We start from the raw sequence: 56083 nt of genomic DNA on the forward strand, positions 1-56083 counted from the left end.
CCGACATGCAGGAATGGATTCATGCGCGCACGGCCGAAGCCGGCTACGGACGCTACGAAGTGTCCGCGTACGCGAAGCCGAATCATCAGTGCAAGCACAACCTGAATTACTGGCGCTTCGGCGACTATCTCGGGATCGGTGCGGGCGCTCACACGAAGCTGTCGTTCCCGAACCGGATCCTGCGGCAGGCGCGCTACAAGCATCCGGCGACCTTCATCGAGCAGGCGAAGGCCGGCACGGCCGTGCAGGAAGAGCGTGAAGTCGGCGCGCGCGATCTACCGTTCGAATTCATGCTGAACACGTTGCGGCTCGTCGAGGGCTTCCCCGTGCACAGCTTCGCGGAACGCACGGGCCTGCCGATGAGCACGATCGAGCCGGCGCTGAAGGAAGCGGAGCGGCGCGGACTGATCACGCGCGATTTCACCCGAATCGCGCCGACGCCGCTCGGCCAGCGTTTCCTCAACGACCTGCAGGAATTGTTCCTGCGCGACGACTGATCGAGAATGAACGCGGCGGCATTTCGGTTACAATGCCGCCTCGTGTGGAAGCGTGGCCGAGCGGTTTAAGGCACTGGTCTTGAAAACCAGCGACGGGAAACTGTCCGTGAGTTCGAATCTCACCGCTTCCGCCAGGAAGTTCGCCCAACCCCGTCCATTCCCGGAATGACGGGGTTTTTGTTTGGCCGCACACGTGCGCTCGCACGTTCCGACGCGCCCCGCCGGATGCCGTTACAATCCCGCGCTCCGATTCGCGAAACGGGAAATCCACGTCATGAAGCCCTTCCTCGTCTCGTCGCTCGCCACGCTGCTGGTTGCCGTCAGCGCGCAGGCGACGGCCGACACCACCTCCGGCAGCGACGCGCAGGCATCGTGCGCGATCGCCTACGTGACCGGCGTCGGCGGCTCGCCGCGCGGCCTGAGCGAATATCTCGCCAGCCCGTCGCCGTACAACTACCTGAAGGACAACGAGCTTCAGTGCAAGGTGGGCGACGACGGACGCACGTCGAACTGCACCGGCGTGACCTACCTCCGCAACGAACAGGTCAGCGTGTACGACGATTCCGATCCTGCGACGCTGACCGTCGTCGCGCGCGTGGAACTCGATCACGGCCAGAAGTATCCGGTGATCGTCGTCGTGCAGCGCAAGGACGCGCGCTGCAAGTAGCGATGTCGCGGTGCGACACGCCTGTCGATCGAGTCGGAACGCGCGTTTGCGCCGCGCCCTGCGCGGCACCTGGCTGGCAGGCCGGGGCGGCGGCGCCGGACACGAACGCGCCGCACGCGATCAATACGACAATCCCCGTTTCCGTCGCTCGCCAATGAAATCGGCGCCCGATCGTCGGCGCCGAATCGGCGTGGTATGTGTGCCCGGCCGGAGCTCGCCGCACACCGCCGCACGCCTCCCGACCCGCCACGCCATCGCCTAGAATTCGTTCAACACGGCGACACGAACGCCGCCGCGTATTCGATGCCGCACGCGCCACCCTTGCGTACGGCACACGGAGATCGCCATGACCGACCTGTCGACCGCGACGAACCACGTCGATTACGAAGGCTTCGAGATCCATGTCGTGCCGGCCGCGGTGCCCGGTAGCGACACGCGCTATACCTACACCGGCTACGTGTGTCATCCGGGCGCGAATCCCGCGCTGCCCGGCCATGCGGTGCCGTTCCATGCGGACGGCGACGAAAGCTTCGCGAGCCTCGACGAGGCCGCCCACGAAGCCGTGCACATCGGCAAGAGCATCATCGACGGCACGCACCCCGACCTGTCGGTACTGTCGCTCGTGACGCACGGCTTCTGACGCGGCCGGCCCGCATCGCCTGCGATCGCGCGAGCGGCTGGCCGAGATTGCCATCGGCTGGTCGCGCCGCCCGGCCGGACGATCGCGGCATGCCGTGGCTTTCAACCTCGCAACGTGCGCGCGCCCCACGGACGCTGTCACATGTCGCGTCACATCGGGGCGCACCACGCACGACGCACGTAGCCCGACGCGGCGCCCGGCCGCCATCATCAGCGATCGCCGCGACCGCTCCCGCGCGCTATGCGTTTCTCCCCATATCGCCTCGCGTCGGTGCGCCTATCATTTTTTTATCGTCCCTCCTGGCCATCACCTCATGCGCCCCCTTCTCCGTCCGCGCGTCGCCCGGCTGCGTGTTGCCGCGCTGGCCGCCGTCGCCCTGCTTGCCGCGTGCACGATCACGCCGCCTTCGTCGCTACGCTCGGTCCTGACGATTCCGTCGGTCACACGCAGCGGCAGCCTCGACCAGTATCGCGTCGAGGTCGCCCATCGTGTCGCCGAACGCAATCCGTCCGGGATGCTGCGCGGCACGCCACAGGCCATGCTGCGTTCGCTCGTCGTCGTGGCCTTCACCGTCGACGGCAGCGGCCGCGTCGTCAATGCATCCGTCTATCGCAGCAACGGCGACAGCGAAGCGGAAGCGCTCGCGCTCGCGTCGCTGCGCCGCGCGGCGCCGCTGCCGGCGCCGCCGTCGCGGCTGCTCGACGGCAACGGCCGGCTCGAACTGATGGAAGGCTGGCTCTTCAACGACGACGGTCACTTCCAGCTGCAAAGCACCGCGTCCGCGCAGGCGCAATCGATCGATTGACGCGCCGCCGCGACCCGATTGCGGGTGAGCGGCGGCGCTGGCTATAATTTTCCGCACTCGCGCGGCCATCACGCCGCGCGTGCGTTCGCGCGCCCCACCCGGCAAGCGAGCCGACCACGCCGGCACCGGGCGGCGACGTACCCGTCTCCATCGTCGACCGGCGGGTGACGTCCGCGCCACGGCGCGCGTCCACGCCGCCACCGCGTCATCCGCATCATCCTCTGCCCGGCTGCTCCCGGCAGGCAGTCGCCTGCCCGAGTGCATGCCCGGCCGACTGCCCCAACGACAAAACGGAGACATCCATGTCCGCATCCCCCCCGGCCGTTGCACACGCAACCGATTCGGCCGGCGCCGTCAGCCACCGGCGCATCGTGTTCGCGAGCTTCATCGGCACCGCGATCGAGTTCTACGATTTCTATGTGTACGCGACGGCCGCCGCGCTCGTCATCGGCCCCGTCTTCTTCCCGCACGGTTCGGCGACTGCCCAAGCGCTGTCCGCGTTCGTCACGTTCGGCATCGCGTTCATCGCGCGCCCGATCGGCTCGTTCCTGTTCGGGCACTTCGGCGACCGCATCGGCCGCAAGTCGACGCTCGTCGCATCGCTGCTCGTGATGGGCGTGTCCACCACCGCGATCGGCTTCGTGCCCGGCTACGACGCGATCGGCGCGCTCGCGCCGATACTGCTGTGCGTACTGCGCTTCGGCCAGGGGATCGGCCTCGGCGGCGAATGGGGCGGCGCGGCGCTGCTCGCGACCGAGCACGCGCCGCAAGGAAAGCGCGGCTGGTTCGGGATGTTCCCGCAACTGGGGCCGTCGGTCGGCTTCCTGATGTCGAACGGGCTGTTCTTCGCGCTCGCGCTGTCGTTGTCCGACGAGCAGTTCCGCAGCTGGGGCTGGCGCATCCCGTTCCTCGTCAGCGCGGTGCTCGTCGCGCTCGGCCTGTACGTGCGACTCAAGATCACCGAAACGCCCGCGTTCCAGGCCGCACTCGACCGCAACGAGCGCGTGCGCGTGCCGGTCGCGACGCTCGTCACGCAGCACTGGCAGCCGACGCTGCTCGGCGCGCTCGCGATGGTCGTCTGCTACACGCTGTTCTACATCTCGACGGTGTTCTCGCTGTCGTACGGCGTGTCGACGCTGCATATTCCGCGCCAGAGCTTCCTCGGCCTGCTGTGCTTCGCGGTCGTCTTCATGGGCCTCGCGACGCCGCTGTCCGCATGGGCGTCGGACCGCTTCGGGCGCAAGCCGGTGCTGGTCGTCGGCGCGATCGCGGCGCTGCTGTCGGGATTCGCGATGGCGCCGCTGCTCGGCAGCGGCTCGATGCCGCTCGTCGCGCTGTTCCTGACGATCGAGCTGTTCCTGATGGGCGTGACGTTCGCCCCGATGGGCGCGCTGCTGCCGGAATTGTTCCCGACCAACGTCCGCTATACGGGCGCGGGCGTCGCGTACAACCTCGGCGGGATTCTCGGCGCGTCGATCGCACCGTATATCGCGCAACTGCTGGCTGCGCATGGCGGGCTGTCGTGGGTCGGCGGCTACGTGTCGGTGGCGGCGGCGATCAGCCTGATCGGCGTACTGCTGATGCGCGAAACGCGACACGCGTCGCTCGTCTGACCCTCCGGGGCGACCCCGGGTTGTACGGCGGCGAGCCCGCTCTATACTCGATCCTGGGCGCGGCGTTACGCGCCCGGTGATCCCGCCCCGACAGGAGCCGCCGCCATGAACATCCGCCTCGCCAATGCCGATCTGATCCTGATCCTCGCACTCGCGCTGGGTGGCGCGCTGCTGCTCGCGCTGCGGTTCCGGCCGAAGACCTGGCGCGGCCTCGTGTTCGAGGCGCTGCTGGCGAATCTGGCGGCCATTGCCGCCGTCGTCACGGTCGAGATGTTGCTGGCCTGATCGCGGCCGCCGCGCCGCGTCAGGCGGACAGCCGCGCGCGCAACGCGCCGTAGGCCGGGCACACCGTATCGATCGCGTCCAGCGCCTCGCCGACGGTCGGCATCGCGCCCGGCTCGCCGATCGACAGCGCATTCGGCGCGCCGCCGATGCCGCAATGGTGACGCGACGTCGCGACGAAAATCATCACGGTCGGCCGCCGCAGGGCGTGCGCCATGTGCACGAACCCCGTATCGACGCCCACCACGAGCGCAGCCCGGCCAAGCGCCGCGCCGAGTTCGCGCACCGTCATCGCCGGTAACACGATCGCACCCGGCGCACGGGCGGCGATATCCCGCGCATCGTCGTGCTCGGCCGCCGATCCCCACGGCAACAGCACGCGCACGCCGCGCGCCATCATCTGCGCGGCAAGGGCGGCCCAATGCTCGGCCGGCCATTTCTTGTCGGGATTGGACGTTGCATGGAACAGCAACATGAACGGCCCGCCGTCGGTCACGGCGGCCGGCAGGCTCGCATCCTGCGGTGCGACGATGCCGTACGTGGCAGGCCCTTCGGGCACATAGCCGAGCGCTTCGCCGGCACTCACGCGCATCCCGTGCCATGCATCGCAGTCCGGCCGCGGACCGAAACGGTGCGAATACGCGAAGCGCGCGCCCGTTTCGCCGAGATCCTGCGTCTGGTAGCCGACGCGGCGCGCGGCACGCGCCAGCGACGAAATGATCGCGCTCTTGTAGACGCCGTGCAGATCGATGGCGGCGTCGTACCGATGCGCGCGCAACGCACCGATCGAAGCGGAGATCGCCTTCAGGTCGGCGACGTTGCGCATTTTCTTGAAGCGGCGCAGCGGCGCGCACAGCACGGCGCTCACGCCCGGATGCCAACGCACGACCTCCGCGCACGATTCGTCCACGGCCCAGTCGACCGTCACGCCGGGGAAGGTGCGATGCAGGTCGGCGACGACGGGCAGCGTCTGGACGACGTCACCGAGCGACGTCACTTTCACGATGAGGATGCGTTTCACGATGTACGGGAATTCCTGACTGGCCATTCGGCATGCTAACGACGGTTTCTGTGCGCAAACATTACGCCCGCATTACATTTGCAACAAATTGCATCTCTTTTGTGAATTATTGTCGCGCCTCGCAGGCGTTTGTCGCCCCCGCTGGCATCGGGTTCTTTTTATAATTCACTCTTTGCCTCCGGCCCGAGCCAATGCCGCGCCCCGCCCTTCCCTCGCTGTTCCCCGCCCTCACCCGCCGCTCGCTGCGAATCTGGCGCCAATACGGTGTTTTCTGGCTCGGCGCGATCGTCGTCGGCCTCGCCGCCGTACTGTACGCCCGGTTGATCGACTGGGGCTACGAGACTTTCCGCACGATGCGCGATCACGCCGTCTGGCTGCCGCTGCTGCTGACGCCGGCGATCGCCGCGATGTCGGTATGGATCACGCGCCGTTTCTTCCGCGGCGCCGAGGGCAGCGGCATCCCGCAGGTGATCGCGACGCTGCATGCGCGCCCGAGCGCATTCGGCGCCCGGTTGCTGACGCTGCGCATCCTGTTCGGCAAGGTGCTGATCTCGCTCCTCGGCATCCTCGGCGGCTTCACGATCGGCCGCGAAGGGCCGACGGTGCAGGTCGGCGCGGCGCTGATGTTCAACCTGCGGCGCTTCTACCCGCGCTCGAACGCGCAGATCGAACGCCAGCTGGTGCTGGCCGGCGCGGCGGCCGGGCTGTCGGCCGCGTTCAATACGCCGCTCGCCGGGATCGTGTTCGCGATCGAGGAGCTGACCCGCAGCTTCTCCGCGCGCGCCAGCGGCGTACTGATCACCGCGATCATCCTCGCCGGCGTCGTCGCGCTCGGCCTGAACGGCAACTACACGTATTTCGGCACGATCGACACCGGTCTCCATTTCCCGAAGCTGCTGGCGGTCGCGGTGCTGGTCACCGCGATCGTGACGGGCATCGCGGGCGGGCTGTTCTGCTGGCTGCTGCTCAATACGGGGCGCTGGCTGCCCGCGCAACTGCTGAGCCTGTATCGCGAGCGGCCGGTCGCGTTCGCCGCACTGTGCGGCTTCGCAATCGCCGTCGTGGGCCTCGTATCGGGCGGCACGACGTTCGGCAGCGGCTACGCCGAGGCGCGCGGCCTGCTCGACGGCAGCCAGCAGCTGTCGGTGTTCTATCCGTTCCTGAAGATGGTGTCGATGGTCGCGTCGTACCTGCCGGGCATTCCGGGCGGGATCTTCGCGCCGTCGCTGTCGATCGGCGCCGGCTTCGGCAATCTGCTGCATGCCGTGTTCACCCACATGAGCCTGCCGATGCTGATCGCGCTCGCGATGGTCGGCTATCTGGCCGCCGTCACGCAGTCGCCGATCACGTCGTTCGTGATCGTGATGGAAATGATCAACGGTCATGCGCTGGTGATTTCACTGATGGCGACCGCACTGGTATCGAGCCGGGTCTCGCGCTTTTTCGCGCCGCCGCTCTACGAAACGCTCGCGCAGCGCTATCTCGCGCCGCCGGTCGCGGCGGCCGCGCCGGCCGCGTCCACTGCAGCGGCCGCTGCGAGCAACGTGACCGACGTGACCGAACCCCAGGACGCAAACGCCGCCCCCGCCGATCCGCTCGACACGCTGCGCGACGAAGGCGGCAACGAGCCGGCCACCGCAGCAGCAGCCGACAGCGCTGCGCATGCACCGGCGCCGCACGATGACGGGCCGGCTACGACCGACGCAAACGGTCCGGCGCAGCGGCACGGCCCGCGCGACGCTCAGTAGATCACGACAGGCGCCGGCCGGTAGTAGACCGGCCGCGCCGGCACGACGATGCACCCGGCCAGCGTGATCGCGACGAGCACGATGGCGATTGCGGTTCTTTTCATCGCGCGCCTCCGTCAGGCCCAGTGGCCGCGCGTCCAGAACCAGTTCGGGCCGCGCTGGTCCCAATGCCCCGGCACCCATTGCATGCCCACGCGCTCGGCTTCCCAGTGGCCGCCGATCCATACGTAGCGGCCATGATCCCAGTGCCAGTGCCCGCGCTCCCACACGTAGCCCACGCGCGTGGCCGGTACGACCTCGTAGCGCACGGGCGGCGGCGCATTCGGCGCGACGACGACGATTTCGCCGGTGCGCACGGCGACCGGCTCCGCGATGACCATGCGCCCCTGCGGCGCGAGCACGGGCGCGCCGACGAGAATCTCGTCCGCATGCGCGGCAAGCGGTGCGACGACGGCTGACAGGCCCGCGGCGAACAGCGCGAGCGAAACGATACGACGTGAAACGGTAGAAACGGCCATCACAACCTCCGGACTGAACAAGTGACGCGAGCGTATTCGTTCAATGCGGGAGGGTCGATTGCGGCCGACAGGCGCCGTGTTACGGCGTGCCCGAAAGTGCAACAGGGCGTAAGACGCGCACGGCGGCGGGCGCCGCCGTGCGGAGGGACACCCGCCAGCGTCAGGCTTGCGGGATCTCGATCTTCACTTCGAGGACTTCGAGATCGTCCTGGCGCTCGAGGCTCACGCGGATGTCATCGTCCGAAATATGGACGTACTTCGAGATGACCGCGACGAGCTCTTTCTGCAGCGCCGGCAGGTAATCGGCCGGCGGCCGGCCGCCGACCCGCTCGTGCGCGATGATGAGCTGCAGGCGCTCCTTCGCGACCGATGCGGACTTCTTCTTCTCGCCGAGGAGAAACGAAAGGATGGACATGGGCGGCCTCCGTTACTTGCTGCCGAAGAGGCGCTGCAGCAGGCCCGGCTTCTGGTAATCGGTGAAGCGCAGCGGCTTGTCCTCGCCGAGAAAGCGCGCGACGACGTCCTTGTACGCTTCCGCAACGTCGGTGCCGTCGATATGCACGGCCGGCAGACCCTGGTTCGATGCGTGCAGCACGGCCTCCGATTCGGGCACCACGCCGATCAGCTTGATGCGCAGGATCTCGCTGATGTCCTCGAGCGACAGCATCTCGCCCTCGCTCACGCGCTTCGGGCTGTAACGCGTGATCAGCAGGTGCTCCTTGATCGGCTCCTTGCCTTCGGTCGCGCGCTTCGTCTTCGACGACAGGATGCCGAGAATGCGATCCGAGTCGCGTACCGACGACACTTCCGGGTTCGTGACGATCAGCGCTTCGTCCGCGAAGTACATCGCGTGCAGCGCGCCCGCCTCGATACCGGCCGGCGAATCGCAGACGATGTATTCGAAATCCATCGCGACGAGGTCGTTCAGCACCTTCTCGACGCCGTCGCGCGTCAGCGCATCCTTGTCGCGCGTCTGCGACGCCGGCAGGATGAACAGGTTCTCGCACTTCTTGTCCTTGATCAGCGCCTGGTTCAGGTTCGCTTCGCCCTGGATCACGTTCACGAGGTCGTACACGACGCGACGCTCGCAGCCCATGATGAGATCGAGGTTGCGCAGGCCGACGTCGAAGTCGATCACGGCCGTCTTGTGGCCGCGCAGCGCGAGGCCCGACGCGAAGCTCGCGCTCGTCGTCGTCTTGCCCACGCCGCCCTTGCCCGAGGTCACCACGATGATTTTTGCCATTTACCCAATACCCTGTGTTCGTCAATGAGAGCCGATCGATCCGGAGCGCACCGCGTGAATCACGTCAGGCGCAGCGGTTCGATCATCAGTTTTTCCTCTTCGAGCCGGATCTGCACCGATTTGCCCAGTACGTCGGCGGGCAGCGGGTTCTCGGTCGTTCGATAGATACCCGCGATCGAAATCAGTTCCGGTTCGAGACACGTGCAGAAAATGCGCGCGTCGTGATTGCCGTGCACACCCGCGAGCGCGCGGCCGCGCAACGGCGCGTAGATGTGGATATTGCCTTCCGCGATGATTTCCGCGCCGTGACTGACCGGCGCGAGCACCACGAGGTCTCCTTTCGCGTAAATCTGCTGCCCCGAGCGCAGCGGCCGGTCGATCACCAGCGTCTGGCCGCCGGCCTGCGAGAGCGTCGGCGCGGGCTCCGACGACTGTTCGGGCGCCGCTGCGGTTGCCGCAGCGGCGGCGGTTTCGGCGGCTGGCACGGCCGCCGGTTCCGCTTCGTCGGCAGGTTTCGCGGCCGGCGCGCGGCGATCGCGCGCCTCCAGCAACGGCAGGCCGGCTTCCCCCGCCCAGCCCTGCGTTGCCAGTGCGACGACGCCCACCGGACGCATCCGCACGTCGTTCAGCATCTGCCGGATGTCCGCGAGCGCGACGCGTTCGCCGTCAGCCAGGCGGCGGACGTCGATCGCGACGACATCGTCGGCGAAAAACTCGGGAGTCGCTTCGAAGCGCTTGACCAGTTCGGTACGCAACGCATCGAGATCGGTCGTCTTCACGGTGAACAGCAACGTATCGACCGATCCGCTGCGCAGCTCGAAGAATGGCGATTTTTTAAGCGACATGGACACTCTGCAAAAATTTTTTGCGTATTTTACAGGCGTCCACGCGTGCGGCCATTATTTTTGGGACGAGGCGTGGCGGCGGCCCGCGCGGACGCGCCACCGACCAGCGGGCGGGCCGGTGGGCGACCGGGCTGTCATCGCGCCACGCGGTGGCCTTTTTGAGGTCGCGTCAGTGCTTCACCTGCGACACGAACAGCGATTTCATCGCGCCGGGCATCCGTGCGATCGGCGCGTGTTCGCCGGTGTTGCCGAAGCCGGCACGCTCGTAGAAGCGGATCGCGTTGCGGTTCGCATCGGCGATCCACGCGTAGACGTCGGTGGCGCCGCGCTCGGCGAGCCATGCGGTGGCCGTCTCCAGCAGCAGCACGCCGCCGCGCAGGTGACGCACCGCATGCGCGACCCACAATTCGCTGACGAACGCGCGCCGCTCGGGGGTGTTGTCGAAATACGCGCCGATCATGCCGGCCGGATGGCCTTCGGTGTACAGCAGGAAAGTCGTCGACTCGTCGGACACGGCGCGCTGCGCGGCAATCGCCGACGCCTCGTCCGTTTCGACGGTCAGCAATTCGGCCTCCGGCGCTTCGCCGGGTGCGTAGGGCTCACGCAGCGACGCGGCGCGGAGTTCGCGATACACGCCGCCCTGATCGGCAGCGATACGACGAACGGTCAAGGTCGAACTCATGCAGGCACAGCCCCCTTCGGACAGCAAGCTAGTAGCTTCAACCGAAAGCGGGGCATGAGTCAAATCGTAATTTTCAAATGGCGGCGCGGATCGAAAGGCGGCAGACGTCATCCGCGGCGATATGCGCCGCTCGGTGTGCAGGTGCAGCATCGGCGCATCGACGCAGGCCGGCCGATGGCGCGTGCGATCTCGCGATCCGACGCTTCGCGTCGTTCTCCTTGCGACGCGCGGTCGTCCGGTTGCGAGCCGCGCTGGGTCGCATTGCTGCGACCGTAATGCTACGTAATATAAGCGAACGAAAAGCCCGCTGCGCCCCTCCTTCGCCGACTTCCGTATTGCAACGCAACATTTGTTGTAGCCGCGTCGTACCGGCCGGTGCGTGCCGCCCGCGGAGTCATTCATCCGACGAACACATCGCCGCCGCGGGCCGATCCGCCTTCGTCGGCATGTTTCAATCAGCGCGCGTCGGGCCCTCCCCGACGCCCGTTGCGCGCACCCCGTCGTTTGGAGCGACACGCCTAGCGTCGGAGTTTGGCAAGCGCGCGCACCGGTCGTATAACAGGCAGAACCGGACGACGATCCGGGGGCTGCCGCGCGCGTCGCGGCCCACGAGGATTCGAACGATGTTGCGGCCGCCCGCGGGCCGGCCGACTGGAGGGAGACAATGGCAATGACCGACGGACCGGCTTCGGGCTGGTCGGATGGCAAGCGTTACCTGTGGCTGCTCGGCGCGTTGACGATCACGCTGCCGATCCTCGCCGCGCAGCTCGCGCTGTCGACGGGCCTTCACGTGTTCTGGTGGTTCGGCCCGCTGTTCGCGTTCGGCGTGATCCCGATCCTCGACACGCTGATCGGCGACGATCGCGACAATCCGCCCGAAGCCGTCGTCCCGCATCTCGAACGCGAGCGCTATTACCGGTACATCGTCTATCTCGCGACTTTCGTCGAATACGTCGCGTTCTTCATGTGCGTGCGGATCGTCGGCACGCATGCGCTCGCGTGGTACGACTACGTCGGCTTCGCGCTGTCGCTCGGCGCCGCGACGGGCATCTCGATCAATACCGCGCACGAGCTCGGACACAAGACCGACCGCTTCGAACGCTGGCTCGCGAAGATCACGCTCGCGCCGGTTGCTTACGGCCACTTCTACGTCGAGCACAATCGCGGCCATCACGTGCGCGTCGCGACGGCCGAGGATCCGGCGAGCGCGCGCTACGGCGAATCGTTCTGGGCATTCCTGCCGCGCACGGTGACCGGCAGCATCCGCTCGGCGTGGCGGCTCGAAAAGGCCCGCCTCGAACGGCTCGGGCATTCGCCGTGGACCTGGCGCAACGAAGTGCTGCACGCGTGGGCGATGACCGCGGTCGTGTGGGGCATCGCGATCGCGATGGCCGGCAAGGTCGCGATCCCGTTCCTCGTGATCCAGGCCGTCTACGGCGCGTCGCTGCTCGAAGTCGTGAACTACGTCGAACACTACGGGCTCGGTCGTCGCAAACTGCCGAGCGGCCGCTACGAACGCTGCACGCCGCAGCATTCGTGGAACAGCAATCACGTCGTCACGAACCTGTTCCTGTACCAGTTGCAGCGACACGCCGACCATCACGCGAATCCGACGCGCTCGTACCAGGCGCTGCGCCACTTCGACGATGCGCCGCAGTTGCCGGCCGGCTACGCGACGATGATCCTGCTCGCGTACGTACCGCCGCTCTGGTATCGCGTGATGAACCCGCGCGTGGTCGCGCACTATCGCGGCGACATGGCGCACTCGAACATCAAGCCGTCGATCCGCGACAGGGTGCTGGCGCAGTATCCAGCGGCGGCGTGATGCTCGGCGAAAGCCGGCGCGCATTGCGCGCCGCGGCCGGCGCGAGCGCTCTGCCGTCACGCCATCTCCGGCAGCCTGAACACGGCCACCGCGTGCCGCAGTGCGCTCGCCTGCTCGGCCAGTGCGTGAGTCGCGGCCGCGGCCTGCTCGACGAGCGCCGCGTTGCGCTGGGTCGCCTCGTCCATCTGCGTGACCGCGACGTTCACCTGATCGATGCCGCCGCTCTGCTCTTGCGACGCGGACGAGATTTCCCCGACGATCGTCGTGACGCGCTGCACTGCGTCCACGATCTCGTGAATCGATTCTCCCGCACGGCCGATCAGCACGGCACCCTCGTCGACCCGCCGAGTCGATTGTTCGATGAGCCCCTTGATCTCCTTCGCGGCCGACGCGCTGCGCTGCGCGAGCGTGCGCACCTCCGCCGCGACGACGGCGAAGCCGCGCCCCTGCTCGCCGGTGCGCGCGGCTTCGACCGCCGCGTTCAGCGCAAGGATGTTGGTCTGGAAGGCGATGCCGTCGATCACCGCGATGATTTCGCCGACTTTCGTCGCGCTGTCGGCAATGCCGTTCATCGTGTGGACGGCGTCCGTCATCACGCCGCCGCCGGTCGACGCGATGTTCGATGCATCGTGCGCCAGTTGCGCCGCATGTTGCGCGTGCTCGGCCGACTGACGCACGATGCCGGTCAACTGCGCCATGCTCGCGGCTGTCTCCTCGAGCGACGCGGCCTGCGATTCGGTCCGCGACGACAGATCGTGATTGCCGGAGGCGATCTGCGCGCTCGCGGTGGCGACGGCCTCGGCATGCGTACGCACTTCGAGCACGACGCGAGACAGGCTGGTCTGCATCGTCTGCAATGCCCGCAGCAGATGGGCGATCTCGTCTCGGCCGCTCGCGTCGACGTCGCGGGTCAGGTCGCCGCCGGCGACGGCCTGGGCACACGCCACCGCGCGATCGAGCGGGCGCAGGATCGCGCGACTGAACAGGAACGCCCCGACCATCGCGACGCCGAGCACCACCAGCATCAGCACGAGGCTCACGGCGGTCGCCCGCTGCGCGTCGCGGCTCGCCTTCGCCGACACGGCGGCGCTCTCCGCGGCGATCGTCTGTGCCGCCCGCTCCAGCAGCGCAGCGGGCTCGCGGTCGACGCCCGCGACGGCGGCGTCGCCGGCCGACGGGTCGAAACCGGCGGCCTTGAACGCGTCGAAGCCACGCCGGTAGCCGTCACCCATCGTCGCGTGCTCGCGCATGAACTGCTCGACGAGCGAGCGGCTCTCGCCGGCCGGCAACCGCCGGACGAGCTGCGCGGCGAGCGAATCGACCGCGCGCTCGCGCGTCTGGAATGCCTGCCAGTAGCGATCGAGCTTCTCGGGCTGCTTGCCGCGCAACAGCGTGTCCTTCCATTCCTGCACCTGCAGCTTGAATTGCACGAGCGAGGCCGACACGAGCCGTTCGTTGCCGACGTTCGTCTGCACGTCTTCGGCAAACGTATCGATCGACCGGTTGAGGATGTGGATGCCGTATAGCGCGCCGCAGAACATCAGTGACAGCGCGACGGCAAATGCGAGAGGAATCTTGTAGCTCAGCTTCATGGAACCTTGAGTCGACGTGGAACGATGGCGGGCGGCATGGGTGCCGGCCGCGGTACCGTGTTAACGGCGCGGACATCGAAGGTTTAAAGCTGAGGAAAGCGGTGAAGGTCGGGTACCGCGCGGGCCGGTCAGCTCGAACGGCGCGTACGGTGCCGTGGCGCGACTGTCCCGCGGCGTCATCCGGCGGCGCACGATGACGAGCTACGCATTGCACCGGCGACCCAAAACGAAAAACCCCTTGATCCTTCCGGATCAAGGGGCTTCGTATTTTGGCGGAGAGGGTGGGATTCGAACCCACGGTACGGGGAAACCGTACGCCTGATTTCGAGTCAGGTACATTCGACCACTCTGCCACCTCTCCTTCCTTACTGCATTTCGCGGTTGGTCGTTTCCGCGAAAGAAAAGATTATAAAACGATCTTTTCTTGGCTGACAAGTCCCTTCTGCAAATTTTTTTGCGGAACTTCGAAAGGCCCGCGTTACGACGCCTGTGCCGGCGCGTCGATCCGCTCCATGCCGCCCATGTACGGACGCAGCACTTCCGGCACCGTGACCGAGCCGTCCGCGTTCTGGTAGTTCTCCAGCACCGCGACGAGCGTGCGGCCGACCGCCAGGCCCGAACCGTTCAGCGTATGCACGAGCTCCGGCTTGCCTTGCGCGTTGCGGAACCGCGCCTGCATCCGGCGCGCCTGGAACGCCTCGGTATTCGAGCAGCTCGAGATCTCGCGATAGGTGTTCTGCGCGGGCAGCCACACCTCGAGGTCGAACGTCTTCGCGGCCGAAAAGCCCATGTCGCCCGTGCACAGCGTGATCACGCGGTACGGCAGGCCGAGCTTCTGCAGGATCGCTTCCGCGTGGCCGACCATCTCGTCGAGCGCCGCGTACGACGTTTCCGGCGCGACGACCTGCACCATCTCGACCTTGTCGAACTGGTGCTGACGGATCATCCCGCGCGTGTCGCGGCCGTACGAACCGGCTTCCGAGCGGAAGCACGGGGAATGCGCGGTGAGCTTGATCGGCAGCGCGGATGCGTCGACGATCGACTCGCGCACGGTGTTCGTCAGCGAAATCTCGGACGTGGAGATCAGGTATTGCGTGACCGTGTTTTCCGCGCCGCCCTTCTCGACGCGGAACATGTCGTCCGCGAACTTCGGCAACTGGCCCGTGCCGTACAGGATCTCGGGATTCACGATGTACGGCGTATACGTTTCGGTATAGCCGTGCTGCTGCGTGTGCGTGTCGATCATGAACTGCGCGAGCGCGCGGTGCAGCCGCGCGATCGGGCCGCGCAGCATCGTGAAGCGCGCGCCGGCGAGCTTCGCGCCCGTTTCGAAATCGAGACCGAGCGGCGTGCCGACGTCGACGTGATCCTTCACCTCGAAGTCGAACTGGCGCGGCGTGCCCCAGCGGCGCACCTCGACGTTGTCGGCTTCGTCCTTGCCGACCGGCACGCTTTCGTGCGCGACGTTCGGCATGCCGAGCATCAGGTCGGACAGGCGCGCCTGGATCTCGCCGAGCTTGGCTTCCGACGCCTTCATGTCGTCGCCGATCCCGCCGACCTCGGCCATCACGGCCGACGTGTCCTCGCCCTTCCCCTTCATCGCGCCGATCTGCTTCGACAGGCTGTTGCGGCGCGCCTGAAGCTCTTCGGTGTGGGTCTGGATCGCGCGGCGTTCCGCCTCGAGGGCGGAGAACGCGGCGACGTCGAGGGTGTAGCCGCGATCGGCGAGGCGCTTGGCGACGCCGTCGAGGTCTTTGCGCAGCAACTGGATGTCGAGCATGGGAGGACTTGGAAAAATCGTTGTGTAAGACGGGAATTCTAACGCACCCCGCGGCCGCCACGGCATTGGCCGGACGGACGATGCCGCAAATGGGCGGCCATGGCAGTATCGCATTGGCGGTCCGTCGCACCGGCGGCCGGCGAATGGCCGCGCGCCTCGCGATGACGGATCGCGACACGCCGCGCCGGCACATGGCAACCGAATCAGGCGAAGCACCGGCTCCGCGTCACAGCCCCAAGGAATCCGATGACCATCGAACTCGACAAGGATTTACGCGACCGCGCGATCGCGTCGCTGCAACGTTATTTCACAGAAAACATGGACGAGCCGATCGGCAACATCCAGGCCGGCGCGCTGCTGCATTTCTTCGTCCAGGAAATCGCGCCGGCGATCTACAACCTCGCGATCGCCGACGCGCAGGAGCGCCTGCATGCGCGGGTCGCCGAACTCGACATCGAATGCCACGAAGAGCCGTTCGAATACTGGAAGAAGCAACCGCCGGGCCGCAACAAGCGCTGACGCATCCGCGGCGGCGCAGGCCGGAGCGGCCCGCGCGGCGCCGTCAGTCCTTCTTGCCGGCCTCGCGATCGAGCTCGCGCAGCCATGCAAGCTTGTCGGCGATCTTCGATTCGAGCCCGCGCGGCACCGGCTGATACCAGCGCGGCTCGCGCATCCCGTCCGGCAGGTACGTCTCGCCGGCCGCGTACGCGTTCGGCTCGTCGTGCGCGTAACGATAAGCGTGACCGTAGCCGAGCTCCTTCATCAGCTTGGTCGGCGCGTTGCGCAGGTGCACGGGCACCTCGCGCGACTTGTCCTGCTTCACGAACGCCATCGCCTGGTTGAACGCGTTGTACCCGGCGTTGCTCTTCGCCGCGCACGCGAGATAGATCACGGCCTGCCCGAGCGCGAGTTCGCCTTCCGGCGAGCCGAGCCGCTCGTAGGTTTCGGCGGCGTCGTTCGCCACCTGCAACGCGCGCGGATCGGCCAGGCCGATGTCTTCCCATGCCATCCGCACGATGCGCCGCGCGAGATACTTCGGATCCGCGCCGCCGTCGAGCATCCGGCAGAACCAGTACAGCGCGCCGTCCGGGCTCGAGCCGCGCACCGACTTGTGCAGCGCCGAAATCTGATCGTAGAAGTTGTCGCCGCCCTTGTCGAAGCGCCGCGCGTTCAGCGTCATCGCGCTGCTGACGAAGTCGGCGTCGATGGTCGTGACACGGGCCGACGACGCAGCCGTCTGCGCCTGCTCCAGCAGGTTCAGGAAGCGCCGCGCGTCGCCGTCCGCGTAGCCGATCAGCGTATCGATCGCCTTGTCGTCGAACGCGAGGCCGTCGAGCGCGATGTCCTGCGCGCGCTTCAGCAACTGACGCATCTCGTCGTCGTTCAGCGACTTCAGCACGTACACCTGCGCACGCGACAGCAACGCCGAATTCACCTCGAAACTCGGGTTTTCGGTCGTCGCGCCGATGAAGGTCACGAGGCCCGACTCGACGAACGGCAGCAGCGCATCCTGCTGCCCCTTGTTGAAACGGTGGATCTCGTCGACGAACAGGATCGTGTGGCGCCCGGTGCGGTTCAGCGTGTCCTTCGCCTGCTCCATCGACTCGCGGATGTCCTTCACGCCGCCGAGCACCGCGGACAGCGCGATGAACTCGCAGTCGAACGCGAGCGCGGTGAGCCGCGCGAGCGTCGTCTTGCCGACGCCGGGCGGCCCCCACAGGATCATCGAATGCGGCTTGCCCGATTCGAACGCGAGCCGCAGCGGCTTGCCTTCGCCCAGCAAATGCGTCTGGCCGATCACCTCGGCGAGCGTTTTCGGCCGCAGCGCCTCGGCGAGCGGCCGGCGCGGCTCGACTTGAAACAGGTCGGACATGAACCCTCGCTCCAGATCAAACGATGGCGGCCGAACCGGCCGCCGGACCTGACATTATGACAGCCGCGCGACCATGCCGCCGCGCGTGGTGGGCAGTGATGGCGCCTGGCGCCGGTACTCCGTACCCGCGGACGCCATGCGCCGCGCCCGGTAACCGCGCCTGAAAACAACACGGGCCTGCCGTCGCCGGCAGGCCCGTGTCGGGAAATCGGCGCAACGAACGTCAGCCGTTGATCACGTCCGCGCCCTTCGGCACGACGAACTTGAACGTATCGCCCTTCAGCGGCGGGTTCGTCTGGATGTTCGTGAAGGTCAGCAGCGTCACGTTGCCGAACACGTCGTGCAACTCCATCGCGGCGAGCGTGCCGTTGCGGAAGCCGATGCCGATCCGCTGGAACTGCGTGTCCTGCGCCTTCGGCAGCATCTCGAGCCACTCGATGCCGCCCTTCTCGCCGGCATCGCGCAGCGTGTAGTTCTTGTCGAGATCGTTGCTGCCGAACAGGATCGCGGCCGGGCTCGCGCCCAGCGCGCCGTTCAGCTTGCGCTCGGTGACCTGGTTCAGGTCGCGGTCGTACACGTACAGCTTGTCGCCGTCGGCCTGCAGCACCTGCTGGTACGGCTTCTGATACGTCCAGATGAATTTGCCCGGGCGCGAGAACACGAACGTGCCGCTCGAATTGTCGGTGGGCTTCGGCGCGGCCTGCGCGGCGCTCGCGCCCTTGGCCGGCGCCTTGACGATCTGCTGCGTGAAATCGCCCTTGGCCGAACGCACCTGCGACACGAAGGCCTTCAGTTGCTCGGTGCCGCCCGCGAACGCGTGCGTCGCCGCGAGCATCAGCGAGGCGCCGGCGAGCGCCGCACCGAGCCAGCGCCGCGTCGAACGAAGAGACATTGCGAACGAATGTTGCTGCATATTGCGGTTTTCTCCCTGGGTGGCCGGCGCCGCGGACTCATTCCGCGTCGCGCGCCGGCACAAGAATTTCGCGGTTGCCGCTCGACGACATCGCCGACACGAGCCCCGACTGTTCCATCTGCTCGAGCAGCCGCGCCGCGCGGTTGTAGCCGATCCGCAGATGACGCTGCACGAGCGAGATCGACGCGCGGCGGTTCTTGATGACGATCTCGACCGCCTGGTCGTACAGCGGATCAGACTCGCCGCCGCCTTCGCCGGTTCCCGCGCCGGCCGAGCCCTCGTCGCCGTCGGCGGTGCCGCCTTCGAGCAGCCCCTCGACGTAGTTCGGCTCGCCCTGCTCCTTGAGCTTCTCGACGACGCGATGCACTTCGTCGTCGGCGACGAACGCGCCGTGCACGCGCACCGGCAACCCCGAGCCGGGCGGCAGATACAGCATGTCGCCCATCCCGAGCAGCGATTCGGCGCCCATCTGGTCGAGAATCGTGCGCGAGTCGATCTTCGACGACACCTGGAACGCGATCCGCGTCGGCACGTTCGCCTTGATCAGGCCGGTGATCACGTCGACCGACGGACGCTGCGTCGCGAGGATCAGGTGGATGCCGGCCGCACGCGCCTTCTGCGCGATCCGCGCGATCAGCTCCTCGACCTTCTTGCCGACGACCATCATCAGGTCGGCCAGCTCGTCGATCACGACGACGATGTTCGGCAGGCGGCCCAGCGGCTCGGGATCGTCCGGCGTCAGGCTGAACGGGTTCGGGATCTTCTCCTCGCGCTTCGCCGCGTCGTCGATCTTGTTGTTGTAGCCGGCGAGGTTGCGCACGCCGAGCTTGCTCATCAGCTTGTAGCGGCGCTCCATCTCCGCGACCGTCCAGTTCAGCGCATGGCCGGCCTGGCGCATGTCGGTGACGACCGGACACAGCAGGTGCGGAATGCCTTCGTAGACGCTCATTTCGAGCATCTTCGGATCGATCAGGATCAGGCGCACCTGCTCGGCGGTGGCCTTGTACAGCAGCGACAGGATCATCGCGTTGATCCCGACCGACTTGCCCGAACCGGTCGTACCGGCCACCAGCAGATGCGGCATCTTCGCGAGATCCGCGCACACCGGCTTGCCGCCGATGTCCTTGCCGAGGCTCAGCGTCAGCGCCGACGCTGCGGCCGCATACACCTCGGAGCCGATGATCTCCGACAGGTGCACCGTCTGGCGGCGCTGGTTCGGCAGCTCGAGCGCCATGTAGTTCTTGCCGGGAATCGTCTCGACCACGCGGATCGACACGAGCGACAGCGAACGCGCGAGATCCTTCGCGAGGTTGACGATCTGGCTGCCCTTCACGCCGGTGGCCGGTTCGATCTCGTAGCGCGTGACGACCGGGCCCGGATACGCGGCGACGACGCTCGCCTCGACGCCGAAGTCCTTCAGCTTCTTCTCGATCAGGCGCGACGTGAATTCGAGCGTATCGGCGGAAATCGCTTCCTGCGTCTTCGGCGCCGGGTCGAGCAGCGACACCGGCGGCAGCGTCGAATCGCCCGGCAGGTCGGTAAACAGCGGCACCTGGCGCTCGCGCTCGACGCGCTCGGACTTCGCGGGCGTGACGACCGGCGGCACGATCGTCACCGGCTCGTGATCCTCGATGCGCACGCGCTCCTCCTCGACCTTGCCTTCGCGGCGCACCGCCGCGGCCTCGCCGAGCTTGCGGTCGCGCTCGGCCTCGCGGCGCAGCTTCGCGACGTTGACCGCGGACAGGATCGCGCCGCCGACCCGCTCGGCGACCGACAGCCACGAGAAGCGGAAATACAGCGACAGGCCGATCGCGAGCGCGATCAGCAGCAACAGCGTGCCGCCCGTGAAGCCGAACGCATGCGACATCGCACCCGCGACGGCCTCGCCGACGACGCCGCCCGGCGCACGCGGCAACTGCACCTTCAGCGACCACATGCGCAGCGCCTCGATGCCGTCGCAGGCGAGCACGACCAGCACGAACGCAAAGATTTCGGTCAGCCAGCCGATCGGCCGCTCCGGTTCGTCGGGAATCGCGTCGTGGCGCGTGATGCGGCGGTAGTTGACGGCGATGCGCCGCCCGAGCGGCACGATCAGCCAGTAGGCCGACAGGCCGAACAGCAGCAGGATGATGTCGGCCGTCCACGCGCCGACGCGGCCGGCCCAGTTCGAGATGTGATCGACCTGGGCGGCGTGCGTCCAGCTTGGATCGCGCCGGCTGTAGCTCAGCAGGGCCATCACCAGAAAGGCGCAGAGCGCGACCTGGAGAATCCAGCGGATCTCCGTGAGGAGCTTCGACATCCGGTGCGGCAACGCCTGTGCCTGGGCGGAATAAGGAGCTTTTGCCATGAATCCGTATAAAGAGGACGGGCCGTGCGCCCGCCTGTCGTTCGATCGCGCTTATTGTAAACGCTGCACCGCGCCGCCAAGTGTAAATGACGGTTACATAAGAGGGCCGGGATCACGCATCGAGCGGATACCGGGATACCGCGCGGGCGAGCCCGACACGCGCCGGCCCGTCACTCGCGCTCGACTGCGGCAATGCGGCCGCCCGATGCGGCGGTGCCGGGAGGCGTCGCTGGCGCCCCGCCCTGCTTGCCGCGCCGCCGGCCGCCCGCGAAACACTATCGTCACGATTGAAACTCTCGTTCGGCAGCGCAGCAACGGGGCCTTTATAATGCGCGTCTGATACCCATCTATGACGGCATCCCGGTCAACGCCGGATCGTCCGGCGAGCCCTATCCGGCCCGCCGCGGCCGCCTTTTACGGATTCGCACATGTCCACGCCCAAACACGCCAAAGTCCTGATTCTCGGTTCCGGCCCCGCCGGCTACACGGCCGCCGTCTATGCGGCACGCGCCAACCTGTCCCCGGTGCTGATCACCGGCATCGCGCAGGGCGGCCAGCTGATGACGACGACCGACGTCGAAAACTGGCCGGCGGACGCGAAGGGCGTGCAAGGCCCGGAACTGATGGCGCGTTTCCAGGAGCATGCGGAACGCTTCAACACCGAAATCGTCTTCGACCACATCCACACCGCGAAGCTGCACGAGCAGCCGATCCGCCTGATCGGCGACTCGGGCGAATACACGTGCGACTCGCTGATCATCGCGACCGGCGCGTCGGCGCAGTATCTCGGCCTGCCGTCCGAGGAAGCGTTCATGGGCAAGGGCGTGTCGGCCTGCGCGACCTGCGACGGCTTCTTCTATCGCAACCAGGAAGTCGCGGTGATCGGCGGCGGCAACACGGCCGTCGAGGAAGCGCTCTACCTGACCGGCATCGCGAAGAAGGTCACGGTGATCCATCGCCGCGACAAGTTCCGCGCGGAGCCGATCCTGATCGACCGCCTGCTGGAGAAGCAAAAGGAAGGCGTCGTCGACATCAAGTGGGATCACGTGCTTGACGAGGTGACGGGCGAGGAATCGGGCGTCACGGGCCTGCGCATCAAGAACGTGAAGACCGGCGCGACGGAAGACCTGCACGTGCAGGGCGTGTTCGTCGCGATCGGCCACAAGCCGAACACCGACCTGTTCCAGGGCCAGCTGGAGATGAAGGACGGCTACATCCTGACGAAGAGTGGCCTGCAAGGCAACGCGACGTCGACGAGCGTGCCGGGCGTGTTCGCCGCGGGCGACGTGCAGGACAACGTGTACCGCCAGGCGATCACCAGCGCGGGCACGGGCTGCATGGCCGCGCTCGACGCGCAGCGCTACCTCGAGAGCCTGCACGACAAGAAGTAAGCCGGGAGCCTTGCCGCGCCGGACGCTACAATGGCGTCCGCTGCCGCGAAGCGGGCTCGACCGGAAAGCCGCTGCCGCCGCGCAGCGGCTTTTTTTGTGCCCGCGCGCCCGAACGCGCCTGCCCCGTTACCGAATCATGGCGAAGAACCAGCCCCATCCGAGCGATCCCGCGAAGCGGAAGATCGCTGCCCGTCCCGTGACCCCGGCGCCCGAGGCGCCGCCGCCCGCGCCCGATGCGGCCGCGTTGCGCGGCCAGGGCCTCGCGGGCCTCGGCGCATTGCGCAAGTCGCTGCAAGGCGAAGCCGATCGTCGCGAACGCGCGCGCATCGAAGCCGCGAAGGCCGAGCGCAAGGCGGAAGCCGACGCGAACCTGTTCCGCAACGAAATCGGCGCGATCCGGCCGCTGAACGCGCCGCCGCGCGCGTCGTCCGGCCGCATGCCGCCCGACCCGGTGCCGAAACAGACGCAGCGCGACGAGGAAGCCGTGCTGAACGCGACGCTGTCCGACGAATTCGATCCGGAGACGCTGCTCGACAGCGACGAATCGCTGTACTACCACCGCCCCGGCATCAGCCGCGAGGTGGTGCGCAAGCTGAGGAGCGGCGCATGGATCGTGCAGGCGCAGATCGATCTGCACGGCGTGCGGCGCGACGAAGCGCGCGATGCACTCGCCGAATTCATCCGCGAAGCCGGCAAGAAAGGGCTGCGCTGCCTGCGCGTGATCCACGGCAAGGGGCTCGGCTCGATCGGCAAGGAACCCGTGCTGAAAGGCAAGGTGCGCGCATGGCTCGTGCAGAAGGAAGAGGTGATCGCATTCTGCGAGGCCCGCGGCCACGACGGCGGCGCGGGCGCGGTGCTGGTGCTGCTGCAGCCGCACGCGGCGCCGGCCGACCGGGGGCCGCGTGCCGCATCCTAGGCTGACGCTCGCGATCGCGGTACTGGAGGCGATCGCCACGCTGGCCTTCGCGATTTCAGGGTTCATCGAGGCGCGCAAGAACCGCCTCGACTCGGTCGGCACGTTCGTCGTCGCGCTCGCGACCGCATTCGGCGGCGGCACGCTGCGCGACATCCTGCTCGAGCGCCGGCCGTTCTACTGGGTCGTGCACGACGACTACGTGATCGCGATCTTCGTGCTCGCGCTGTTCGCGCCGTTCGTGCTGCGGATGCTGTCGCGGCTGTCGGCCGAACGGCTGCTGCTGATCGCCGATGCGATCGGACTCGGCATCTTCAGCATCTCGGGCACGGCGATCGCGCTCGACGCCGAGATGCCGCGCTTCATCGCGGTGATGATGGGCGTGATTACCGGCGTGGTCGGCGGGATCGTCCGCGACGTGCTGTGCAACGACATCCCGCTGATCCTGCGCGATTCGCGGCCCTACGCGACCTGCGCGTTCGTCGGCTGCTGGTTCTACCTGCTGCTCGTGTGGCTGCAGTTCGACTCGGTGTACAGCGTGCTGCTCGCGACCGGCTTCATCCTCGTCGCCCGGCTCGCGACGTTCAAGTTCGACGTGCGGTTGCCGCACTGAGCGGCTGGATCCGTCGCCGCGCCTCACCTCGACAATTCACCGCTGAACGCCGCTCGAGGCGAATCTTGAACGCGGCGTCGAGAGCAGTATGCCGCTTCGCTCCTTCGAATGTATCGGTTGCCTTCGCAGTGTTGCTTCTCAAGATCAATGCAACCCGACGCCCCCCAGGCGAATATCTCAAAATAAACCGCTTGCAAATGATCATCAATTACGCAACACTAAGAAAGCAATTCGTAATAATTTAAATAAATAACTTCGAGGGTAAATATCAAATGAGAGAATTGACCATCAACGAATTGGATCTCGTTTCCGGCGCCACGTGGGCAGGTGATATCGCCATGAGTGCGGCAACTGGCTGGGCCGGCGCTGTCGCGGGGTTCGGCATCGGCGGCGTGATCGGGGGCCCCGTCGGCGGTATGATCGGCGGCGCAGCCGGTTTTGGAATGGGAGTGGCCGCGAGTGCAGGGTTCTCTGCGAGCGGCGGTACATTCGGGCGTGAACCAGCGGGCACGGATTATTCCGGCTGCAACTACCATTAACATTAATGACGCTTCACGACATAAAAATTTCCGAGAGGAGACTTCGTGAGCATTCAATTCAGCATCGAACCCTCCCTATTCAAAAATCAATATCAAGAAAAGAAGCCGCTCCTCATGAGGAGCGCAGCTTCGATCGAGAATTTTTCTTGGAGAGATGTAAACGAATTTTTTTCAAGATGCGATGTCGAGTCGAAAGATTTCAAGATTTCATATAACGGAATTCGTCCAAAGCACGAGTACGTCGAGAGCTATCTGGATATCGGAACGCTGCGACACCGGCTGGTCAAGCCTGTTGTATACGACCTTCTGCGCAAAGGCGCGACATTGATCGCGAATAAAATTACCAATGAGCCGCTAATATATGAATTTTCACGCGCCATCGCGCAGTACACCGGACGGCGGATTGTAAGTAGCGCATATGCGGCGTTCGGGACGAAGGACTCATATCGTTGTCATTGGGATACCCGCGATGTCTTTGCCGTACAGATCATCGGACGGAAGCGTTGGATTCTGTATGAACCGTCTTTAGAGTTGCCTCTCTACACCCAACAAAGCAGAGACTATGAACATCTACATCCTTGCCCCTCGGCGGTGTATATGGACACCGTCCTGGATCCCGGCGACGTTTTGTACATTCCACGCGGATGGTGGCACAACCCGCTACCGCTAGGCGGTGGAACGTTTCATCTAGCTCTAGGGACTTTTCCAGCGTATGCGATCGATTATCTGAGCTGGATCGTAGCTCAAATGCAAAATTTTTTATCTGCAAGAAAGGCACTTGTCCATCCGAAGCCGGACAGTGAATTAATGGGCGAACTTACAAAGGACTTGAACTCCTTGATAATGGACCCAAAATCATACGCTAAATTCATCGATGAATACATTGGAGCAACCCGAATCGACACACCTCTTGCGATCGACATTTTTGGCAACACGCAAATTGATGCAATAAGCGACAGCACTTCATTACGGATTGCAACGCAGACACCACATCACGGCCTTGCCAATCGCTACATCATAGCAAATGGAACCAAGATCAATCTCAGTGCACAGAGTATGATTTTGATTACAACAATCATCGAAAAACCGGGGATCACAGTTGGAGGCTTGAAATATCACCACCCCGACCTAGATGGAAACAAAGTCACAAAACTAATAACCGATCTCTGCCATCATGACATTATTGAAATAATGCCCGAATGATATGCCGCGCCAAATTACCGTCGGAAGCCATTCCAACCATTTCGCACGACCAGCCCTACCCTATCCAGCTTCGACCAAACTTTTCAGTCAAACATCGATTACGCCAAAAGACGACCATGAAGACGATCCCATTTCTATTCGTCCTTCGACTAATAGTTCCAGAACTCAAATCCATCCCGAAAAACGAAATTCACCTCGTTCTCGAAAGCGCCGAACTTACCTCGGAGGACCGCACAAAAAAATGCTACCGGCAATGCTTCGTCGCGTCCATATTTGTTCCATTCATCGCATTGCTCTCCATCTTCTTTTCGTTTGACCTGTTCTCAATAGAACCTAGGATGCTAACCGTACCGGTTCTAAGTGCGGCCTCGGTCTACTTGAGCCTGCTCATGCTCTCCATTCTCGGTTCAGTTATATTTGCCCCCGCGGTTCGCGAGGAACTCAAATCGAGGCGCAACCTTCACCAATTCGATTGATATCGTTTCAGATGGTATTTTTCAGTAATCGAGGACTCTTGAAGCTCTCTCATCACGCCCTTCAGAAATACAGGTTGGAACTAAGATGTTTTCTCGCGCTTTTTTGAGACACGGAGCGCATTTGCCAACGTACGGAACATTGCACGCCGCAGCAGTCAGCACCCGTGTATTCCGCGAAATACACAAAGGGCCGTCACATGGGACGGCCCTTTGCATTTTCGGCGAGACGTGCCCGCGTCAGGCGATCCGCTCTTCCGACGCCGGATCGAACAGCACCGCCTTCGACACGTCGAACAGCAGCGACTGCGTCTGCCCCGGCTGCGGGTTCGCGGCCGGATGCACGCGGCTCACGATCCGCTTGCCGTTCACCTGCGCGAACACGTGCGTGTCCGGCCCGGTCGGCTCGGTCACGTCGACGCGCACGTCGATCGGCTGCAGGTTCGACGCCTCGCCGTTGTGCGCGTTGCGCGCGTCGGTGATGCGCTCCGGACGCAGGCCGAGGATCACCTCGCGGCCGACGTGCGACTTCAGCTTCGCCGCGTCGAACGGCAGGATCAGCGCGCTGCGCGCGAGGCCCGTGTCGATCTCGAGCGCGATCCCGCTACCCTGCTCGACCAGCTTGCCGTTGATGAAGTTCATCGGCGGCGCGCCGATGAAGCCCGCGACGAACAGGTTCGACGGCGAATCGTAGATCTCCTGCGGCGCGCCGAATTGCTGGACCACGCCGTCCTTCATCACCGCGATGCGATCGCCGAGCGTCATCGCCTCGATCTGGTCGTGCGTCACGTAGACGATCGTCGTGCCGAGGCGCTGGTGCAGCAGCTTGATTTCCGCGCGCATCTCGATGCGCAGCTTCGCGTCGAGGTTCGACAGCGGTTCGTCGAACAGGAACAGCGACGGATCGCGCGCGAGCGCGCGGCCCATCGCGACGCGCTGGCGCTGGCCGCCCGACAACTGGCCCGGCTTGCGATCGAGCAGATGCTGGATCTGCAGCATCGCGGACACGCGCTCGACGATCTGCTGCTGCTCGCTCTTCGGCACCTTGCGGATGTTCAGCCCAAACGAGATGTTCTCGCGCACCGTCATCGACGGATACAGCGCGTACGACTGGAACACCATCGCGATGTCGCGATCCTTCGGCGACAGGTCGTTGACGACCTTGCCGTCGATGCAGATCTCGCCGCTCGTCACGGTCTCGAGGCCGGCGATCATGTTGAGCAGCGTCGACTTCCCGCAGCCCGAGCCGCCGACCAGGATCAGGAACTGTCCGTCCTCGATCTCGATGTCGACACCCTTCAGGACCGGCACCCCGTTCGGGTAGGTCTTGTACACGTCACGGATGGAAAGGCTTGCCATGCTGTGAATCCTCTGTCTCGTCTCGCGCGGCGCGCTCCGGCGCCGCGTCGGGTTCGTTTCGATGCGCCGCGCGTCTTGCGCGGCCGGTTCGTCGTATCAGATAAAACCGCGCCTACCCCTTCACCGCGCCCGCCGTCAGCCCGCGCACGAAGTAGCGGCCGGCGACGATGTAGACGAGCAGCGTCGGCAGCGCGGCGATGATCGCGCCGGCCATGTCGACGTTGTATTCCTTCACGCCCGTCGACGTGTTGACGAGGTTGTTCAGCGCCACCGTGATCGGCATCGAGTCGACGCCGGAGAACACGATCCCGAACAGGAAGTCGTTCCAGATCTGCGTGAACTGCCAGATCAGGCACACCATGAAGATCGGCAGCGACACCGGCAGCAGGATCTTCGTGAAGATCGTGAAGAACCCCGCGCCGTCGATGCGCGCGGCCTTCACGAGTTCGGCCGGCACGCTCACGTAGAAGTTGCGGAAGAACATCGTCGTGAACGCGATCCCGTACACGACGTGCACGAACACGAGGCCCGGAATCGTGTTGGCGAGGCCGAGCATCCCCTGCAGGCGCGCCATCGGCAGCAGGATCACCTGGAACGGGATGAAGCAGCCGACCAGCATCATCGTGAACAGCGCGTCCGCGCCGCGAAAGCGCCAGTGGGTGAGCACGTAGCCGTTGAACGCGCCGATCAGCGACGAGATCAGCACGGCCGGAATCACCATCTGCAGCGAGTTCAGGAAGAACGGCTTCATCCCGTCGCAGCGCACGCCGGTACAGGCGCCGCTCCATGCCTTCACCCACGGGTCGACGGTCCAGTGCGACGGCGGCGTCAGCAGGTTGCCGGTACGAAGCTGGTCGAGGTCCTTGAACGACGTCGACAGCATCACGTAGATCGGGAACAGGAAATACAGCGCGAACAGGATCAGTGCCGCATAGATCACCGCCCGGCTGATCGTCATCTTAGGCTGCATTGCGGGTGCTCCTCGATTCCATATACATCAGCGGCACCAGCACCGCGACCACGGTCGCGAGCATCATCACCGAGGACGCCGCGCCCAAGCCCAGCTGGCCGCGGTTGAACGAAAACGTGTACATGAACATGGCCGGCAGCGACGACGACGTGCCCGGGCCGCCGGCCGTCAGCGCGACGACGAGGTCGAAGGTCTTGATCGTGATGTGGCAGAGGATCAGCAGCACCGAGAAGAACACCGGGCGCATGCTCGGGATCACGATCTTGCGGTAGATGGTCGGCAGCGTCGCGCCGTCGACCTGCGCGGCCTTGAAGATCTCGCCGTCGACGCCGCGCAGCCCCGCGAGGAACAGCGCCATCACGAAGCCGGTCGACTGCCACACGGCCGCGATCACCACGCAGAAGATCGCCTTGTCCGGATCGTCGAGCCAGCCGAACGAAAAGCTCGTCCAGCCCCAGTCGTGCATCACCTTCTCGAGGCCGAGGCCCGGGTTCAGGATCCACTGCCACGCGGTGCCGGTGACGATGAACGACAGCGCCATCGGGTACAGGAAGATCGCGCGCAGCGCGCCTTCGTTGCGGATCCGCTGATCGAGCAGGATCGCGAGGAACAGCCCGAGCCCGACGCAGATCGCGATGAATGGAATCCCGAACCAGCCGAGGTTCGCGGCGGAGGTCCACCACACGTCGTTCTGGAACAGGTCCGTGTAACGGTCGAAGCCGTCGAATTCGTAGTTGGGCAACAGCCGCGAGTTGGTCAGCGACAGATAGCCGGTAACCAGGATGAAGCCGTAGATGAACACCACGGCGATCGCGACGCTCGGCGCGAGCACGAGCTTCGGGATCCAGCGATCGGCGAAGGCCGACATCGGCGACGTACGCCGTGCGGCGGCAGCGCCGGATCCGTTTCCGCTAAGAGGGGCAGCCACTTGATTCGACTCCTGGAACGAGGGCGGCGCAGGCCGGGCCGGCGCCGGGTACGGCACGAGCCCGCGGGCGAGCCCGTTTGCTGCACATGCAAAAACGCCCGGCCGATGAAGCGTTTCCGGCCGGGCGCCTGGCGCGCGTTACTTGACCTTCGCGGCCTTCGCGAGCGCGGCGACCGCGCTCTTCGAATCCTGCTGCGAGTTCATGAACTTCGTCACGACGTCGGTGATCGCGCCGGCGGTCGCGTCGCCTTGCGCCATGCCGTGCGCGAGCGACGGGACGAAACCGCCCGACTTGATCGCGGTCTGCTCGTCGGCATACGACTTCTTCGCGCAGTCGTCGAACTTGTCCATCTTCACGCCGAGACGCACCGGCACCGAGCCCTTCAGCAGGCTGAACTGCTCCTGGAAGTCCGGCGTCATGATCGTCTTCGCGAGCGCGAGCTGGCCCGGCGTCGCGTTCTTCTCGCCCTTCTGCTGGAAGAACACGAACGAATCGACGTTGAACGTGTACGAATTCGCGGTGCCCGGCACCGGCGCGCAGATATAGTCCTTGCCCGCCTTCTTGCCGGCGTTCTCGAACTCGCCCTTCGCCCAGTCGCCCATGAACTGCATGCCGGCCTTGCCGTTGATGACCATCGCGGTCGCGAGGTTCCAGTCACGGCCGTTACGGCCGGTATCGAAGTAGCCCTGGATCTTGCGCACCGTGTCGAACACCGACAGCATCTGCGGCGACGTCAGCGTGGCCTGGTCGAGATCGACCAGCGCCTTCTTGTAGAACGCCGGGCCCTGCGACAGCACGACGTCTTCCCACAGCGTCAGGTCCTGCCACGGCTGGCCGCCCATCGCGATCGGCTGGATGCCCGCGGCCTTCAGCTTGTCGGCTACCGCGAAGAATTCGGGCCAGGTGGTCGGCACCTTCGCGCCGACCTTGTCGAGCGCGGCCTTGTTGATGTAGAGCCAGTTGACGCGGTGCACCGAGAACGGCGCGGCGACGGTGTGACCCTTGTACTTGATGATCTTGTCGATTTCCGGCGGCAGGTTCTGCTTCCAGTCGCCGGCGGCCGAATCGATGTTGACGAGCACGCCCTGGTCGGCCCAGTCCTGGATCAGCGGGCCCTTGATCTGCGCGGCCGACGGGGAATCGCCGCTGATCACCTTGGTCTTCAGCGCGGTCATCGCCGCGGCGCCGGCGCCGCCCGCGACCGCGAAGTCCTTCCACACGTAGCCCTGCTTCTGCAGGTCGTCCTTCAGCACGCCGACGGCCTTCGACTCGCCGCCCGAGGTCCACCAGTGCAGCACGGTTACGTTTTCGGCTGCCTGCGCCGCCACGGCGCCAGCCATCAGGCCTGCGGCGCAGAGCGCGCCCATGATCGAGCGAACTTTCATTACTTATCTCCTCCAGACTGAATCAACTCGTGAAGTTCCCTGACCGGGAACCGGCTTCTTGATAACGACGGGGAAATCGAGCCGCGGGACGCATGCAGCGTACGGGGCCGATGACCGGCCGGGCTCTTACAGAAAGCGTGAATCGAGATTCAACGGCGTGTCTCCTCTTTGTGTTTCTGGCCCGCCGCGATGCGGCACGAGCCCGGGGCTCGACGGCGCGCGGACGATGCGCTCCGTCAATGTCCGATAACATTCGGCACAAGGCGTTCCCGGAAGCGAAGCTCGCGCAGCTCATCGACCGCACTTCTTTTTTTCTTCACCCAGGTGCTACCCCTTGCGGCGGATTGTAGTTAAACTACAATTCAGTGTCAAAAATATTTTTATCGCACTACGGATCGCTTCCCAGCACCCCAACACGGCGGAGACACATGCATACCGATTCCAGCTTTACCTTCGTACTTTTCGGCGGCACCGGCGATTTGTCGATGCGCAAGATCCTGCCCGCGCTGTTCGAAGCGCACCGCGCGAACATGCTCGCGGAAGGCGGCCGGATCATCGCCGTCGCGCGACACGAATCGGACCGGGCCCACTATCTCGAGTGGGTCGACACGCACGTGAAACCGCATGCGGCGAAGGCAGCCGGCAACGCGTTCGACGACTCGGCATGGAAGTCGTTTCTCGAGCGCATCGAGTACGTGAAGCTCGATCTCGGCCGCGCGGAGGACTACGTCGTGCTGCGCGACGCGATCGCGTCGCTGCCCGGCATTCGCGTGTTCTACCTCGCGACGGGCCCGTCGCTGTTCGTGCCGATCTGCAAGGCGCTCGCGTCGGTCGGCCTGAACGAAGGCTCGCGCATCGTGCTCGAGAAGCCGCTCGGCTACGACCTGAAGTCGTCGAACGCGATCAACGACGCGGTCGGCGAGATCTTCGCGGAAGGCCAGATCTACCGGATCGACCACTATCTCGGCAAGGAGCCGGTACAGAACCTGCTCGCACTGCGCTTCGGCAACGCGCTGTTCGAGCCGCTGTGGCGCCGCGAATGGGTCGAGAGCATCCAGATCACGATCGCCGAGGAGCTCGGCGTCGAGGCGCGCGGCGATTTCTACGACAATACGGGCGCGCTGCGCGACATGGTGCAGAACCACCTGCTGCAGTTGCTGTCGATCGTCGCGATGGAGCCGCCGCACTCGATGGATTCCGACTCGGTGCGCGACGAGAAGCTGCGCGTGCTGCGTGCGCTGAAGCCGGTCGATCCGCGCGACATCGGCAAGGTCGCGGTGCGCGGCCAGTATCATGCGGGCGTGATCAAGGGCGTGCAGGTGCCGGCCTACGCGACCGAGCCGGGCGTGAAGCCCGACAGCCAGACCGAAACCTTCGTCGCGCTGAAGGTCGAGATCGAGAACTGGCGCTGGGCCGGCGTGCCGTTCTTCCTGCGCACCGGCAAGCGTCTGGCCGACCGCGTCGCGGAAATCGTCGTCAACTTCCGCCCGGTGCCGCACTCGGCGCTCGGGGCCTCCGCGCTGCGCCCCGGCGCGAACCGTCTCGTGATCCGGCTGCAGCCGAACGAGACGATCCGCCTGTACTGCCTCGCGAAGCAGCCGGGCGAAGGGATGAATCTCGCGAGCGTGCACCTCGACCTCGCGTTCGACCAGTTCTTCAAGGAAGGGCAGATGGAGGCGTACCAGCGCCTGCTGCTCGACGTGATCAACGGCCGGCTCGCCCTGTTCGTGCGTCGCGACGAACAGGAAGCCGCATGGCAGTGGGTCGAGCCGATCCTGAACGAATGGGCGCGCACGCTGAAACCGCCGAAGCCGTACGCGGCGGGCACGTGGGGGCCGGCCGCGTCGAGCGCGATGCTCGCGCAGCACGACACCTGCTGGCTCGAAGAAGAAAACTGATGCAACCCGTTGCCGCGTACGCCACCGTACGCGGCAACACGCTTCACGATTCGTACGATTTGAACAGACAAAGCAGTCCGGAGGAGATGTGATCGAGATCCACGCTTTCGACACCCAGGAAGCGCAAAGCGAAGCGCTCGCGCGCGCCGTCGGCGACGCGCTGCGCGCGGCGCTCGCCGGCCCCGCGCGCCCGACGCTCGCGGTGTCCGGCGGCACCAGCCCGCGCCCGTTCCTGCACACGCTGTCGCATGCGGCGCTCGACTGGGCCGGCGTCGACGTCACGCTGGTCGACGACCGCTGGGTGCCGGACGACGACGCGGCGAGCAATGCGCAACTCGTGCGCGACACGCTGCTGCAGCACGCGGCGGCCCCTGCCCGCTTTCTGCCGCTCGTCGACACGCGCACCACGCTCGACGCACGGGTCGCCGCGCTCAACGCGAACGCCGATTACCGCGTGCCGAGCGTCGCGGTGCTCGGCATGGGCGAGGACGGCCACACCGCGTCGATCTTCGCCGACGCGCCCGAATGGGACCACGCGATCACGACGCCCGAGCGTTTCGTCGCCGTGCATCCGGGCGCGGCGCCCCATGCACGCGTGAGCTATTCGCTCGATGCGCTCAAGCGCGTCGAGCGGCTGTTCCTGCTGATCGCGGGTGCCCGCAAGCGCGACGTGCTCGACGCCGCGGCCGCGTCGCTGCAGAAGAACGCGATTTCCCAACTGGCCAACGACAAGGGGACCCAGCTCGATGTCTACTGGTGCGCAAAGTAAGGCGGTCGTCGCGGGTCAGCATGCCGACGGCCCGCGCCTGCTCGCGGACGTCGGCGGCACCAACGCGCGCTTCGCGCTGGAAACCGGCCCGGGCGAGATCACGCAGATCCGCGTGTATCCCGGCGCCGACTATCCGACGATCACCGACGCGATCCGCAAGTATCTGAAGGACGTGAAGATCAGCCGCGTGAACCACGCGGCAATCGCGATCGCGAACCCGGTCGACGGCGATCAGGTCACGATGACCAATCACGACTGGCGCTTCTCGATCGAGGCGACGCGCCGCGCGCTCGGCTTCGACACGCTGCTGGTCGTCAACGACTTCACCGCGCTCGCGATGGCGCTGCCCGGCCTGACCGATGCGCAGCGCGTACAGATCGGCGGCGGCACGCGCCGCCAGAACAGCGTGATCGGGCTGCTCGGGCCCGGCACCGGGCTCGGCGTGTCGGGCCTGATTCCGGCGGACGACCGCTGGATCGCGCTCGGCAGCGAAGGCGGTCATGCGTCGTTCGCGCCGCAGGACGAGCGCGAGGATCTCGTGCTGCAGTACGCGCGCAAGAAATTTCCGCACGTATCGTTCGAACGCGTGTGCGCGGGCCCCGGCATGGAGATCATCTACCGGGCGCTCGCCGCGCGCGACAAGAAGCGCGTCGCCGCGTCCGTCGATACGGTGGAGATCGTCGAGCGCGCGCATGCGGGCGACGCGCTCGCGCTCGAAACCGTCGAATGCTTCTGCGGGATTCTCGGCTCGTTCGCCGGCAGCGTCGCGCTGACGCTCGGCGCGCTCGGCGGCGTCTATATCGGCGGCGGCGTCGCGCTGAAGCTCGGCGAGCTGTTCACGCGCTCGTCGTTCCGGGCGCGCTTCGAGGCGAAGGGCCGCTTCGCGCACTATCTCGAGAACATCCCGACCTACCTGATCACCGCCGAATATCCGGCGTTCCTCGGCGTGTCGGCGATTCTCGCGGAGCAGTTGTCGAACCGCTCGGGCGGCGCGTCGTCGGCCGTGTTCGAACGGATCCGCCAGATGCGCGACGCGCTGACGCCGGCCGAGCGCCGCGTCGCCGATCTCGCGCTGAACCATCCGCGCTCGATCATCAACGATCCGATCGTCGACATCGCGCGCAAGGCCGACGTGAGCCAGCCGACGGTGATCCGCTTCTGCCGCTCGCTCGGCTGCCAGGGCCTGTCGGACTTCAAGCTGAAGCTCGCGACCGGTCTCACCGGCACGATTCCGATGAGCCACAGCCAGGTGCATCTCGGCGACACGGCCACCGATTTCGGCGCGAAGGTGCTCGACAACACCGTGTCCGCGATCCTGCAACTGCGCGAGCACCTGAATTTCGAGCACGTCGAAAACGCGATCGAGATCCTGAACGGCGCACGGCGCATCGAGTTCTACGGGCTCGGCAATTCGAACATCGTCGCGCAGGACGCGCATTACAAGTTCTTCCGCTTCGGAATTCCGACGATCGCGTACGGCGACCTGTACATGCAGGCCGCGTCGGCCGCGCTGCTCGGCAAGGGCGACGTGATCGTCGCGGTGTCGAAGTCGGGGCGGGCGCCCGAGCTGCTGCGCGTGCTCGACGTCGCGATGCAGGCCGGCGCGAAGGTGATCGCGATCACGTCGAGCAACACGCCGCTCGCGAAGCGCGCGACCGTCGCGCTCGAGACCGACCACATCGAGATGCGCGAATCGCAGCTGTCGATGATCTCGCGGATCCTGCATCTGCTGATGATCGACATCCTCGCGGTCGGCGTCGCGATCCGTCGTGCGTCGACCAACGGCGAGCTGCCCGAGGCCGTCGCGCAGGCGAAGGCGCGCGCCGCCGACGACGAAACGGCCGACGTGCTCGACTGGCTGAGCCACGGCGCGTCGCCGGCGGCGAAGGACGTCGCGCGGGACTGACGCGCGGCGCGGCGAGCGCCGCTGCCAGCGTCCCGATGAAAAACGCCACCGGCGCATCGCGCGCGGTGGCGTTCTTCATTGCGCGGCCCGACTGGCGGGGCGGCTCAGGCGCCCGCTTTCACCGGCCGGCCGTGCCAGCGCAGCACGAGGTAGCGCCCGGCGAAACACAGCAGGCCCGACACGCCGATCGTCACGCCCATCGCGAACGGCGTGCCGTCCGCGAGTACGCCGATCGCCACGCTCGCCAGCGCGCCGAGCGCGAGCTGCATCGCGCCGAACACGGCCGCCGACGCGCCCGCGTTGTGCGGATAGCGGTGCATGAGGTCGGTCGTGCAGTTCGCGGACAGGATCCCGACCACGCCGACGACGAAGAACAGACACACGACGATCGACCACAGCCCACCCCACCCCGTCAGCGCGACGAGCGCGACCGCGAGCGACGCGACGCAGCTCACGAGCGACGCGGCCGCGATGATGCGCAGCGAACCGATGCGGCCGACGAGGCGCGTGTTCGCGAAGTTGCCGATCATGATCCCGACGACGTTCAGGCCGAACAGCAGCCCGTAGTGCTGCGGCGACACGTGGAAATACTCGATGTACACGAACGGCGTCGCGGTGATGTACGAGAACATCGACGCGAACGCCATCCCGCCGCACAGCATGTGCCCCCATGCAACCGGGTCGGACAGGATGCGCCCGTACGACGCGAACGACGCGAGCACGGCCGCGCTCTTGCGCCGCTCCTTCGGCCAGGTTTCGGGCACCCGCAGATACGCGGTCGTCGCGCAGATCGCGCCGAACACGGCCAGCACGACGAACACGCCGCGCCAGCCGGCGAAGCGCAGGATCTGGCCGCCGATCAGCGGCGCGAGCAGCGGCCCGACCGCGGTGACGATCGCGACCATCGACAGCACCTTCGCCGCGTCGCTCGGCTCGTGCGCGTCGCGTGCGATCGCACGCGCGAGCACCGACGCGGCGCCGGCGCCGAGCGCCTGCAGGAAGCGCACGACGATCAGCATGTCGATCGAGCCCGACACGAAGCAGCCGACGCTCGCGAGCGTGAACAGCGCGATCCCGCCGAGCAGCACGGGCCGGCGGCCCCACGTGTCGGACAGCGGGCCGTACAGCAGCATGCCGATCGAGAAGCCGGCCATGAAGCTGGTCAGCGTGCGCTGCGCGGCGCCGGGGCTGACCGAGAAGCCGGCGGCGATCGACGGCAGGCTCGGCAGGTACATGTCGGTGGCGATCGGCCCGCAGGCCGCGAGCGCGCCGAGCAACAGGATCAGCCGGGCATCGGGCCGGCGCCGGACGACGTGGGACATGGGTATCCGGAATGGGAGTCCGCGCGCATCGGGGCGCGCGTGACGGTGAAGACGGGAAGCCGCACCGCAAGCGGCGCGTTCAGGCCCATGATTGTACGCGCAACTTTTTTGCGTGCCTCGGACCGCGCGCGGCGGCGGCCGGGGAGCCGCCCACGCGCGTCGCGCGCACCCATGAGCACGCCGGCGGATTCGATTAAGCTTGCGGCTGCCCGCCGCGCTTGTCCGATCCTTTCGACGTACGACCGAACCGATGACCGCTTTCCTGCTGATCTGGAGCCCCAAGAAATGGCCATGGCCCGAACTGCCCGACGTCGCCGCGCGCGTGAAGGCCGGCGAGGCCGTGCATGACGTATGGGGCTGCGGCTTCGCGCGCGGCATCCTGCCGGGCGACCGCGTATTCCTGCACCGCGTCGCGCAGGCGCCCAAGGGTGTGTTCGGCTCCGGCTACGTGACGCGCGCGCCGTACGAGGTGCCCGATCCGTCGACCAGGCGCGGTTACCGGCTGTGCATCGACTTCGTGTACGACTGGCTGGTCGACGCGCACCAGGACGTCGTGATTGCGCGCGACGCGCTGCGCGTGCATCCGTATTCGGTGCAGACCTGGGATGCGCAGAGCTCCGGCACGTCGATCAAGCCGATGGTCGAGGGTCCGCTCGAAAAGCGCTGGGCCGAGCTGACCGGCAAGCGCAAGCCGCCGCGATGACCGGAAACCGGGTCGAATCAGGCCCGCGCTACCCGGCCGGGTAATCCGCCGCGCGCCCAAAGGCCGCGGACCGGCGGCGGGCCCGCCTCGCGTGTCTCCGGTACAATCGGACGATCGTTCCGCCCAGGCGCCGCGGCCCGTGCACAGGCCCCCGCGCCGTTCTCTCGCAGGTTTCGCTCATGTCCAACAATCAGATTCTCTTCGAACGCGCCCAGAAGACCATTCCGGGCGGCGTCAACTCGCCGGTACGCGCGTTCCGTTCGGTCGGCGGCACGCCGCGCTTCGTCGCGCGCGCGCAAGGCCCGTATTTCTGGGATGCCGACGGCAAGCAGTACATCGACTACATCGGTTCGTGGGGCCCGATGATCGTCGGCCACGTCCATCCGGAAGTGCTGTCGGCCGTGCAGAACGTGCTCGCCGACGGCTTCTCGTTCGGCGCGCCGACCGAAGCCGAGATCGAGATCGCCGAGGAAATCTGCAAGCTCGTGCCGTCGATCGAGCAGGTGCGGATGGTGTCGAGCGGCACCGAGGCCACGATGAGCGCGCTGCGTCTCGCGCGCGGTTTCACGGGCCGCAGCCGCATCGTGAAGTTCGAGGGCTGCTACCACGGCCACGCGGACAGCCTGCTGGTCAAGGCCGGCTCGGGCCTGCTGACGTTCGGCAACCCGACGTCGGCCGGCGTGCCCGCCGACATCGCGAAGCACACGACCGTCCTCGAATACAACAACGTCGCCGTGCTCGAGGAAGCCTTCGGCGCGTTCGGCGACGAAATCGCCGCGGTGATCGTCGAGCCGGTGGCCGGCAACATGAACCTCGTGCGCGGCACGCCCGAATTCCTGAACGCGCTGCGCGCGCTGTGCACGAAGCACGGCGCCGTGCTGATCTTCGACGAGGTGATGTGCGGGTTCCGCGTCGCGCTCGGCGGCGCGCAGGCGCACTACGGGATCGCGGCCGACCTCACTTGCCTCGGCAAGGTGATCGGCGGCGGGATGCCGGCCGCCGCGTTCGGCGGCCGCCGCGACATCATGGCCCACCTCGCGCCGCTCGGCGGCGTCTACCAGGCCGGCACGCTGTCGGGCAACCCGATCGCGGTCGCCGCGGGCCTGAAGACGCTGCAACTGATCCAGGCGCCGGGCTTCTACGACGCGCTCACCGCGCAGACGAAGCGGCTCGCCGACGGCCTCGCGGCCGAAGCGCGCGCGGCCGGCGTGCCGTTCGCGGCCGACTCGATCGGCGCGATGTTCGGCCTGTACTTCGCCGAGCGCGTGCCGGGCAGCTTCGCGGAAGTGACGAAGAGCGACACCGAGCGCTTCAACCGCTTCTTCCACCTGATGCTCGACGAGGGCGTGTACTTCGCGCCGTCGGCCTACGAGGCGGGTTTCGTGTCGAGCACCCACGACGACGCGGTGATCGACGCGACGCTCGCGGCCGCGCGCCGCGCGTTCGCGGCACTCGCCGCCTGACCCGGGGCCGCGCGCATGTTCTCGGATACCGATTTCGCCCACATGCAGCGCGCGCTCGCGCTCGCCGCGCGCGGCATGTACACGACCGCGCCGAATCCGCGCGTCGGCTGCGTGATCGTCAAGCACGGCGACGTGATCGGCGAAGGCTTCACGCAGCCGGCCGGCCAGGATCACGCGGAAGTGCAGGCGCTGAAGGACGCGCGTGCGCGCGGCCACGACGTCGCGGGCTCGACCGTGTACGTGACGCTCGAACCGTGCAGTCATTTCGGCCGCACGCCGCCGTGCGCGAACGCGCTGATCGACGCGCGCGTCGCGAAGGTCGTCGCGGCGATGGAAGACCCGAATCCGCAGGTGTCGGGCCGCGGCCTCGGGATGCTGCGCGATGCGGGCATCGACGTGCGCTGCGGGCTGCTCGCGCACGAGGCCGGCGAGCTGAACATCGGCTTCGTGTCGAGGATGACGCGCGGCCGCCCGTGGGTGCGGATGAAGACCGCCGCATCGCTCGACGGCCGCACCGCGCTGCCGTCCGGCGAAAGCCAGTGGATCACCGGCGAGGCCGCGCGCCTCGACGGGCACGCGTGGCGCGCCCGCGCGTGCGCGATCCTCACCGGCATCGGCACCGTGCGCGAGGACAATCCGCTGCTGACCGTGCGCGGCATCGACACGCCGCGTCAGCCGCAACGCATCCTCGTGGACAGCCGCCTCGACCTGCCGCTCGACGCGCGGCTGCTCGAAGGCGCGCCGCTGCTGATCTTCTGCGGCCGGCTCGACGCCGCCGGCGAGGTCCGCGCGAACGTGCTGAAGTCGCGCGGCGCGGAAATCGTGCCGCTCGCGAACGCGCACGGCAAGGTCGACCTGCCCGCGATGCTGGCGGCGCTCGGCGCGCGCGGCGTCAACGAGCTGCACGTCGAGGCCGGCCACAAGCTGAACGGTTCGCTGCTGCGCGAACGGTGCGTCGACGAATTGCTGGTGTATCTGGCGCCGAGCCTGCTGGGCGCCGACGCAGCCGGCATGTTCGATCTCGCCGCGCCGGCGAGCCTCGATGCGCGCACCCGACTGTCGTTCCACGGTATCGAGCGGATCGGCGACGACTTGCGGATCCTCGCGCGGTTCGCGCCGCCCGACGCCTCTCACTGAACGGAGCCGTCACGATGTTTACCGGAATTGTCGCGGCCGTCGGCCGCATCGAATCGATCGCCCCGCTCGGCACGTCGGCCGACGCCGGCGTACGCCTGACCGTGCAGGCCGGCGGGCTCGACCTGGCCGATGTCGCGCTCGGCGACAGCATCGCGATCCAGGGCGCGTGCATGACGGTGATCGCAAAGACCGACACCGCGTTCGACGTCGACGTGTCGCGCGAAAGCCTGAACCGGACGGTCGGCCTCGCACAGCCCGGCGAAGTGAATCTCGAGAAGGCGCTGCGCGCGCACGATCGCCTCGGCGGGCATATCGTGTCGGGCCATGTGGACGGCCTCGGCACCGTGTCGCGCTTCGCGCCGGTCGGCGAGTCGCACGAACTGCGGATCGTCGCGCCGCGCGAACTCGGCCGCTATCTCGCGTACAAGGGCTCGATCACGGTGAACGGCGTGAGCCTGACCGTCAATACGATCGACGATCGCGCGGACGGCTGCGAATTCTCGATCAACCTGATTCCGCATACGGTCGAAGTCACGACGCTGCGTCACGTGAAGGCCGGCGACAAGGTCAATCTCGAAGTCGACATGATCGCGCGGTACGTGGAGCGGATGCTGTCGTCGTCGCAGGGCGTGCATCAGGACTGATCGGCCGGCCCCGTCCGGTGCGGGGAATGACGGCTGGCGGTTCGCCCGGCATGGTTCGGGCGTCGCCGCCGCCCCGTCGCTTGACCACTCGCCGGCCGCCGGCCCGATCGCGTGCATGGGCCGCACGGGCCGCGCCGCGCTTTGCTCTCACCCTACTTCGTGCCGGGCCGCTCCGTCGCCGGACACCGACACGCCGCCATCGGGATCGCGTTCGGTCGTTGGCCGTTTGGCCAGCCGACACCTGGCCAAACGGCTAACGACGCGCACGGGTCATGCCGTCGCGCTAAGATGCGTCGACAGCGGTTTCAACGCCGCAACACACGACGTGCCGCATACCGCGCCGCCTCTCTTCCCACAGGAGTCGTTCCCATGTCCATCTCGATGTACCAGGCTTCGCTGCCCGTCCTGATCCGCGGCCTCACCAACCTGCAGCACATCCTCGGCAAGGCGCAGGCCCATGCGGCCGAAAAGCAGATCGATCCGTCGGTATTCATCGGCGCACGCCTCTATCCGGACATGCTGCCGCTCGTCCGCCAGGTCTACATCGCGACCGACACGGCCAAGGGCTGCGCCGCGCGGCTCGCCGGCGTCGACATCCCGAGCTACCCGGACGTCGAACAGACCTTCGACGAGCTGCATGCGCGCATCCAGAAGACGATCGACTACCTGAAAAGCTTCGACGCCGCGCAGATCGACGGCAGCGAAACGCGCCAGGTCGTGCTGAAGATGCGCGTCGGGCCGATCGAATTCACCGGCCAGTCGTATCTGCTGAATTTCGTGCTGCCCAACTTCTTCTTCCACGTGACGACCGCGTACGACATCCTGCGCCATAGTGGCGTCGAACTCGGCAAGCTGGACTACCTCGGCGGGCGCAACGAGCACGCGTGACGCGCGGCCGCGCAACGCCCGGCCCGCTGCCGTGCGCCCCCGCGCGCAGGCCGGCCACGGCGCTTTCCGGAGCGCAGGCCGGCCCCGCCCGGCCTGCGCCAGCCGAAACGCCGCCCGGCTGGCGTAAAATACGCACTTTCCTCTTTCTCGCCCCCTTATGACGCTCGCCTCCACGCTCGACATCATCGCCGAGCTGAAAGCCGGCCGGATGGTGATCCTGGTCGACGAAGAAGACCGCGAAAACGAGGGCGACCTCGTGATCGCCGCCGAATTCGTCACGCCGGAAGCGATCAACTTCATGGCCAGGTACGGCCGCGGCCTGATTTGTCTGACGTTGACGCAGGAACGCTGCAAGCAGCTGCACCTGCCGCTGATGACCTATCGCAACGGCACGCAGTACGGCACCGCGTTCACGGTCAGCATCGAAGCGGCCGAAGGCGTGACAACCGGCATCTCGGCCGCCGACCGCGCGCACACGATCGCCACGGCGGTCGCGCACGACGTGCGCCCCGAGCACATCGTGCAACCGGGCCACGTGTTCCCGATCATGGCGCAACCGGGCGGCGTGCTCGTGCGCGCGGGCCACACCGAGGCCGGCTGCGACTTCACCGCGCTCGCGGGCCTCACGCCGGCCGCGGTGATCTGCGAGATCATCAAGGACGACGGCACGATGGCGCGCCTGCCGGACCTGATCGAATTCGCGAAGGAACACGACCTGAAGATCGGCACGATCGCCGACCTGATCCAGTACCGCAGCCGCACCGAATCGATCATCGAGCGGATCGCCGAGCGCACGATGCAGACCGCGCACGGCACGTTCCGCGCGGTGCTGTACCGCGACCAGCCGAGCGGCTCGCCGCACATCGCGCTGGTGCGCGGCATGCCGTCGCCCGACGTCGATACGCCGGTGCGCGTGCACGAGCCGCTGTCCGTGCTCGACCTGCTCGAGACGGGCATCTCGACGCACTCGTGGACGCTCGACGCCGCGATGCGCGAGATCGCGGAACGCGACCTCGGCGTGATCGTGCTGCTCAACTGCGGCGATACGAAGGAACACCTGATCGACGTCTTCAAGGCGTTCGACGAGGAAGAAAGGGCCGCTGCGCTCAAGCGCCGGCCGGTCGATTTCAAGACGTTCGGCATCGGCGCGCAGATCCTGCGCGATGTCGGCGTCGGCAAGATGCAGGTGCTGTCGAATCCGCGCAAGCTGGGCAGCATGTCCGGCTACGGCCTCGAAGTCACGGGCTTCATTCCGATGCCCGGCGGCGAGACCAAGTCCTGCCCGGCGTCCCACGCGTAACCCGCCACGGCGCTTTCGCCCTATAACCGTTCATCCACACCACGGACCAGATCATGGAAATCGGACAATACCAACCGAATCTCGAAGGCGACGGCCTGCGTATCGGCATCGTGCAATCGCGCTTCAACGAACCCGTGTGCAACGGCCTCGCCGACGCGTGCGTCGAAGAACTGGAGCGCCTCGGCGTCACCGGTGAAGACGTGCTGCTCGTGTCGGTGCCCGGCGCGCTGGAAATCCCGCTCGCACTGCAGAAGCTCGCCGAAAGCGGCCAGTTCGACGCACTGATCGCGCTCGGCGCGGTGATCCGCGGCGAGACCTACCATTTCGAACTCGTGTCGAACGAGAGCGGCGCGGGCATCACCCGCATCGGCCTCGACTTCAACCTGCCGATCGCGAATGCGGTCCTGACGACCGAAACCGACGAGCAGGCCGTCGCGCGCATGACCGAAAAGGGTCGTGACGCCGCACGCGTCGCCGTCGAGATGGCCAACCTGACGATGGCGCTCGACCAGCTCGGCGACGACGAGGACGAAGAGGAAGACGAAGACGACGAAGAGGAGCGCGCATGAAGAAGAGCGCCCGCCGACAATCGCGCGAGCTGGCGACGCAGGGCCTGTACCAGTGGCTGCTGTCGAACGCGCCCTCCGGCGAGATCGACGCGCAACTGCGCGGCGCGCTCGGTTACGACAAGGCTGACAAGGAACTGCTCGAAGCGATCCTGCACGGCGTGATCCGCGAACATGCGACGCTCGTCGAAGCGCTGGCGCCGTCGCTGGACCGTCCGATCGATCAGCTGTCGCCGGTCGAACGCGCGGTGCTGTTGATCGCGACGTTCGAGCTCACGCACCACGTCGAAACGCCGTATCGCGTGATCATCAACGAAGCCGTCGAACTCGCGAAGACGTTCGGCGGCTCCGACGGCTACAAGTACGTGAACGGCGTGCTCGACAAGCTGGCCGCGAAGCTGCGCCCCGCCGAAACGCAGGCGCGTCGCAACGGCTGATACCGTTGGTTGGTCCACGGGCGCGCAAGCGCCCGTTTTTCATTCTTTTCCCCCTCCGCCCCGCTGCCGATGAATACCACCGCCGATTCGCTCGTCACGCTCGCCGCACGCGTCGACGCGATCCAGCCCTTTCACGTGATGGAACTGATGAAGGGGGCACAGCGGCTCGAGTCCTTGGGGCGCGACGTTATCCACATGGGCATCGGCGAGCCGGATTTCACCGCGCCGGAGCCGGTCGTCGAGGCCGCGGCGGCCGCGCTGCGCCGCGGCGTCACGCAGTACACGAGCGCGCTCGGCATCGCGCCGCTGCGCGAGGCGATCGCCGCGCACTATGCGCGCGCGTACGGCCTCGCGATCGCGCCCGAGCGGATCGTCGTGACGGCCGGCGCATCGGCCGCGCTGCTGCTCGCGTGCCTCGCGCTGGTCGGCCGCGACGACGAAGTGCTGATGCCCGACCCGTCGTATCCGTGCAACCGGCACTTCGTCGCGGCGGCCGAAGGTCGCCCGGTGCTCGTGCCGAGCGGCCCGGACGCACGCTTCCAGCTCACCGAACACGACGTCCGCACGCACTGGAACGCGCGCACGCGCGGCGTGCTGCTCGCGTCGCCGTCGAACCCGACCGGCACGTCGCTCGAACCGGACGAACTGAAGCGGATCGTCGAGGCGGTGCGCGCACGCCACGGCTTCACGATCGTCGACGAGATCTACCAGGGGCTCAGCTACGACGCCGCGCCCGTCTCGGCGCTGTCGTTCGGCGACGACGTCATCACCGTGAACAGCTTCTCGAAGTATTTCAGCATGACGGGCTGGCGGCTCGGCTGGCTCGTCGTGCCGCCCGCGCTCGTCGGCTCGTTCGAGAAGCTCTCGCAGAACCTGTTCATCTGCCCGTCCGCGCTCGCGCAACACGCGGCGCTCGCCTGCTTCGAACCCGCGACGCTCGACATCTACGAAACACGCCGGCTCGAATTCAAGCGCCGCCGCGATTTCATCGCCCCGGCGCTCGAACGGCTCGGCTTCACGGTGCCGGTGATGCCGGACGGCGCGTTCTACGTGTATGCGCATTGCGGCGGCGTCGCCCATCCGGCGGCCGGCGACAGCGCCGCACTCACGCAGGCGATGCTGCACGACGCAGGCGTGGTGCTGGTGCCGGGTATGGACTTCGGTGTCCATGCGCCGCGCGACTATATCCGCCTGTCCTATGCGACGGCCTACTCGCGGCTCGAAGAGGCCGTCGACCGGCTCGCGGCGCTGTTCGGCCAGCACTGACGCCGCGGCCGGGCGCGCACCGCCGCTTCACGCACCGCAAAAAGAAAAAGCACCCGAGTCGGGTGCTTTTTTCATGTCGTGCCGGCCGGAGCCGCCGAAACGCGACCGTTACGCGCCGAGCTCCGAATGATCGCCGTGCGACTGCTTCGCGGTATCGACGCTCGCGTCGTCCTGCGGGGCGGCTTCCTTCGGCGCCGCCTTGATCGAGGTCGTGCCGTCGAGCGTCGCATGCACGCGCTTCGCGCCACCTGCCGCGGCCGTCACGGCAGCGGCGGTGACGATCGGCTTCGCGGGTTGCGCGGGCGCCTGCGGCGCGTTGATCGGCACGCTGCGGCCACGCGCGACGTCGCGCAGGCGGCCGCGTTCGGCCATCACCTTCGAGCCGTAGCCGTTGTCGTCGGGATTCGTCGAGCCGTTGTACAGGCGCAGGCCGTTCGCGAGCGAACCGCCGCGCGCGATGCAGTCCTTCAGCACCAGCGCACCGACCTGCAGGTTCGCGAGCGGCTGCAGCGCGGTGTCGGTGCCGCCGAAATACTCGAACTTGTCGGAATGCACCTTCGACATGACCTGCATCAGCCCCTTCGCGCCGACGCCGCTTTCGGCGTACGGGTTGAAGCCCGATTCGATCGCCATCACGGACAGCAGCAGCAGCGGATCGAGGCCGACGTCGCGACCGGTCTGGAACGCCGCCTTGACGAGCTGGCCGAGCGGCTCTTGGGCAACGCGGTAACGGCGCGACAGATAGGTGGCGACGAGCGCCTGTTCGCGGTTCGACGCGAGCGCGCGATCGTCGCGGGCATCGGCAGCCACGCGCTGAATCGGGATCAGTTTCGCCAGCGCGACGGGCGACGGGCCGTTACGGGCCGGATCGGACGCATCGCTCTGGGCGCCCTGAGCGGCGGCTTCCGGTGCGACGTCGAGGCCGACGGCAAGCGCATCCGTTTCCGGATTCTCTTCCTGCTGCGGCTGCGCGCCGGCAGGCGCGAAGTTCGGCAGCGGATGGCCGGACAGCAGACGGGCCGGACCGGCCTGCACGGCCGCGGACACGACCGGCATCAGCTTCGCGGCGAGCGTGCCGCGCACGGTTGGCAGCAGCCACAGTGCAAGCGCGACTGCGACCGCGAAACAGCCGACAACGCTGAATAGATGGTGACTGACACGCGTCCCGCGACGCAGCAAGTTGCGCACGATTTGCGCATGCTGCTCGGTGGGACGCCACGATAACCAAGCGTTCATTCAGATCATCTCCCATGAACATGACTCGTGCGGCTCGCTCAGCTCGATGGCGAGACGGAAAACGCGCCGCGGAATCACGACGCCGCACGCCTTGGTTGGGACGCGCAAGCATCGGGGAAACGGTATAAGTACCGTTCGAGGCCACGGTGTAAGAAGGCCGGCGCCTTCGCACACTGGGCGAGGCGGGCATACGCGGTGGCACCCACGCAAAAAACCAGCGTCTGGTGGCGCTGGCTGGGACTACGACAAAGGCCGTCGAAAACGCCGTGCAGGATTCGGCGGACGGTGACGCGTTGCGTCAAAGATCGGTGATTGGCGGCTCGAAGCCTTTTACCCTGCAACCAATGTGAGCGGATTCTAGCAGGGTTTTATAGATCGTCAACACTATAAAACTTTCAAATCATAACAAAAAGTAATTTAAAACCACTCTTCAGAACGCAATCCCCGTGCCGTAAGGGGTTTGCGCTCGATCGACTTTTTTCTGCGCCGGGCGGCCGCGCGGCGACCCGGGTAAAATCGTCGGTCGATTCGGGGTCGCAGCCGGCCGCTGCCCCCGCCCACCGCTGCCCGCCCTGCGGGCAGCCCGGACCTTCTTCATGAAATACAAAGACTTACGCGATTTCATTCAGCGCCTCGAGGCGCTCGGCGAACTGCGGCGCGTCACGCAGCCCGTGTCGCCCGTGCTCGAAATGACCGAGCTGTGCGACCGCGTGTTGCGCGCCGGCGGCCCGGCGCTGCTGTTCAACGCGCCGCCCGGCCATGCGTTCCCGGTGCTCGGCAACCTGTTCGGCACGCCGCGCCGCGTCGCGCTCGGGATGGGCGTCGATGCGGGCGACGAGGCCGCGCTTAGTTCGCTGCGCGATCTCGGGCGCCTGCTGTCCGCGCTGAAGGAACCCGATCCGCCGAAGAGCCTGAAGGACGCCGGCAAGCTGCTGTCGCTCGCGAAGGCGGTGTGGGACATGGCGCCGAAGTCGGTGTCGTCGCCGCCGTGCCAGGAAATCGTCTGGGAAGGCGCCGACGTCGACCTGAACAAGCTGCCGATCCAGACCTGCTGGCCCGGCGATGCGGGGCCGCTCGTCACGTGGGGCCTGACGGTCACGCGCGGGCCGAACAAGCCGCGCCAGAACCTCGGCATCTACCGTCAGCAATTGATCGGCCGCAACAAGCTGATCATGCGCTGGCTCGCGCATCGCGGCGGCGCGCTCGATTTCCGCGAATTCGCGCTGCGCAACCCCGGCAAGCCCTATCCGGTCGCGGTCGTGCTCGGCGCCGATCCGGCCACGACGCTCGGCGCCGTGACGCCCGTGCCCGATTCGCTGTCCGAGTATCAGTTCGCCGGCCTGCTGCGCGGCAGCCGCACGGAACTCGCGAAGTGCCTGACGCCCGGCGTCGACACGCTGCAGGTGCCCGCGCGCGCGGAAATCGTGCTCGAAGGCTTCATTCATCCGCAGGAAGGCACCCCTTCCCCCGCACCGGCCGGCGCACCGCCGCGGCCGACCGGCAACGCGGCGGCCGCGTACGAACACGCGCTCGAAGGGCCGTACGGCGACCATACCGGCTATTACAACGAGCAGGAGTGGTTTCCGGTGTTCACCGTCGAGCGCATCACGATGCGCCGCGACGCGATCTACCATTCGACCTACACGGGCAAGCCGCCCGACGAGCCCGCGGTGCTCGGCGTCGCGCTCAACGAGGTGTTCGTGCCGCTGCTGCAGAAGCAGTTCACGGAAATCACCGACTTCTACTTGCCGCCCGAAGGCTGCAGTTACCGGATGGCCATCGTCCAGATGAAGAAGAGCTACGCGGGCCACGCAAAGCGCGTGATGTTCGGCGTGTGGAGCTTCCTGCGGCAGTTCATGTATACGAAGTTCATCGTGGTCGTCGACGAGGACGTGAACATCCGCGACTGGAAGGAAGTGATCTGGGCGATCACGACGCGCGTCGACCCCGTGCGCGACACGGTGATGGTCGACAGCACGCCGATCGACTATCTCGACTTCGCGTCGCCGGTGGCCGGACTCGGCTCGAAGATGGGGCTCGACGCGACCAACAAGTGGCCGGGCGAAACGCATCGCGAATGGGGCCGCCCGATCGAGATGGACGCGGCCGTGAAGGCGCGCGTCGACCGGCTGTGGCAAGAGATCGGCCTCTGACGCCACGCGGCCGGCGCCCGCCGGCCCGCGCATCGCAATCGCCGCACGCATCCAGACAATGAACTTTCCGCCCGCCTCCATGCTGTCCGACGGATTCTTTCTGTCGCTATCGTTGTGTCTCGACATCGGCCTCGTGAACGTCGCGATGCTGTCGCTGACGCTGTCGCACGGCTTCCGCCCGGGCTTCTGGCTCGGCGTCGGCTCGTGCGTGGGCGATCTCGTCTACGCGGCGCTCGCGCTCGCGGGGATGGCCGTGCTGCTGCAGTTCGAACCCGTGCGCTGGATCGTGTGGATCGGCGGCGGCGCGGTGCTGCTGTTCCTCACGTGGAAGATGGCGCGCGAAGCGCTGGCGCCCGCCAACGCAGCCGACGACGACGCGGACGATGCACCGCCGCCGCGGGCGAGCGCGCGGCGCAGTTTCGTGCGCGGGATGCTGCTCGCGATGTCGTCGCCGAGCGCGATCCTGTGGTTCGCAGCGGTCGGCGGCGCGCTGATCGCGAAAGCCGGCGCGACCACCCCGGCCACCGCATCGGTGTTCCTGTCGGGCTTTTTCCTCGGCGGTCTCGCGTGGACGCTCTTCATGTGCACGCTCGCGAGCCAGGGCCGCAAGCGCGCGGGCGCCGGGCTGATGCGTGCGTGCCATGTCGCGTCGGCGCTGCTGTTCGCGTATTTTTCGTACAGCGTGATCGTCGGCGGCTACCGCGACCTGATCGTGCGCGCGATGTAATCGCGTGCCGTCGTGCAGCGCCGAGCCGCGCACGCAACGGCGGCCCCAATGAAAAACGGCGCAGCGCCCCTCGCGGGACGTTGCGCCGTTTTGCCGCGCGCGGTCAGGCCGCGCGGGACGAATCAGCGACGCCAGTAGCCGTGATGGCCCCAGCCGCCGTAACCGTGGCGCCAGTACGGGCGACCATAGTAGCCGCCGACGACCACGGCGGGCGGCGGCGCATAGTAGGCCGGCGCCGGCGCGTAGTACACGGGCGGAGGCGGCGGCGCGTAATACACGGGCGGCGGCGGTGCATAGACGGGATACGCGGGTGCGACCGGGATACCGATGCCGACCCCGATCGACACGTGAGCCTGCGCGGCGCTTGCGGCACCCAGGCCCAGCGCGGCGGCGGCGATGAACGGAACGAGCTTTTTCACTTCGATTCTCCTGCTGGAGCGGTATTTTAGGCGCTCCTGTCGGCAACGGCGGGCATGCACGTCGCATGCAAGCAATGTAGCGAAAACGCGCCCGGCGCGTATCGTGCATTTGTTGCAAATTGCAATCGCACGCGGCCGCAGCGGCCGTCCGGCGCGGCGCCCGGCGTGGGCGGCGACCCTTGCGGGTCGCGCGATTCCATCCGAGAAGTCGGGTCGCGACACGACGACCGGTCAGTCTTACCGGATCCGGCGCGCGCAGCCGGCACGCGTACGTAATGAACGATTACAAATTCGAGACAACATGCCGACATTTCAAGCGGGGGCGGCGCACGAAATTTCGGGGTCGGATTCCGTAATCCTGATTCCGCCGCAATACCGCCACCCTGCCCACGCATCGATCGCACCGCGCATCGGTAATTCATACGTGCGGCCGCCTCGCAGGCGGGCTTGCGCGACACCGCCGTCATTCCTGCGATACTGACGGCTGCTTCGTTTTCGCTTACATCCGCTGCCATGCCGCTTCCCGACACACCCCGCCTCGGCTTCATCGGCGCCGGCCGCCTCGCGCGCTGTGTCGCGCAACGTTTCGCGCAGGCCGGCTTTCCCGTCGTCGCGATCGCGAGCCGCACGCCGGCGTCGGCCATCGGCCTCGCCGCGCGCATCGACGGCTGCCGCGCGGTCGATACCCCGCAGCAGGTGGCCGACGCCGCCGACCTGATCTTCGTGACGACGCCCGACGATCATCTCGCGTCGAGCGCCGCGGCGCTGCGCTTCGACGCCTCGCGCGCCGCCCGCCAGGCGGTCGTTCATTGCAGCGGCGCATCGCCGGTCGCGCTGCTCGATCCGGCGAAGCAGCAAGGCGCGGCCACCGGCGGCTTCCATCCTCTTTATCTGTTCGGCGGCACCGATGCCGACCTCGCCCGCATCGACGGCTGCTCGGTCACGATCGAAGCGGACGGCGCGCTGCACGCGACGCTGCTGCGACTTGCCGCCGCACTCGGCTGCCATCCGCTGTCGATTCCGGCCGGCGGCCGGATGCTGTATCACGCGGCCGCCCACTACGCGGCGAGCTTCGCGCTGTGCGGGCTGTCGGAAGCGGTCGAGCTGTGGCGCGGCCTCGGTTTCGACGAGGGCGCCGCGCTGCGCGCGCTGCTGCCGATGCTGGCCGGCACGATCGAGACCGTCCGCGACAAGGGGCTCGCGAATGCGCTGTCCGGGCCGGTGTCGCGCGGCGACACGGGCATCGTCGAGCGCCAGCTCGCGCTGCTCGAGGCGCGCGGCGGCGATCATGCGGCACTGTACGCGCTGCTGACGCGCCGCGCGGTCGCGCTCGCGGCGAAGCGCGCGACGCCGCCGGCCACGCTGCCGGCGCTGGCCGCAGCCGTCGAAACGTCGCTCGCGCGCGTGGCCGCGCACCCCTCCCCGTCGCGAGACGAGGCGTGATAAGGTGTCGGCCGATGCGCCGCCGACCGGCGTTGGCGGCCGCACGCTACTGACTGTATAAAAAGGATGCCAACGATGTTCGGCGAGATCGCCCGTTTTCTGCTCAATACCGTCTTCACGCTATTCGGCGCCGCGCTGATCCTGCGCGTCTGGATGCAGGCCGTCCGCGTGCCGCCGTACAACCCCGTCACGCAAGCCGTGCTGCAGGCGACCAACTGGCTCGTGCTGCCGCTGCGCCGCGTGATCGCGGGCGTACGCGGCATCGATTGGGCCAGCGTCGTCGCCGCGCTGCTCACCGCGCTCGTCTACGTCGTGCTGATGGTCGTGATGGCCGGTTTCGATCCGGCCGCCGTGATCGCGACGCTCGTCGTGGTCGCGCTGCTCACCGTCGTGAAGTGGGCGCTCAATCTCGTGATCTGGATGACGATCCTGATGGCGCTGCTGTCGTGGCTCAACCCGCACTCGCCGGCGATGCCGATCCTCTACCAGCTCACCGCGCCGTTCCTGAACCCGCTGCGCCGCGTGATCCCGAACCTCGGCGGCATCGACCTGTCGCCGATCCTGCTGTTCGTGATCGTGCAGGTGCTGCTGATGATCGTCACGCGCGCCGCCGTGTCGCTGACGATGTTCGGCATCTGATCCGCGCCCTACGCCGCCGGCCCCTGCGCCGGCGGTGCGCCGAGCGTGTCGATCACGCCGAAGCGCGCGGGCATCATCGCGTAGCACACGCGCACTTTCTCGCGCGACAGCCGCTCGAGCAGCCGCTGCGCTTCGTCCTCGGTGACGATGAATTCGACCTCGATCGCGACCGAGCCCTGCAGTTCGAAGAAGCGATCCTCGTGCAGCACGCGATGCTGGCCGAAGCCGGCCATCGCACGAAACGCGGAGCCACCCGCGACGCCCATCCGGTTCGCCTCTTCCAGCAGCCATTCCCACAGCGGCTTCCAGTGCAACCGGTGCTGCTCGTGCACGTAGAAGCGCAACACGACCCTGTCCATCGCTCCCTCCGATGACGGCCTGCTCAGGCCGCCGCGAGCCACGCGCGCGCGGTCCACATGCCGAGCGCCGTCAGCGCGAACGATCCAGTCAAGTGTAGGGCAGCCACCGCCAACGCCCATCCGAATTCACCCTCGAGCGCGTGCGTCATCACTTCGACCGAAAAGGTCGAGAACGTCGTGAGACCGCCGAGAAAGCCCGTGATCACGAACAGCCGCCACTCGGGCGGCAGCCCGACGCGAGCGGTAAACAGGACGGCGGCCACGCCGATCACATAGCCGCCAATCAGATTCGACGCGAGCGTGCCGAGCGGAACCGCGGGAAAGAACGCGTTGAGCGCGAGGCTCAGGAACCAGCGCAGCAACGCGCCGAGCCCGGCGCCGACGAAGATCGCGACGATCGAATAGAACAAGGACACTCCTGTCTGGCGGCGCCGCGCGGCGCGCGCGGCCTACGCGGAACTGTATGCGCAATCGCGCCGCGCCGGCAATGCCGACGGGCGGCGGATCGTGTCGCGAACGCATGGCGCCTTTCACGATTTCCACGCGCGCGCCGCGGCCTCGGTTCGCCGATCGCGCCGGCGCTCGTGCAGGCGCTCGTCGCGCGGCCGTAATCGGCGCGGGCTCGGCCGGTCGGCGTGGGATCAGCCGCCGCGCCACGCGCGCTCGAGCGCGTTCAGCGTCGCCAGCGCACCGCCCTTCAGCCCGATCACGTCCGGCCGGCGCGCATGCGCTTCGCGCGCGTTGATGCGGATCACGTCGGCGCCAAACCGTTCGCTCAACAGGCGCACGGTCGGAATCGCGGTGCCCGCGCCGATCTCGACCACGGCGACGCGCCCGGCCCGCGCGATCCAGTCTTCGAGCGCGCGCGCCTGAGCGTCGTAGCGCGCACCGAGCCAGCCGGTGTCGCCGAACATCAGAATGTTCGGCCGCGCGAGCCCGCCGCAGTGCGGGCAGCGCGGCAGGTCGCCCACGAGGCGGCACGTCGTTTCGTCGACCTCCGGCACGAACGGCGCCGCGTCCCACGTCTCGTCCGTGCACGGGCGCAGGCATTGCATCGCATGAATCGAGCCGTGGATCTCGACGATGCGCGCCGGATCGAAGCCGGCTTTCTGAAACTGGCCGTCGACGTTGCTCGTCAGCACGAAGCCGCCGTTCGGCATCGCGTCGATCCAGCGGCGCAGGATCGCGAAGCCGGCGTGCGGCACCGTCGCGCGGTAGAGCGCGAGACGGTGTCCGTAGAACCCCCACGCGAGCGGCGCACGCGCACGAAACGCGTGCGGCGACGCGATCTCGTGGAATTCGAAACGCTCGTGGCGCAGCGCCGGATACGCGCGCCAGAAGCCGTCCGTGCCGCGAAAATCGGGCAGCCCGGAGTCGACGCCGATGCCCGCGCCGGCCGTGACGAGCAATGCGTCGGCGCGCGCGAGTGCGTCGACGGCGGACGCGACGAGATCGGCGGGAAGCGGCGCGGCGGCGGAACCGGAGGGATCGGCGGAGTCGGCGGAATCAGCGGGATCGGAAAAAGGCATGATGGAGAAGCAGTGGCGTCGAGCATGGCGCGAGTGGCGTCGCGATCATACGCCGGTTCGGACGCCGCGCTGCATCGGCCGCGCAACGCGGCATGCACGCCACGCGCCGGCCTGGGGCGATGCACGTGCCGGCCGGCCGCACACGCCGCACCGGCGATGCCGCCAACCGGCGCCCATGTTCGCTCAGTCAGCCGAATCGTCCCGCGCAACCGGCATCTCGTCGACCGCGAAATAGACCGGCTTGCCGAGTCGCCGCGCAAGCGCCACGTCCGCATCCGCCCCCCGCGACACGCCGTCGATCCGCAGCACCGCATCGCAGCGCCGCAGCAGCCGGTGCGCGGCCGGATACAGGAAGGTTTCGCCGATCGCGTCGCCGACCCGCGTCGATCCGGCCGCGGCCGCGAGCGGCAGCGACACCCACTCGCCGATCATCGGCACGTGCCCGCGGCGATACACGGCGAGCGCCGCCGCTTCCAGCCGATGCAGGTTCGCGGCGATGCGCGCGGGGTCGCCGTCCGTGCCGCTGCGATACGGGCCGGCGACCAGCACGAGCCGCGGCGTCATGCGGCGCGCGCGCCCGCGGTGTCCCGCAGCGCGACGTACTGGAGCAGCATGATCGTCTTCGCATCGACGATCTCGCCGCGCTCGACCGCGTCCAGCGCCGCCTGCAGCGGCATCTCGACGACCTCGAGATCCTCGCCCTCTTCCGCGACGCCGCCGCCCGCGCCGGTGCGCAGCGACGCATCGTATTCGCCGACGAAGAAATGCAGCTTCTCCGTCACGGAACCCGGGCTCATGAACGCCTCGAACACCTTGCGCACGCCGCGCACGCGATAGCCGGTCTCCTCCTCGGCTTCCGCGCGGATGCGCGCTTCGGGCGTTTCGTCGTCGAGCAGGCCGGCGGCCGCCTCGAGCAGCATGCCGTCGTGCCCGCTCACGAACGCCGGCATCCGGAACTGCCGCGTCAGCAGCACGTCGCCCGTCTCGGCATGACGCAGCAGGATCGTCGCGCCGTTGCCGCGATCGTAGGTCTCGCGGCTCAGGCGTTGCCACGTGCCGTCGCGGCGCAGGAAATCGAACGTCACCTTGCGCAGCACATACCAGTCATCGGACAGCACCGTCGTATCGACGATGCGGACCCGCTCCCGCGTTGCAGCCATTGCAGCCTCCGGTTCGACAAAGGACGGCGCCCATGGTAACGTGCAGATTCGTGCAATTTCAAGAATTTTCGTGCAAAGACGATGCTGACGACGCAACGCAAGAAAGCGATCCTCGATGCGCTCGCGCGCGACGGCCAGGTGCTGGCTGCCGAGCTGAGCGTGCAATTCGGCGTGTCCGAAGACACGGTGCGCCGCGACCTGCGCGAGCTCGCGGCCGAAGGGCTGCTGCAGCGCGTGCATGGCGGCGCGCTGCCGGCGTCGCCGGCCGTCGCGCCGTTCGCGCAGCGCGAAGTGCTCGAAACCGCGGAGAAGCGGCGCATCGCGCGGCGCGCCGCGCAGATGATCGCGCCCGGGCAAGTCGCGATCGTCGACGGCGGCACGACCTCCGCGCTGCTCGTCGGTCAGTTGCCGGCCGACCTGCGCGCGACGATCGTCACGCACAGCCCGAGCGTCGCGGTCGCGCTGGCCGCGCATCCGTCGATCGACGTGATCCTGATCGGCGGGCGGCTCTACAAGCACTCGATCGTCGCGGTCGGCGCGGCGGCGATGGAAGGCATCGCGCGCATCCATGCGGACCTGTATTTCATGGGGGTCACGGGCGTGCATCCGGTCGCGGGGCTGAGCACCGGCGATTTCGAGGAGGCGGCGATCAAGCGCGCGCTGGCCGAACGCGCGGCCGAGACGGTCGTGCTCGCATCGCAGTCGAAGCTGCGCGCGGCGTCGCAGTTCGTGATCGGCGATATCGCGCTGGCGCAGGCGATCGTCGTCGAAAAGGAAACCGACGCCGCGCTGACGAAGCCGATCGAGGCCGCCGGCGTGACGGTGGTGCGCGCATGACGCGCGGCGGCCCGGCCGCGTCGAACCGCTCGCGGAGCCGGGGTCGTGCGGGCGCCGCGCCCATGTCAGCGTGCTGACAGGCACCCCTTGCTAACATGGGCGATCGCCCGATCCCCACGTGCTACCCGCCCGATGCCTCCCGTCTCCACCACGACTCCCCCGGCAAGCGACGCGCCGCCAGGCGTCCTCGCACTGTTCGTCGCGTTCGCGCAGATCGGCCTGACCAGCTTCGGCGGCGGACTCAGCGGACGGATGATGCGCGACTTCGTGCACGAGCGGCGATGGCTCGACGAAGAGGCGTTCCTCAACGGCCTCGCGCTGTCGCAGGCGTTGCCGGGCGTCAACGTGAAGAACCTCGCGATCTGGATCGGCTACCGTCTCGCCGGATGGCGCGGCGCGGTGGCGGGCTTCACCGGCATCATCGCGCCGCCGGCCGTGCTGATCGTGCTGTTCGGCGTCGCGTTCTCGACCCTCACGCGCTTCCCGCTCACGCACGTCGCGCTCGCCGGCGCGGCGGCCGCGGCGATCGGGCTGTCGATCTCGATGGCGATCACCGCGGTGCGCCGCCTGCCGCGCCGCGTGCTGCCGTTCGCGGTCATGACGCTCACCTTCGTGT

General features: G+C 67.1%; 55 protein-coding genes and 2 tRNA genes (2 of these 57 running past the window's edge). 33 read left to right on the forward strand and 24 right to left on the reverse strand.

Annotation, left to right across the window (positions count from 1 at the left end):
- From hemW to WS96_RS27580, 7 genes are all read left to right on the forward strand, one after another.
- Positions 1-497 carry the final stretch of a radical SAM family heme chaperone HemW gene (hemW, locus tag WS96_RS27550; protein ID WP_059836839.1) on the forward strand. It extends 718 nt beyond the left edge of the window, so only the last 497 of its 1215 coding nucleotides appear in the window; its start codon lies off the left edge, out of view; it ends in the stop codon at positions 495-497.
- Between the two features lie 46 nt (positions 498-543).
- Positions 544-631: transfer RNA gene (locus WS96_RS27555), tRNA-Ser, on the forward strand.
- A 140-nt stretch (positions 632-771) separates the two neighbouring features.
- The gene (locus WS96_RS27560) at positions 772-1164 is read left to right on the forward strand and encodes a hypothetical protein (protein WP_059836840.1); all 393 of its coding nucleotides are present in this window, start codon (positions 772-774) and stop codon (positions 1162-1164) included.
- Positions 1165-1510: 346 nt separating this feature from the next.
- Entirely contained in the window at positions 1511-1804 is a 294-nt protein-coding gene (locus WS96_RS27565) for a hypothetical protein (protein ID WP_059836842.1), read from the forward strand.
- A 313-nt stretch (positions 1805-2117) separates the two neighbouring features.
- Positions 2118-2609 carry an energy transducer TonB family protein gene (locus WS96_RS27570; RefSeq protein WP_059824277.1) on the forward strand — a complete coding sequence of 164 codons (492 nt, stop codon included), beginning with the start codon at positions 2118-2120 and terminating at the stop codon, positions 2607-2609.
- Between the two features lie 302 nt (positions 2610-2911).
- Positions 2912-4222: an MFS transporter gene (locus WS96_RS27575; RefSeq protein ID WP_059836845.1), complete on the forward strand. Its 1311-nt coding sequence runs from the start codon at positions 2912-2914 to the stop codon at positions 4220-4222.
- A 105-nt stretch (positions 4223-4327) separates the two neighbouring features.
- The gene (locus tag WS96_RS27580; protein WP_034206669.1) at positions 4328-4507 is read left to right on the forward strand and encodes a hypothetical protein; all 180 of its coding nucleotides are present in this window, start codon (positions 4328-4330) and stop codon (positions 4505-4507) included.
- Between the two features lie 19 nt (positions 4508-4526).
- Here the strand turns inward: WS96_RS27580 and waaC are convergent, their stop codons facing one another.
- Positions 4527-5525 carry a lipopolysaccharide heptosyltransferase I gene (gene waaC, locus WS96_RS27585; RefSeq protein ID WP_059836992.1) on the reverse strand — a complete coding sequence of 333 codons (999 nt, stop codon included), beginning with the start codon at positions 5523-5525 and terminating at the stop codon, positions 4527-4529.
- A 191-nt stretch (positions 5526-5716) separates the two neighbouring features.
- Between waaC and WS96_RS27590 the strand changes: the two genes are divergently transcribed.
- Positions 5717-7273: a chloride channel protein gene (locus WS96_RS27590; RefSeq protein ID WP_059836847.1), complete on the forward strand. Its 1557-nt coding sequence runs from the start codon at positions 5717-5719 to the stop codon at positions 7271-7273.
- 116 nt (positions 7274-7389) lie between these two features.
- On the opposite strand, the gene WS96_RS27595 is transcribed toward WS96_RS27590, so the two are convergent.
- From WS96_RS27595 to WS96_RS27615, 5 genes are all read right to left on the reverse strand, one after another.
- Positions 7390-7791, reverse strand: a complete 402-nt coding sequence (locus WS96_RS27595; RefSeq protein WP_059836849.1) for a YXWGXW repeat-containing protein — start codon at positions 7789-7791, stop codon at positions 7390-7392.
- A gap of 160 nt (positions 7792-7951) precedes the next feature.
- On the reverse strand, positions 7952-8206 hold the full coding sequence (gene minE / locus WS96_RS27600) for a cell division topological specificity factor MinE (RefSeq protein ID WP_006476634.1): 255 nt from the start codon (positions 8204-8206) through the stop codon (positions 7952-7954).
- Between the two features lie 12 nt (positions 8207-8218).
- Entirely contained in the window at positions 8219-9034 is an 816-nt protein-coding gene (gene minD / locus WS96_RS27605) for a septum site-determining protein MinD (protein WP_006476635.1), read from the reverse strand.
- A 59-nt stretch (positions 9035-9093) separates the two neighbouring features.
- Positions 9094-9879 carry a septum site-determining protein MinC gene (gene minC / locus WS96_RS27610; RefSeq protein ID WP_059499921.1) on the reverse strand — a complete coding sequence of 262 codons (786 nt, stop codon included), beginning with the start codon at positions 9877-9879 and terminating at the stop codon, positions 9094-9096.
- 169 nt (positions 9880-10048) lie between these two features.
- Complete coding sequence (locus WS96_RS27615) at positions 10049-10672, reverse strand: GNAT family N-acetyltransferase (protein WP_257127820.1); 624 nt, start codon at positions 10670-10672, stop codon at positions 10049-10051.
- Positions 10673-11225: 553 nt separating this feature from the next.
- Here WS96_RS27615 and WS96_RS27620 point away from each other — a divergent pair.
- A complete protein-coding gene (locus tag WS96_RS27620) occupies positions 11226-12386 on the forward strand; it encodes an alkane 1-monooxygenase (RefSeq protein WP_059836851.1) in 1161 nt (386 codons plus the stop codon).
- 56 nt (positions 12387-12442) lie between these two features.
- Here the strand turns inward: WS96_RS27620 and WS96_RS27625 are convergent, their stop codons facing one another.
- The 3 genes from WS96_RS27625 to serS form a co-directional block, all read right to left on the reverse strand.
- The gene (locus tag WS96_RS27625; protein ID WP_059836853.1) at positions 12443-13978 is read right to left on the reverse strand and encodes a methyl-accepting chemotaxis protein; all 1536 of its coding nucleotides are present in this window, start codon (positions 13976-13978) and stop codon (positions 12443-12445) included.
- A 270-nt stretch (positions 13979-14248) separates the two neighbouring features.
- A tRNA-Ser gene (locus WS96_RS27630) sits at positions 14249-14339 on the reverse strand.
- 117 nt (positions 14340-14456) lie between these two features.
- Entirely contained in the window at positions 14457-15758 is a 1302-nt protein-coding gene (serS, locus tag WS96_RS27635) for a serine--tRNA ligase (RefSeq protein WP_034206662.1), read from the reverse strand.
- Between the two features lie 246 nt (positions 15759-16004).
- Here serS and WS96_RS27640 point away from each other — a divergent pair, with 246 nt between their 5' ends.
- Complete coding sequence (locus WS96_RS27640) at positions 16005-16277, forward strand: DUF2164 domain-containing protein (protein WP_059499917.1); 273 nt, start codon at positions 16005-16007, stop codon at positions 16275-16277.
- Between the two features lie 43 nt (positions 16278-16320).
- On the opposite strand, the gene WS96_RS27645 is transcribed toward WS96_RS27640, so the two are convergent.
- From WS96_RS27645 to WS96_RS27655, 3 genes are all read right to left on the reverse strand, one after another.
- Complete coding sequence (locus WS96_RS27645; protein ID WP_059836855.1) at positions 16321-17631, reverse strand: replication-associated recombination protein A; 1311 nt, start codon at positions 17629-17631, stop codon at positions 16321-16323.
- A gap of 223 nt (positions 17632-17854) precedes the next feature.
- Entirely contained in the window at positions 17855-18544 is a 690-nt protein-coding gene (gene lolA, locus WS96_RS27650; protein WP_034206659.1) for an outer membrane lipoprotein chaperone LolA, read from the reverse strand.
- Between the two features lie 37 nt (positions 18545-18581).
- Positions 18582-20891 (reverse strand): DNA translocase FtsK, encoded by a 2310-nt coding sequence (locus WS96_RS27655; protein ID WP_059836857.1) that lies wholly within the window; start codon positions 20889-20891, stop codon positions 18582-18584.
- A 428-nt stretch (positions 20892-21319) separates the two neighbouring features.
- Here WS96_RS27655 and trxB point away from each other — a divergent pair, with 428 nt between their 5' ends.
- From trxB to WS96_RS33170, 5 genes are all read left to right on the forward strand, one after another.
- Positions 21320-22282, forward strand: coding sequence for a thioredoxin-disulfide reductase (gene trxB / locus WS96_RS27660; RefSeq protein WP_059836859.1), 963 nt, complete (start codon positions 21320-21322; stop codon positions 22280-22282).
- A gap of 136 nt (positions 22283-22418) precedes the next feature.
- Entirely contained in the window at positions 22419-23198 is a 780-nt protein-coding gene (locus tag WS96_RS27665; RefSeq protein ID WP_059836861.1) for a Smr/MutS family protein, read from the forward strand.
- A complete protein-coding gene (locus WS96_RS27670; protein WP_006491172.1) occupies positions 23185-23808 on the forward strand; it encodes a trimeric intracellular cation channel family protein in 624 nt (207 codons plus the stop codon). Before WS96_RS27665 ends, WS96_RS27670 begins: the two co-directional genes overlap by 14 nt.
- Positions 23809-24080: 272 nt before the next feature.
- On the forward strand, positions 24081-24347 hold the full coding sequence (locus tag WS96_RS27675; RefSeq protein ID WP_059836863.1) for a colicin V family bacteriocin: 267 nt from the start codon (positions 24081-24083) through the stop codon (positions 24345-24347).
- A 45-nt stretch (positions 24348-24392) separates the two neighbouring features.
- Positions 24393-25550, forward strand: coding sequence for a JmjC domain-containing protein (locus WS96_RS33170; protein WP_082720373.1), 1158 nt, complete (start codon positions 24393-24395; stop codon positions 25548-25550).
- Positions 25551-26263: 713 nt separating this feature from the next.
- On the opposite strand, the gene WS96_RS27685 is transcribed toward WS96_RS33170, so the two are convergent.
- The 4 genes from WS96_RS27685 to WS96_RS27700 all read right to left on the reverse strand — a co-directional run bounded on the left by WS96_RS27685 (position 26264) and on the right by WS96_RS27700 (position 30666).
- The gene (locus WS96_RS27685; RefSeq protein ID WP_059824288.1) at positions 26264-27382 is read right to left on the reverse strand and encodes an ABC transporter ATP-binding protein; all 1119 of its coding nucleotides are present in this window, start codon (positions 27380-27382) and stop codon (positions 26264-26266) included.
- A 112-nt stretch (positions 27383-27494) separates the two neighbouring features.
- Positions 27495-28352, reverse strand: coding sequence for a carbohydrate ABC transporter permease (locus WS96_RS27690; protein WP_034206653.1), 858 nt, complete (start codon positions 28350-28352; stop codon positions 27495-27497).
- Positions 28342-29280, reverse strand: a complete 939-nt coding sequence (locus WS96_RS27695; RefSeq protein WP_059836867.1) for a carbohydrate ABC transporter permease — start codon at positions 29278-29280, stop codon at positions 28342-28344. The genes WS96_RS27690 and WS96_RS27695 overlap by 11 nt, the downstream gene beginning before the upstream one ends.
- A 138-nt stretch (positions 29281-29418) precedes the next feature.
- Positions 29419-30666: an ABC transporter substrate-binding protein gene (locus WS96_RS27700; RefSeq protein ID WP_034206651.1), complete on the reverse strand. Its 1248-nt coding sequence runs from the start codon at positions 30664-30666 to the stop codon at positions 29419-29421.
- Positions 30667-31094: 428 nt separating this feature from the next.
- Between WS96_RS27700 and zwf the strand changes: the two genes are divergently transcribed.
- The 3 genes from zwf to WS96_RS27715 all read left to right on the forward strand — a co-directional run bounded on the left by zwf (position 31095) and on the right by WS96_RS27715 (position 35239).
- Positions 31095-32564, forward strand: a complete 1470-nt coding sequence (zwf, locus tag WS96_RS27705) for a glucose-6-phosphate dehydrogenase (RefSeq protein ID WP_059836869.1) — start codon at positions 31095-31097, stop codon at positions 32562-32564.
- An 88-nt stretch (positions 32565-32652) separates the two neighbouring features.
- Entirely contained in the window at positions 32653-33333 is a 681-nt protein-coding gene (gene pgl / locus WS96_RS27710; RefSeq protein ID WP_034206649.1) for a 6-phosphogluconolactonase, read from the forward strand.
- On the forward strand, positions 33311-35239 hold the full coding sequence (locus tag WS96_RS27715) for a bifunctional transcriptional regulator/glucokinase (protein WP_027783791.1): 1929 nt from the start codon (positions 33311-33313) through the stop codon (positions 35237-35239). The genes pgl and WS96_RS27715 overlap by 23 nt, the downstream gene beginning before the upstream one ends.
- 104 nt (positions 35240-35343) lie before the next feature.
- Here the strand turns inward: WS96_RS27715 and WS96_RS27720 are convergent, their stop codons facing one another.
- The gene (locus WS96_RS27720; RefSeq protein ID WP_059836871.1) at positions 35344-36561 is read right to left on the reverse strand and encodes a Bcr/CflA family multidrug efflux MFS transporter; all 1218 of its coding nucleotides are present in this window, start codon (positions 36559-36561) and stop codon (positions 35344-35346) included.
- Positions 36562-36811: 250 nt separating this feature from the next.
- On the opposite strand from WS96_RS27720, the gene WS96_RS27725 reads away from it, so the two are divergent.
- The 9 genes from WS96_RS27725 to WS96_RS27765 all read left to right on the forward strand — a co-directional run bounded on the left by WS96_RS27725 (position 36812) and on the right by WS96_RS27765 (position 44965).
- Positions 36812-37264 carry a hypothetical protein gene (locus WS96_RS27725; protein ID WP_034206647.1) on the forward strand — a complete coding sequence of 151 codons (453 nt, stop codon included), beginning with the start codon at positions 36812-36814 and terminating at the stop codon, positions 37262-37264.
- Positions 37265-37443: 179 nt separating this feature from the next.
- Complete coding sequence (gene hemL, locus WS96_RS27730; protein ID WP_034206646.1) at positions 37444-38727, forward strand: glutamate-1-semialdehyde 2,1-aminomutase; 1284 nt, start codon at positions 37444-37446, stop codon at positions 38725-38727.
- 15 nt (positions 38728-38742) lie between these two features.
- Positions 38743-39864 (forward strand): bifunctional diaminohydroxyphosphoribosylaminopyrimidine deaminase/5-amino-6-(5-phosphoribosylamino)uracil reductase RibD, encoded by a 1122-nt coding sequence (ribD, locus tag WS96_RS27735; protein WP_059836873.1) that lies wholly within the window; start codon positions 38743-38745, stop codon positions 39862-39864.
- Between the two features lie 14 nt (positions 39865-39878).
- Entirely contained in the window at positions 39879-40508 is a 630-nt protein-coding gene (locus tag WS96_RS27740) for a riboflavin synthase (RefSeq protein WP_059779572.1), read from the forward strand.
- Positions 40509-40877: 369 nt separating this feature from the next.
- Positions 40878-41396 (forward strand): DUF1993 domain-containing protein, encoded by a 519-nt coding sequence (locus WS96_RS27745; protein ID WP_059836875.1) that lies wholly within the window; start codon positions 40878-40880, stop codon positions 41394-41396.
- 157 nt (positions 41397-41553) lie between these two features.
- On the forward strand, positions 41554-42696 hold the full coding sequence (ribBA, locus tag WS96_RS27750; RefSeq protein ID WP_059836877.1) for a bifunctional 3,4-dihydroxy-2-butanone-4-phosphate synthase/GTP cyclohydrolase II: 1143 nt from the start codon (positions 41554-41556) through the stop codon (positions 42694-42696).
- Positions 42697-42749: 53 nt separating this feature from the next.
- Positions 42750-43265 (forward strand): 6,7-dimethyl-8-ribityllumazine synthase, encoded by a 516-nt coding sequence (gene ribH / locus WS96_RS27755; RefSeq protein WP_034206641.1) that lies wholly within the window; start codon positions 42750-42752, stop codon positions 43263-43265.
- Positions 43262-43699 (forward strand): transcription antitermination factor NusB, encoded by a 438-nt coding sequence (gene nusB / locus WS96_RS27760; protein WP_006476662.1) that lies wholly within the window; start codon positions 43262-43264, stop codon positions 43697-43699. Before ribH ends, nusB begins: the two co-directional genes overlap by 4 nt.
- A gap of 69 nt (positions 43700-43768) precedes the next feature.
- A complete protein-coding gene (locus tag WS96_RS27765) occupies positions 43769-44965 on the forward strand; it encodes a pyridoxal phosphate-dependent aminotransferase (protein WP_059836879.1) in 1197 nt (398 codons plus the stop codon).
- 108 nt (positions 44966-45073) lie between these two features.
- Here the strand turns inward: WS96_RS27765 and WS96_RS27770 are convergent, their stop codons facing one another.
- Positions 45074-46201, reverse strand: a complete 1128-nt coding sequence (locus WS96_RS27770) for a lytic transglycosylase domain-containing protein (RefSeq protein WP_059836881.1) — start codon at positions 46199-46201, stop codon at positions 45074-45076.
- Positions 46202-46797: 596 nt separating this feature from the next.
- On the opposite strand from WS96_RS27770, the gene WS96_RS27775 reads away from it, so the two are divergent.
- Positions 46798-48354, forward strand: a complete 1557-nt coding sequence (locus tag WS96_RS27775) for a UbiD family decarboxylase (protein ID WP_059836883.1) — start codon at positions 46798-46800, stop codon at positions 48352-48354.
- 58 nt (positions 48355-48412) lie between these two features.
- Positions 48413-49081 carry a LysE family translocator gene (locus WS96_RS27780; RefSeq protein WP_059836885.1) on the forward strand — a complete coding sequence of 223 codons (669 nt, stop codon included), beginning with the start codon at positions 48413-48415 and terminating at the stop codon, positions 49079-49081.
- Between the two features lie 122 nt (positions 49082-49203).
- Here WS96_RS27780 and WS96_RS27785 read toward each other — a convergent pair whose 3' ends face one another.
- Positions 49204-49500 carry a hypothetical protein gene (locus WS96_RS27785; protein ID WP_059836887.1) on the reverse strand — a complete coding sequence of 99 codons (297 nt, stop codon included), beginning with the start codon at positions 49498-49500 and terminating at the stop codon, positions 49204-49206.
- A gap of 513 nt (positions 49501-50013) precedes the next feature.
- Between WS96_RS27785 and WS96_RS27790 the strand changes: the two genes are divergently transcribed.
- Positions 50014-50943, forward strand: coding sequence for a Rossmann-like and DUF2520 domain-containing protein (locus WS96_RS27790; protein WP_059836888.1), 930 nt, complete (start codon positions 50014-50016; stop codon positions 50941-50943).
- A gap of 75 nt (positions 50944-51018) precedes the next feature.
- Entirely contained in the window at positions 51019-51582 is a 564-nt protein-coding gene (locus WS96_RS27795; protein WP_034206634.1) for a YggT family protein, read from the forward strand.
- 8 nt (positions 51583-51590) lie between these two features.
- Here the strand turns inward: WS96_RS27795 and WS96_RS27800 are convergent, their stop codons facing one another.
- From WS96_RS27800 to WS96_RS27820, 5 genes are all read right to left on the reverse strand, one after another.
- Complete coding sequence (locus WS96_RS27800) at positions 51591-51941, reverse strand: DUF190 domain-containing protein (protein ID WP_059836890.1); 351 nt, start codon at positions 51939-51941, stop codon at positions 51591-51593.
- A gap of 23 nt (positions 51942-51964) precedes the next feature.
- Complete coding sequence (crcB, locus tag WS96_RS27805; protein WP_034206632.1) at positions 51965-52351, reverse strand: fluoride efflux transporter CrcB; 387 nt, start codon at positions 52349-52351, stop codon at positions 51965-51967.
- A 231-nt stretch (positions 52352-52582) separates the two neighbouring features.
- On the reverse strand, positions 52583-53470 hold the full coding sequence (locus WS96_RS27810; protein WP_059836892.1) for an SIR2 family NAD-dependent protein deacylase: 888 nt from the start codon (positions 53468-53470) through the stop codon (positions 52583-52585).
- Positions 53471-53653: 183 nt separating this feature from the next.
- Entirely contained in the window at positions 53654-54034 is a 381-nt protein-coding gene (locus WS96_RS27815; RefSeq protein ID WP_034206630.1) for an NUDIX hydrolase, read from the reverse strand.
- Positions 54031-54630, reverse strand: coding sequence for an NUDIX domain-containing protein (locus WS96_RS27820; RefSeq protein WP_034206629.1), 600 nt, complete (start codon positions 54628-54630; stop codon positions 54031-54033). Before WS96_RS27820 ends, WS96_RS27815 begins: the two co-directional genes overlap by 4 nt.
- An 81-nt stretch (positions 54631-54711) precedes the next feature.
- Here WS96_RS27820 and WS96_RS27825 point away from each other — a divergent pair, with 81 nt between their 5' ends.
- Positions 54712-55467, forward strand: a complete 756-nt coding sequence (locus tag WS96_RS27825) for a DeoR/GlpR family DNA-binding transcription regulator (RefSeq protein ID WP_059836894.1) — start codon at positions 54712-54714, stop codon at positions 55465-55467.
- A gap of 132 nt (positions 55468-55599) precedes the next feature.
- On the forward strand, positions 55600-56083 hold the 5' portion of the coding sequence (locus WS96_RS27830) for a chromate transporter (RefSeq protein ID WP_059836896.1). 116 nt of this gene lie beyond the right edge of the window; 484 of the gene's 600 nt are visible here — the first part of the coding sequence; its start codon is at positions 55600-55602; the stop codon falls past the right edge of the window.

Origin of the sequence: Burkholderia sp. MSMB1835 (assembly GCF_001526365.1) — a bacterium.
Classification (GTDB): Bacteria; Pseudomonadota; Gammaproteobacteria; order Burkholderiales; family Burkholderiaceae; genus Burkholderia.

Coding starts and splice junctions, on each gene's coding strand:
- WS96_RS27745 (WP_059836875.1), top strand. CDS start 40,878: ATGTCCATCTCGATGTACCAGGCTTCGCTGCCCGTCCTGATCCGCGGC.
- WS96_RS27580 (WP_034206669.1), top strand. CDS start 4,328: ATGAACATCCGCCTCGCCAATGCCGATCTGATCCTGATCCTCGCACTC.
- minD (WP_006476635.1), bottom strand. CDS start 9,034: ATGGCAAAAATCATCGTGGTGACCTCGGGCAAGGGCGGCGTGGGCAAG.
- WS96_RS27665 (WP_059836861.1), top strand. CDS start 22,419: ATGGCGAAGAACCAGCCCCATCCGAGCGATCCCGCGAAGCGGAAGATC.
- WS96_RS27810 (WP_059836892.1), bottom strand. CDS start 53,470: ATGCCTTTTTCCGATCCCGCTGATTCCGCCGACTCCGCCGATCCCTCC.
- WS96_RS27800 (WP_059836890.1), bottom strand. CDS start 51,941: ATGGACAGGGTCGTGTTGCGCTTCTACGTGCACGAGCAGCACCGGTTG.
- WS96_RS27615 (WP_257127820.1), bottom strand. CDS start 10,672: ATGACGTCTGCCGCCTTTCGATCCGCGCCGCCATTTGAAAATTACGAT.
- WS96_RS27590 (WP_059836847.1), top strand. CDS start 5,717: ATGCCGCGCCCCGCCCTTCCCTCGCTGTTCCCCGCCCTCACCCGCCGC.
- WS96_RS27575 (WP_059836845.1), top strand. CDS start 2,912: ATGTCCGCATCCCCCCCGGCCGTTGCACACGCAACCGATTCGGCCGGC.
- WS96_RS27790 (WP_059836888.1), top strand. CDS start 50,014: ATGCCGCTTCCCGACACACCCCGCCTCGGCTTCATCGGCGCCGGCCGC.
- WS96_RS27655 (WP_059836857.1), bottom strand. CDS start 20,891: ATGGCAAAAGCTCCTTATTCCGCCCAGGCACAGGCGTTGCCGCACCGG.
- WS96_RS27815 (WP_034206630.1), bottom strand. CDS start 54,034: ATGACGCCGCGGCTCGTGCTGGTCGCCGGCCCGTATCGCAGCGGCACG.
- zwf (WP_059836869.1), top strand. CDS start 31,095: ATGCATACCGATTCCAGCTTTACCTTCGTACTTTTCGGCGGCACCGGC.
- serS (WP_034206662.1), bottom strand. CDS start 15,758: ATGCTCGACATCCAGTTGCTGCGCAAAGACCTCGACGGCGTCGCCAAG.
- WS96_RS27685 (WP_059824288.1), bottom strand. CDS start 27,382: ATGGCAAGCCTTTCCATCCGTGACGTGTACAAGACCTACCCGAACGGG.
- ribH (WP_034206641.1), top strand. CDS start 42,750: ATGGAAATCGGACAATACCAACCGAATCTCGAAGGCGACGGCCTGCGT.
- WS96_RS27620 (WP_059836851.1), top strand. CDS start 11,226: ATGGCAATGACCGACGGACCGGCTTCGGGCTGGTCGGATGGCAAGCGT.
- WS96_RS27715 (WP_027783791.1), top strand. CDS start 33,311: ATGTCTACTGGTGCGCAAAGTAAGGCGGTCGTCGCGGGTCAGCATGCC.
- nusB (WP_006476662.1), top strand. CDS start 43,262: ATGAAGAAGAGCGCCCGCCGACAATCGCGCGAGCTGGCGACGCAGGGC.
- WS96_RS27740 (WP_059779572.1), top strand. CDS start 39,879: ATGTTTACCGGAATTGTCGCGGCCGTCGGCCGCATCGAATCGATCGCC.
- WS96_RS27560 (WP_059836840.1), top strand. CDS start 772: ATGAAGCCCTTCCTCGTCTCGTCGCTCGCCACGCTGCTGGTTGCCGTC.
- ribBA (WP_059836877.1), top strand. CDS start 41,554: ATGACGCTCGCCTCCACGCTCGACATCATCGCCGAGCTGAAAGCCGGC.
- WS96_RS27765 (WP_059836879.1), top strand. CDS start 43,769: ATGAATACCACCGCCGATTCGCTCGTCACGCTCGCCGCACGCGTCGAC.
- WS96_RS27795 (WP_034206634.1), top strand. CDS start 51,019: ATGTTCGGCGAGATCGCCCGTTTTCTGCTCAATACCGTCTTCACGCTA.
- hemL (WP_034206646.1), top strand. CDS start 37,444: ATGTCCAACAATCAGATTCTCTTCGAACGCGCCCAGAAGACCATTCCG.
- WS96_RS27820 (WP_034206629.1), bottom strand. CDS start 54,630: ATGGCTGCAACGCGGGAGCGGGTCCGCATCGTCGATACGACGGTGCTG.
- WS96_RS27565 (WP_059836842.1), top strand. CDS start 1,511: ATGACCGACCTGTCGACCGCGACGAACCACGTCGATTACGAAGGCTTC.
- WS96_RS27780 (WP_059836885.1), top strand. CDS start 48,413: ATGAACTTTCCGCCCGCCTCCATGCTGTCCGACGGATTCTTTCTGTCG.
- minE (WP_006476634.1), bottom strand. CDS start 8,206: ATGTCCATCCTTTCGTTTCTCCTCGGCGAGAAGAAGAAGTCCGCATCG.
- WS96_RS27775 (WP_059836883.1), top strand. CDS start 46,798: ATGAAATACAAAGACTTACGCGATTTCATTCAGCGCCTCGAGGCGCTC.
- WS96_RS27700 (WP_034206651.1), bottom strand. CDS start 30,666: ATGAAAGTTCGCTCGATCATGGGCGCGCTCTGCGCCGCAGGCCTGATG.
- WS96_RS27825 (WP_059836894.1), top strand. CDS start 54,712: ATGCTGACGACGCAACGCAAGAAAGCGATCCTCGATGCGCTCGCGCGC.
- WS96_RS27675 (WP_059836863.1), top strand. CDS start 24,081: ATGAGAGAATTGACCATCAACGAATTGGATCTCGTTTCCGGCGCCACG.
- lolA (WP_034206659.1), bottom strand. CDS start 18,544: ATGCAGCAACATTCGTTCGCAATGTCTCTTCGTTCGACGCGGCGCTGG.
- trxB (WP_059836859.1), top strand. CDS start 21,320: ATGTCCACGCCCAAACACGCCAAAGTCCTGATTCTCGGTTCCGGCCCC.
- WS96_RS27595 (WP_059836849.1), bottom strand. CDS start 7,791: ATGGCCGTTTCTACCGTTTCACGTCGTATCGTTTCGCTCGCGCTGTTC.
- WS96_RS27570 (WP_059824277.1), top strand. CDS start 2,118: ATGCGCCCCCTTCTCCGTCCGCGCGTCGCCCGGCTGCGTGTTGCCGCG.
- WS96_RS27725 (WP_034206647.1), top strand. CDS start 36,812: ATGACCGCTTTCCTGCTGATCTGGAGCCCCAAGAAATGGCCATGGCCC.
- WS96_RS27720 (WP_059836871.1), bottom strand. CDS start 36,561: ATGTCCCACGTCGTCCGGCGCCGGCCCGATGCCCGGCTGATCCTGTTG.
- minC (WP_059499921.1), bottom strand. CDS start 9,879: ATGTCGCTTAAAAAATCGCCATTCTTCGAGCTGCGCAGCGGATCGGTC.
- WS96_RS27625 (WP_059836853.1), bottom strand. CDS start 13,978: ATGAAGCTGAGCTACAAGATTCCTCTCGCATTTGCCGTCGCGCTGTCA.
- ribD (WP_059836873.1), top strand. CDS start 38,743: ATGTTCTCGGATACCGATTTCGCCCACATGCAGCGCGCGCTCGCGCTC.
- WS96_RS27770 (WP_059836881.1), bottom strand. CDS start 46,201: ATGAACGCTTGGTTATCGTGGCGTCCCACCGAGCAGCATGCGCAAATC.
- WS96_RS27645 (WP_059836855.1), bottom strand. CDS start 17,631: ATGTCCGACCTGTTTCAAGTCGAGCCGCGCCGGCCGCTCGCCGAGGCG.
- WS96_RS27690 (WP_034206653.1), bottom strand. CDS start 28,352: ATGCAGCCTAAGATGACGATCAGCCGGGCGGTGATCTATGCGGCACTG.
- WS96_RS27640 (WP_059499917.1), top strand. CDS start 16,005: ATGACCATCGAACTCGACAAGGATTTACGCGACCGCGCGATCGCGTCG.